This is a genomic window from Acinetobacter sp. BY419 (genome assembly GCF_019038395.1).
In the GTDB taxonomy this organism is placed as follows: domain Bacteria; phylum Pseudomonadota; class Gammaproteobacteria; order Pseudomonadales; family Moraxellaceae; genus Acinetobacter.
Window position 1 is genome coordinate 1 of record NZ_JAGFXZ010000005.1, and the last position, 57,671, is coordinate 57,671.

A 57,671-nucleotide genomic window follows, 5' to 3' on the forward strand; every position below is an offset into this window, starting at 1 on the left:
ACAGATGAATACATTTCAGAAATCACTGACCGTATAAATCATCGTCCAAGAAAAAGACTCGGCTTTAAAAGTCCGAGTCAGGTATTATGGCAACAACATGGTGTTGCACTTCAAATGCTAATCTAAGTTTTTATAAAAAATGAAAAGAAAAAACCCTAACATCCTGTTAGGGTTTTTTCTGGATTTACTTTTCAGATCTGACTTCTTGTCTGATCTGTCAACGTCCTGTTGCTCTGCGTTTTTTATTGTTGTGGTATCGCTGCAGACTTCTTGTCTGTCTATGATTGACTATAGTCTGGAAGAGCATTGGCGAATAGCCGATAAGTTCTGCGCTACCTGTAGGCTAAAACGTACAGGGCTGTGGTCCAATCATCAGACACTCACATATTGAATCAGTTTATCTACTACGGCTTTTAAATTTTTATTATCAAATTCATTTCCCTGGAATGAATAATCTTGGATGCGTGCAAAGATGTCTCGGATTTCGATGACGGCGTTGGTATCTACCAGTCCAAGTTGAGTACCCACTTGGCGAATCTGGTCAATTGAACGTGAGCCATTGGTCACACCATACCCAATATAAGCTGCCGGTTTAGCTTGCCATTCCTTACCGAGGTAATCCAGGGCATTTTTCAGCGCAGGACTATAGCCGTGGTTGTATTCGGGACTAATAAAAATAAAGGCATCGCCAAGTGCAATTTTGTCTGCCCAGTCTTGCTGTTTGGGCTGATCATAAATCCCGGTCAATGGCGGATGGGCACCAGAAAATAGCGGAAGATCCCATTCTTTCAGATCGACAATTTCAGGTGCCAGAGTGCTAAACCCATAGCCTTTAATCTCCTGCAGTACCCAGTGTGCCACTTTAATCGCGGTACGTCCCTCACGCACGCTGCCGACAACAATATAAATTTTCATGTCTTTCTCTTTATTCTATTTAGTCTTAAATTAATGAGATTGCCGAAAGGTGACTAGAGATGATTTGTATCCCGCTATAAAAAAAGCTCCCGAAGGAGCTTTTGAAATTATAAAATTAGTTGATGCTTTACATCAGCTTAACACCTTGCTGACCGGCAGGCGTCACTTTAAAGATTTCTACTTCAAAGGTGATGTTCTTGCCTGCCAAGGGATGATTAAAGTCTACTTCAGTGATGTCATCATTCACCGAGCTCACCACGCCATACAAGGTCGCTTTGGCTTTGTCTTCAAACTCGATCATGTGGCCTTCGATCGGACGTTCTCCGAATTTCACCGTATCAAATTTCTGGATATTTTCTGGATTCCAAGGACCAAATGCATCTTCTGGAGGCAGGCTCACGGTACGACGGTCACCGGCACGCAAGCCAAGCAGTGCTTTTTCAAACCCGGGTAATAAATTACCATCGCCAATGACCAGGCTGACCGGTTCTTCACGGCTACGGGTATTGTCGATTTCCACGCCATTTTCAATCGCGACAGAAAAGTGCAGCTCGACTTTAGAGCCGTCCGCAATCCGGGTTTCTTCATTAGGATGAATAAAATCAGTCATGTTGTGCTTGCGCCCGTTGAATTCGATGTTTTTCTAAGAAAAAGGTATCAATCAGCATCAGAATAGTGCCCACTGTAATGGCACTGTCTGCGATATTGAAAGCAGGGAAGTGACTGTTCTGGTAATACACATGAATAAAATCGACCACATAGCCGAGGCTGACCCGGTCGATTAAATTACCGATGGCACCGCCCAAAATCAGGGCAATCGCCAGCGGTAAGATTTTCATGTCTTTTGGCATACGCATCAGCCAAAAGACGAATATCACAGACACTAAACCTGCCAGTGAAGTAAAGAAATAGCGTTGCCAACCCCCAGCATCGGACAGAAAACTAAAAGCAGCGCCATAGTTATGTAGCAGTGTCCAATTTAAAAAGGGCAGCACAGGAACAGGATCTGCATAATTCAGATTTGTCACTGCAATCCATTTGCTCCATTGATCCAGAACGATCGCTACAATGGCCAGTCCGATCCACCATAAATTATGGGGATAAAACTGGAATAAGCCCTTTTTGCTGTGGGTATTAGGCATATTTTCTCTCTTCGCCTTGGCCTGTAGGAAGGTTAATGATACAACGGCCACATAGTCCCGGATGTGAGCTATGTGTATTCACATCCGGAAGGACATGCCAGCAGCGTACGCATTTTTCGCCATCAGCTGCAGAAACTTTCACGTTAAGGCCTTCAAGATCAGAAGCTTCACCTTGCGTAGCATCGAACTCGTTTACGATTACTTGTGAAGTGATCAGAACAAAACGTAATTCGTCATCAAGACGGTCAAGTACGGTTTTGAGTTCTGCAGTTGCCCACAGTTCAACTTTAGCTGACAGGTTTGAGCCTACAGTTTTGGCTGTACGTGCCATTTCAATAAACTTGTTCACGGCCGATTTCACTGAAATCAGGGTTTGCCATTCTGCTTCTGAAATCACGTTAGCAGTAGATGCAACTGGAATCTCATACCATTCTGTGGTGAACACATATTTCTCTGATTGCTCAGGAATCAGTGGCCACGCTTCTTGTGCAGTGAAACTCAGGATTGGCGCCATCCAGCGTACAAAAGCCTGTACCAGATGATACAAGGCAGTTTGTGCAGAACGACGTGCCTGCGAGTCTGCTTTGGTGGTGTACTGACGGTCTTTGATAATGTCGAGGTAGAAACCACCCAGGTCATTGATACAGAAGTTGGTCAAGGCGCTGGTGACGATATGGAAGTTCATATCTTCATAGGCTTGCTGAACGGTTTTTTGAACTTCTGCAGCACGTTGCAGGATGTATTGGTCCAATGCAATCAACTGATCGACTGGCAATGCATCGGTAGACGGTTTGAAGCCATTCAAGTTGGCAAGTAAGAAACGAAGCGTGTTACGGATACGACGGTAACCATCAGAGGCACGGCTAAAGATTTCCTTACCTGCGGTCATTTCGTAGCGGTAATCTGCAGAGGCGATCCAGAAACGCAAGCCATCTGCACCCATGTCTTTAATGATGTCTTGTGGTGTGATCACGTTACCGATCGACTTAGACATTTTGCGGCCTTTTTCATCGACCACGAAGCCGTGAGTCAACAAGCCTTTATATGGCGCACGTTCATTGATCGCGATTGAGGTCAATAACGAAGACTGGAACCAGCCACGATGCTGGTCTGAACCTTCCAGGTATAAATCAGCAGGATCAGTGAGTTCTTCACGTTCACGAAGAACCGCAAAGTGTGTTGTACCCGAGTCAAACCATACGTCTAGTGTATCGCGAACTGCATTGTATTGTTCAGCATCTGCACCGATAAACTCAGATGCATCACGGTTATACCAGCCGTCAATGCCTTCTTGCTCAATCAGTTTCGCCACTTCTTCGATCAGTTCAGGGGTACGGGGGTGCAATTCATTGGTGTCTTTGTGTACGAAGAACGGAATTGGCACACCCCAAGTACGTTGACGCGAGATACACCAGTCCGGACGACCTTCGATCATGGCCTGAATCCGGTTTTTACCCCACTCTGGCACAAAGCTAATTTCATTTTCAATTGCATTCAAAGCGCCCTGACGGAGGCCTTTGGCATCCATGCTGATGAACCACTGTGGGGTCGCACGGAAAATAATCGGGGTTTTATGACGCCAGCAATGTGGGTAACTATGTTTAATTACCACATGTGCCCAAAGTTTATTGCAATCAGTCAGTGTGGCAATAATTTTTGGATTGGCTTTATAAATGTGTTCGCCTGCAAAAATAGGAGAAGTCGGTAAATATACGCCATTTCCGCCAACAGGGTTTTCAACTTTGAGGTTATAAATCAAGCCAACTTTATAATCGTCTACACCATGGCCCGGTGCGGTATGCACGGCACCTGTACCACTGGTTGCAATCACGTGTTCGCCTAAAATAACGGGAACTTGACGATCGCCAATTAAAGGGTGTTGTAATTGTAGGTTTTCAAGTTTGCTACCGGTAAAGTCAGCAAGGACTTCAAAAGATTCGAAGCCATAGCGTTCTGTTGCTGACGCAACTAAATCTTTTGCAAGAATAAGGTTTTGTGCCACTTTATTTTCGCCAACGGCTTTCACCAGTTGGTATTCAATATCTGCATGTAATGCAACGGCCTGATTGGCAGGTAGCGTCCAAGGCGTCGTTGTCCAGATTACGATGTCTGTTGAATCGGTAACGCTTACACCCAAACGTGCAGATAAATCAGCTAAATCAACAACGGTAAAACCGACATCAATCGCATCTGATTTTTTATCTTCATATTCAACTTCAGCTTCAGCCAAAGACGAACCACAGTCCAGACACCAGTTCACCGGTTTCAGACCAGGTTCGATATGGCCTGCTTTGGCAATAGCACCAAGCGAACGTACGATGTCAGCTTCTTGCTTGAAGTTCATGGTTAAGTACGGATTATCCCAATCCCCGAACACGCCCATACGCACGAAGTCTTTTTTCTGTAATTCAACTTGTGTGTAGGCATATTCACGGCAGGCTTTACGGAAAGTTGAAGCATCAACTTTTACACCGACTTTACCGACTTTTTCTTCAACTTTAAGTTCAATTGGAAGACCGTGACAGTCCCAGCCCGGTACATAAGGCGCATCAAAACCATCCATCACACGACTTTTGATAATGATGTCTTTTAATACTTTATTGACCGCATGGCCCAAATGGATTTGACCATTGGCATAAGGAGGGCCGTCATGAAGAACGTATTTTTTCTTGCCAATACGCGATTCACGAATCTGCTGATAAATGTTGTCGGCATACCACTCTTCTAACCATTTCGCTTCACGTACTGCCAAATTTGCTTTCATTGCAAAGTCAGTACCTGGGAGGTTTAGCGTGGCTTTATAGTCCACTGCATTTTCAGGAGTTTGCTTATCGCTCATGCAAGTCGTCTTCCAATCTAATCAGTTATGTCACTGACACGTTTTACAATAAAAATATGGGATATTAAAAGGGAAATGTGGGGTGATTTCGACGAAACTCAAGCAGTTTCTCGACGTCATCATCAATTCCAGCTTTTAGCGCTTCAAGCGAAGGATAGTCCTTTTCGCCATGTAAATAGTTTAAGAACGTCACCCGCATCAACAGGCCATACAGATTAGCAGAAACATCTGGAAAATGTACTTCTAATCGCCACTCTGGATGCGCTTGTTTAATCGCTGGGCGTGTGCCGACATGACCCGCACCAAACAGGGAAGTCGGATCATAACCGGCAATACCTGTTTGCGCTGCAGAGTCAGCGATGACCTTGTCTTTTAAGGATTCGGTTTCGCATATCACGTCCACCCCATAAATTCCCTTTAGGCAGGGCTTATGACGGTTGAGGCGGATATTAATGGTGGGAAAATCAATGGTTCGACCAATCTGATCGCCATATTGCACCCGTCCGGTAATGCTATAGGGACGACCCAGTAGTTGTGCAGCCAGGGCCAGATCACCTGCCAGCAAAGTCTGGCGAATCCGGGTGGAACTGACCCGCTCACCATCCAAAGCAATGGTATTTAAATTGGTCACTTCAAAGCCGTAATTGTGCAGGAATTCGCTATTGCCCTGGCGGTTTTTACCAAAGTGAAAATCATCGCCCAAGACCAGATGCTGCGCATTCAGTTTTTCTTTTAAAATATCGGCAAAGGCTTCTGCAGTCAGGCTGCGAAAAGTATGATCGAATTTCGCTACCGCAATATAGTCCACACCCAGTTCGGTCAGGTATTCGACTTTTTCACGCAGTGATGAAATACGCGGTGGGGCATCATAACCTTTAAAATATTCAAGCGGTTGTGGCTCAAAGATCATTACCACCGATTTTAAATTCTGTTTTTCGGCAACGCTTTTAAGCTGCTTGATCATGGCTTGATGACCCAAATGTACACCATCAAAATTGCCAATGGTCACGGCAGTTTTTTCTGAGACAGAATGGGAGTTTAAAGCATTCAGGCGGAGCAGCTTCATGGGCGAATCAAGTGCTTGGAAATATCGAGAGGCTATATATTGCCATAATCTCAGCGTTTCGTCTTGTTGTTGTGTTTTTAGACAATAAAATTAATGCAATAATGAATTTAAAATCAATTAAATTGATAATTAAAATGAATATTAATCAGTTTAATTTATATGTGATTGTTCGTATGATGGTTCTAACATCATGTACGAGCGAAGCTGATGAAAAAGCCATTTGCCGATTTAAATCGAGTTTCTGACCTGATCCGTGAGTTCACACCGAACTGGTTCACAGTAACCATGGGTACAGGTGTTGTCGCTTTAATCATAGCAGAATCTCCGTTGGCGTCTGAGCTTTTCTGGCAAATAGGTGCCGGGCTTTGGCTTTTGAATATCATCTTATTTGTTGCTTTCCTGAGTCTTTATGCGCTGCGCTGGATCTACTACCCAGTTGAAGCCAGACAGATTTTTCAGCATCCGAATATGAGTTTATTTCTGGGTGCAATCCCGATGGGTCTTGCCACGATCATCAATGGCTTTCTTAAATTTGGTATCGTTCAAATGGGTGATATCGCCGTGCAGATTGCAGGGCTACTTTGGTATGTTGATGTAGCACTTGCCGTTGTGATTGCGTGGGTCGTGCCATTTTTTATGTATAGCCGACAGAAGCATGAGCTTAAAAGCATGACAGCGGTATGGTTGCTGCCCATCGTGGCATGTGAGGTTGCCGCAAGTAGTGGGGGACTGTTATTGGCCCATCTGGAGCCAACTCAACAGAGCGTCATGATTCTACTCGGCAGTTATATGCTGTGGGGAATTTCAGTTCTACCTGCATTTGGAATTCTGAGCGTTTTAATGTTGCGTCTGGCTTTACATCAGTTACCCGCAAAAGAAATGGCCATTAGCAGTTGGCTTGCCCTTGGGCCAATTGGTACAGGTGCATTGGCATTGTTATTACTGGGTCATCAGGCACCGCAAGTGTTGGCAGTCATAGATCAATACAGTTTGGGGCTGTTTTTCCAACAGGTGGGTATTATTGGTGCCTTGATCTTGCTTGGCTTTGGTGTGTGGTGGTTTGGTATTGCCTTATTAACCACCTTATATCACGCCAAAAAGCAGTTGCCTTTTAACTTGGGCTGGTGGGGACTCACCTTTCCAATCGGTGTATTTACTTTGGCGGTGTTTAATCTTGCTGTAGCACTAGAACTTCAATTTTTATATGCGGTTGCTTATGCATTGGGATGTGTATTAGTCATGTTATGGATACTGGTTGCAACTAAAACGGCAGCGGGGTTTTACCATGGAAATTTAATCTTTTCACCTTGCCTCAAACAGTATTTGCAAGAGCAGCAAATGGCGAAGGCCACAGAAAAATAAGACTTCAATTTTCGGTATGACTGGGCATCTAAAATGATGCAACTCAGGCTGCCTTGTCCTGCTGTTTTATGGTATATCACTGCCATACAGCGCAGGAGACGATTGTGAGTCAAGACATTGCATTAATCATGGCACTTCCGAATGAATCCAAAGGCTTGTTTGAAGCTGAAGGTATTCAGGTGCATTACAGCGGGATTGGCAAAGTCAATGCCGCCTTTAAAGCCTTTGAGGTGATTCAAAAAACCGGTTGCAGTACCTTGCTAAATTTGGGCACAGCAGGGAGTTCTCATTTTAATGCACATGAACTGATTGAAGTCACTCAGTTTGTACAGCGTGATATGGATGTTTCACCACTCGGTTTTGAGGTGGGTATGACCCCGATGGATCAGCATTTCCCGGGTACCATTGAGCTGGAGTCTTTCTTTGAACATTTGCCTAAAGGGATTTGTGGGACAGGCGACAGTTTTGAAACCGGCATTTCGAAAGTCGCATGTAATCTGGTAGATATGGAAGGTTATGCCTTGGCAAAAGTCTGTAAAAAGCTTGGTGTTCGCCTGATCTCGGTCAAATATATTAGCGATGGTGCCAATGAGACTGCATATCTGGATTGGGAAGAAAACCTGTTATTGAGTGCAAGAAAGTTATTAAATTTATATCGAATGGTAAAATAAAAGAGAAAGGTAAATTTGCTCGGCGACCATAGGAACTATGGTCGTATGCCAATCAGAAGCGCTTGCTTATTTATCCGTACGTGGAATCACGCCGTATAACATCATGTTTACCGTATGCTGGATAATGCGTTGCTGCATGCTGCGGTTACGCAAGGTTTTACCTGTGACCATTTCCATCTGAATTGAAAAGTCTGCATAGTTCTGGGTGATGGCCCAAATATTCAGAATCAGTAATTCAGGATCAATGTCTGCAGAGATTTTGCCTTGTTCCTGCCAGTTGGAAATCACTTTGGCTTTACGCTTCACCAGTTTTTTCAGCGGACCTTTTAAAATTTCCAGAATATGCGGTGCTCCTTGAATCACCTCTAAAGCAAATAAACGTGATGCTTTAGGCTGGGTACGCGACACTTCAATTTTTTGCATCAAATAATTGGTGATCGCTTCTTCAGGCTCAAGTTCAGCTTCAAGGGTTTGTAAAGGTGCCAGCCATTTTTGTAGAACGGTGGTCAGTACCTCGACATACAGGGCTTCTTTATTTTCATAATAATAGAAAATATTCGACTTATGCATTTCTGCAATCTGTGCGATTTCATCTAGACTTGCCCCACTAAAACCATATAAGGAAAATACATCTAGTGCAGCATTCAGCAGCTGGTTGCGTTTTTGAGTACTCTTTTTTTGTTCCATTAGCAAATATAAAAAACAATGAAAAAAGGAATCCTCAATTGTACGGCAAATCGTCAGATTTGTGCACACAGTCACTGGCTAATTTTTTGAATAATGATAATTTATTCTCTATATCAGCATTTAGAGCAGCTTAAATGCATCAAGGTAGATCAAAAATTTCAACCTTTTGAAAATACTTAAATTAGTAAAATTTTTTATCTTAAATCGGGTCAGAAAATTAACACTTTCATTGCTTGGCGAAGCATACAGTTTAAATCTCACTCAGGCTTTATTTCAGATGAAACCCAAAAAAATGTCATGCTCCGGGTTTCATCTGGTGCTTAGGTGGCTAGAACCGCTTGTAGAACCTGCTGTTCCAGTTCTACAAATTTGACACTTTTTTGCCGTGGACGTGGCAAGTCGACCCGAAACTCTTTGGCAATATGACCTTTATCCAGCAGGATAATCCGGTCTGCCAGTTGCACGGCTTCACTGACATCATGCGTGACCAGAATGGTGGTAAAGCCTTGCTCGGTCCATAAGCGTTCAATCAGGTTCTGCATCTCCAGACGGGTCAAGGCATCCAATGCACCGAGCGGTTCATCAAGGAGCAGAATACGGGGTTGATGCGACAGTGCCCGCGCCAAGGCTGTACGTTGCCGTTGTCCTCCGGAAAGCTGTGAGGGCCAGAGTCCGGCTTTTTCTTTCAGGCCGACCTTTTCCAGCATTTGCGAAGCTTTGGCATGCTGCTCTTTGTGGAGGCCCAATTGCACATTCTGTTCGATGCTGCGCCAAGGCAGCAGGCGAGGGTCCTGAAACATCACTCGGATATCATCTGCAGTAATGCCTTCACGGATATGCCGGGCAGATTTGAACTTGATTTCGCCGTAGCTCTGTTTTTCCAGATCGGCAATCAGGCGCAATAAGGTACTTTTACCACAGCCACTGCGACCGACAATTGCCAGAAAATCGCCCGGTTGAATATGCAGGTCCAGATCTTCCAGGACTTTGACTGAACCATAAAATTTGTGCAGTTGTTCGATAATGATTTCCGCACCGAGGGCTGCATTAGGATTGATATCTGCCGCAGGTTGCTCGGGGGGGGCAATCGGGTCATTGACATGACGCCCTAAACTGAGATCAGTCATCACATGCTCCTCATTTATTATTTATTTTTGATAGCCGGCATGCCAGCGCAGCAGGAATCGCTCTAACGCCACCGCCAGAACATCGGCCAGCTTGCCAAGCAGGGCATACAGTAAAATACCGACCAAGACCACATCGGTTTGCAAAAATTCACGTGCATTCATGGTCATATAGCCAATACCGGACTGGGCAGAAATGGTTTCGGCCACGATCAAAAGTACCCAGACCAGACCCAGAGAAAAACGCAGTCCGACCAGAATAGACGGCATTGCTCCCGGCAGAATAATTTCTTTATAGAGCTGCCAACGGCTCAAGCCGTAACTTTTACCCATTTCGATCAATTGTGGATCGACCGAGCGGATGCCATGATAGGTATTGATATAAATTGGGAAAAATACCCCAATCGCCACCAGAAACAATTTGGCAGATTCATCAATCCCGAACCATAAGATCACTAAAGGAATGAGGGCCAGTGCAGGAATATTGCGGATCATCTGCAAGGTGGTATCGAGCAGGGTAGAGGCTGTTTTGGATGAGCCATTTAACAGGCCCAGCAATAAGCCCAAACCACCGCCAACCAGTAAACCGCTGATAGCACGTCCTGTACTGACTTGCACATGTGTCCACAGTTCACCGCTGAGCAATAAATTCCAGAAGGCTAAAACGACCGCACTCGGTGCAGGCAGAATCCGGCTTTCCAGCAGGCCTGTGCTAGAGGCAATTTGCCAAATTGCAATCAAGAAAATTGGAACCAGCCAGGGCAGCAGATGCTGCCCCAGAATTGTTCCACGTGAAACCGGCTTTTGTACTAGGGTTTCAACGGAAACGACTTTTGACATTAAGCAGACTCCTAAATTTTCTCAGCCTGCTTGTTCTCGTCCGGTGTGTAGTTGTTCGCCACGATTTCACCAAATGGACCGGTCAAGTTTGGTTGAGTGAGTTTTTGCTGGGTTTCCAGTGGAAGTAAAGGAAACACCAGTTCAGCAAAACGAATCGATTCTTCCAGATGCGGATAGCCTGAGAAAATAAAGGTACTGATTCCCAGATCTGCATATTCCTGAATACGTGCAGCCACAGTTTCTGGATCACCGACCAGTGCCGTACCTGCACCGCCACGCACCAGACCTACACCGGCCCACAGGTTCGGAGAAACTTCGAGTTTGCTACGGTCGCCATTGTGCAGTTCCGCCATACGACGCTGACCGACTGAATCCATAGATTTGAACTTGGCTTGGGCCGCAGCGATGGTGGCATCATCCACATATTGAATCAGTTCTTCAGCAGCAGCCCAGGCCTGTTCATTGGTTTCACGTACAATCACGTGTAAACGGATCCCGTAATTCAGTTCACGGCCTTTGGCTTTGGCCTTGGCTTTCACTACGGCAATTTTTTCTTTTACTGCTGCCGGTGGTTCGCCCCAGGTCAGGTAAGTGTCCACCTGATCGGTGGCCAGTTCAATGGCATCGTCCGATGAACCGCCAAACCATAAAGGTGGATGCGGTTGCTGAACTGGTGGATAAAGCAGTTTTGCATCATCGACACTTAAGCGTTCGCCATGAAAGCTAAAACTTTCACCGGTATGGGAACGTTTTAAAATTTCACGCCAGATGGTGGTGTATTCGGTTGCCGTTTTATAACGGGTTTTGTGATCTTCATAGACGCCATCACCTTTTAGTTCCTGCTCGTCACCGCCAGTGACCAGATTTAGCAGTACCCGGCCATTGGATAAACGGTCAAAGGTCGCAGCCATGCGTGCAGCCAGTGCCGGGGTGGTCACGCCCGGACGCAGTGCCACCAGGAATTTTAATTTTTTGGTCGCGTCAATCAGGCTGGCTGCGGTTAACCAGGGATCTTCACAAGAACGGCCGGTCGGAATCAGAACACCTTCATAACCTAAGTTATCTACCGCAACGGCAATCTGCTTCATATAGGCATGATCTACAACACGTGCACCCTTGCTGGTGCCTAAGTAACGACTGTCGCCATGAGTGGGGATAAACCAGAAAATTTTCATGTGATATTCCTTAAATTAAATGATCTTGCTCGGTAATCAATGTGTTGTTGGTGACCAGATGTGTTGCTGGACGCTAATGGTGTTGGGGATCAGTTGAACCCGCTGGAAGAGATCGGCAATATTCTGTTGGGCTTTTACTACTTCCGCCGTTAGTGGCAGTACCGGTGAGGGTTTTAGACGACGTTCAAATGCAATCTTCGCCACTTCTGGTTTCAGACCGGTACTTTTCTGATAGACAGCTAAAGCTACGGACTGGTTTTTAAGAATCCATTGATCAGATGCATTTAAAGCCTGAATAAATTTTGCTGGGCTATCTGGATGCTTTTGAATGAATTCGGGATTACCGATATAAAAGGAGTAGGTTTGTGGGAAGTCACTGGATTCAATCAGCACCTTGACCTTGCTATCGAACTCGGCTGCACCCAGGAACGGATCCCAAATTGCCCAGGCATCAATGGCTTTTTTGTCAAAAGCGGCACGTGCATCCGCAGGCGGAAACCAAATTGCCTGAATCTCTGACCAGCTTAATCCGGCTTTTTCCAAGGTTTTGGCCAGAAGTTCATGTGCACTCGAACCTTTCTGAACTGCGATCCGCTTTCCTTTCAACTGTTGAATCGTCTGAATGTCGCTATCTTTCGGCACGACCACTGCTAAAGAATTACCGGCCACTTTTTCAAAGGCCACGTAGCTCAGGTCTTTGTCTGCTGCCTGTGCAAAAATGGGTGGGGTATTCCCCACATAACCATAGTCCACAGCACCGACTGCCAAGGCTTCCAGCATTTGTGGACCCGCCGGAAACTCTTTCCATTCAATTTTGGCATTGGGAAATTGCTGTTCTAAGAGCTTTTCATTGCGTGCTACCAGCAGATTCAAGGCTGATTTCTGAAAACCAATCGCAATACTTTGAACCTGTTGCGGTGCTGCGGTTTCTACAGCAGTGCTTTGCTGTGGCTCCTGTTTCTGGCAACCAGTCAGAGTAAAGCTCAATAACGCTAAACTGATATAGGAAACCGTTTTTAAATGACTCATTTTTATTCTCGAATTATTCTGCTGTTATTTAATAATCGCTGCATCAATATTCAGCTTTTTGGGAATCAGCTGCTGCGCATAAAATGCATCTGCCACTTGTTGCTGTTTTTGAATCACGTCGGTGGTTAAGGGCTGAACGCCAAAGCCCATGCGTGAAATAGAGGTTTTCAAGACATCAACGGCCAGACCGGTCGGTTTTTCTAGTAACTGCGCTGCTGCATCCTGATTTTTGGCCACCCAGTCTGTAGTCAGGTTCAATTCATTGACGACGGCCTGCATCACCTGAGGATGGCTTTCTGCGAACTTGCGATCTGCCAGATAGAACTGATGGTTGTTTACTACATTTTCACCACTGGCAATTACGCGCGCGCCAATCTGATGTTCAGCAGCTGCGAAGAACGGATCCCAGATGACCCAGGCATCGACCGCACCACGTTCAAATGCAGCTCGTGCATCAGAGGGTGGTAAATAGATCACTTCGATATCATCAAGGCTAAGCTGGTTGGCTTCCAGAACCTTTAACAGCATGTAGTGCACGTTTGAACCTTTGTTCAAGACTACCCGTTTGCCTTTCAGATCCTGAATCGACTGGATCGGTGAGTCTTTCGGTACAATTAAAGCTTCGGCTTTAGGCGCTTGCGGCTGATTGGCCACATACACCAGGTTTGAGTTGGCCGCCTGGGCAAAAATTGGCGGTGCTTCACCGGCTTCACCAAAAGACACACTGCCGACATTCAGGCCTTCAAGCAGTTGCGGACCGGCTGGAAATTCCACCCACTTCACATTGATCCCTTGCTGTTTCAGGGTGGTTTCCAGCGTGCCACGTTCTTTTAAAATCGGTAATACGCCGTATTTTTGGAAACCGATATTCAGGGTGAGGGTCTCTTCTTTTTTCGAGCAGCCTGAAAGCATCATGACACCAGCCATCGCAGTACCGAGTACCGCAGTTTTTACTATAAGCTGAACATTAGATTGGCGCATGAATCGAAACTCCCGAAAATGAAAAACTAGCGAATGAAAACTTAGACACACGCTAATCGTTTTTGTTTTTCTAAAAAAATAACTATTCAGGAATTTCTAATGAAGAAAAAAGATAAATAAAAAAATGCAAAACTTATGCGAAAAAGTGATTTATATAAAAATGAATATTCACCAAAATAATTAATCAAGATTATGAAATATATAGTTATTTTTCTAAGTCTAATCTGCTGGTATGTTTAGCTCAAAAGCAGCGATGGAATTTTAAAATTTAAACCCGGATTGCCTGATATCTTTATCTGAAATTAAGCTAAAGCGCTAAAAGAAAAAGTCACTTTAAAGTGACTTTTTGCAAACAATTGAATTACGTTGATAATTATAAAATGTCTGACGGGCATCCGGCAGGTCATCCACTGAAGCCGGTTCAAAGCCCTGTTCCAGAAACCAGTGCGCGGTGCGGGTAGTTAAAATAAACAGTTGCTGGATCTGCATGCTTTTGGCTTTTTCTTCAAGATAATGCAGGATCTGGCTGCCCCGATTAGACTGGCGATAACTTGGATGTACCGCAACACAGGCAATTTCTGCAGAACGCAATTCATCGCCTGTCGTCGGAATCGGGTAGAGAGCTGCACAGGCCAGAATCATGCCATCCCGTTCGATCACGGCAAACTGGTTGATTTCATTTTCCAGACGTTCACGGGAACGATAGACCAGAATGCCTTCTTCTTCTAAAGGACGTAGTAAACTGATCAGACCACCCACATCCTGAATGTCTGCCATCCGTACTTCTTCATAGTGTGCGTCAGTGACCAGGGTGCCGGAACCGTCACGGGTAAATAGTTCTTCTAGCAGGGCGCCATCATAGGCATAAGAAATCAGGTGCACCCGATGTACCCCATTCATTGATGCTTCCTGTGCTGCCTTTAGCTGTAGCCCTCTTTCAAGCCCATCTTGTTCTGCCGGAATAAAATCATCGAGCTGCTGCGGTGTCACTTCCCGTTTAAGCTGGCCGTTACTGTCCATTAAGCCATGCTGCTTGCCCAGAAAAATCAGTTTATCTGCTTTAAGGCGAATCGCAGTTTTGGTCGCGACCTCTTCAGCCAGCAGATTAAAGACTTCTCCGGTGGTGGAATAACCCGTCGGACCAAGCACCACAATATTATGATTGTCCAGATGGCGCTGAATCGCGTCGGTATCGATTGCACGGACTTCACCGGTAAGTTGAAAATCAATACCATCGCGAATGCCATAAGGCTTGGCAGTGACAAAATTCCCTGAAACGGTATCGATACGGGCGCCATACATGGGTGAATTGGCCAGTCCCATCGATAGAAGCGCTTCAATTTGTAGACGGATTGAACCGACGGCATTCATCACACAGCTTAAAGATTCACGTGTGGTCACCCGGCGCTGCTGGTAAAAAGGCGTCGTAATCTGGCTCTGTGCCAGATTCTGGTTAATTTGCGGACGGGCACCATGCACCAAAATCAGCCGGATCCCCAAAGAATGCAATAAGGCAATGTCGTGAATGATGTGCTGAAAGTTGTCATTTAAAACTGCTTCGCCATCAAACATGATCACAAAGGTTTTGTTGCGGTGCGCATTGATATAAGGCGCAGAATTGCGAAACCAGTGCACATATTGCAATGTCGTGCTTTGTGACGTTTCTGCTGAAGTCATGCCTGTGCCTATTTCAATGATTGAATATCCAGCTTTGATTCTAATGAAAAAACACCGAAGTGGAAGTATAGATATAAAAAAACACCTGAAGGGGACTTCAGGTGTCTGCAAGACGAGCAGAAAATGGAGACGGATTAATTGATAATACGAATAATTCGGTTGTTACGCTCATTGACCAGAACGTAGTCATTGTTGACTTTGTACCACTGCTGGAAACGGCCGGCATTCGGTAAACGACGTGCTTCGCGATCACTGACTTGAAAACGTTTGTTGTCATATTGACGTGGCAAAGCTTGTCCTACGCGCCAGTCACGGCTTGGATTCACTGCACGGTTGTTCTGATGGCGATCATCATTCCATTTCTTACTATCTTTGGCATTCCAGTGCGGTGCCGGTTTATGCGGATTATGGTCATAACGCGGGTCATGCTGTGGTGCTGCCATTGCAGAAGTCGCTAACAAAGCACTGAGAGATAACGCGATTGTAGTTAAAACTTTTTTCATGGCTCTCACCTAAGGATGTAAATCTAATTTCGATAAGACTAAATTAGCGAACAAGTACATAGAAAGCGTGAGGGCTATTTAGTTGAAATGTTAAATTCATGAAGAAATTTAGAAGATGATTGCTCAAGATAAGCACAGCACAGCCTAACTATTTCAAATTCAAAAAATTAGCTGCTGAAATAAAAAAGACCCAAACAGTGTTGGGTCTTGAGCATCAGAGAAAATTTAGTCACCGACAATACGGATAATATTGTTATTTTCAGAATCGACCAGAATATAGTCGTTGTTGACTTTGTACCACTGCTGCTTGCGGTCAGGTCGAGGCAGGCGATGATCTTTGTATTCGACTTTATAGCCATTGCCACGATAATGCTGCGGCATCACATAACCCGGCTGCCATCTGAGCTGTTGTAGACGTTTTACTCCGCGTTCTTCATGCATGCGGCGGTTATCATGCTGCTCTTGATGATCCCCCCGGGCTTTCTTCTTGTCAGAACCATGACGCGAATCCATACGGGATTCATCATTAAAATGAGGGGCAGCGATGACGACATTGCTCAGCATGAATGTACTGCAAGACATTGCCAGTGCCACCAAAACCTTTTTCATGTTGAACCCTCATTAAATTGTTCATCTTCTACAGTACCTAATGTACGGAAAAATTGCAGAGAAACTGTGAAGAACAGGCACAAGTTTTATAACAAATGCAGAGATATTATGATGATGTCATGCTTTTAGACCGCGGTATAGAATCCTATGAGCCGGCATACCGAGTCGTGTTCTTATCTCATCAAAGCGAGGGCAAACATGCAAGCTAAAATCGATGGTTGAGCTCAAAAAACAGCATTGTATCAGCAGTGAAAGAGTCAATGGTCGACTGAAGCAGCAGAAAATTTCGCCAGTTTATCTCGGGATTAATTCCATTGTTCTGCCAAACCTTGCAAGGACTGGATCGCTTCAGCTACTGATTCAGCCTGCATGGCATCATCAAGTGCCATAATCAAGGCCTCTGATAACTGTAATTGTTCAATTCTTTGAATCGTTTCAATTTTTCGTTTCTGGTCAGCCATGCGCTGTACTCCTGATCTGATCTATTTGTGGATCTAGAAAGCATAGTCCAAATAGATTTATTTGAAAAACCGTATAATTTTATAAAAAAGATACGAAAATCCGATCAATGAGTTGTTTTGAAAAAAAATCAGGTAAAAAAAGAGCACTTCTGAAGAAGTGCTCTATCAATATAAATTGCCGGACTGTTAATAAGCGTAGTTCAGATCAGTATAGTCAGTTAGTGATTTTTGCACATGCGCTAGGATGAAAGTACGTATATCTTCAGCAGTCATGGCTTTACCCTGATTGCTGATCACATGCTCGATTTCAGGCTGTCCTTCAATTTTAATGCGATAAACAAAATGCTTGGCCAAACGATAACTATCGTCTGATTTTTCAATTCCAGTCACATAATAATAGGCATGTTCAAAATTCAGGTCATGATGTGAAAAGACAAATTGCTCGAACAATTTGAGTTTCTGAGTATTTTCGAGTGCCTTGATGTCATCCACAATACTGGCTTCAAACTTGGTGCCATATTTTTCTGAAATGGGCTGCTGATCAATCAGCAGCGAAACCATGCCATCGTCTAAATTGATCACCGTAATATTGTTTAATTCAGTCATGATGCACTCGAGTGAAATATAGAGAGGCTTAGTATGCTGTCATTTCAGTGAAACTCAATGCGATCAGGCCGGAGTTAATCAAGATTTATATGCGGTATTACGGCTTCAATGCATAAAAAAGGGGAGGAATCGCTCCCTGAATGCAGCCAAATAGGCAGTTAATCCTGCGCATCAATACTCTGACCATTCATATGCAGGCTGTCATCGCCCATCAAATACAAATAGGCCGGCATGATTGAATCAGGGGTAGGCAGGGTTTTCGGATCTTCATTCGGATAAGCCTTGGCGCGCATGGCGGTACGCGTTGCCCCGGGATTGATGCAGTTATAACGGATATTCGGATGCACCTGCTCTTTGGCAAATAACTGGCTTACGGCTTCAATGGCAATTTTAGACACCGAATAAGCGCCCCAGCATTCGCGGGCTTCGCGGCCTACGCCGGAACTGGCAAACACGACTGAAGCATGCTCAGATTTTTCTAATAAGGGCAACAGGGCCTGGGTCATGACAAAAGGTGCACGCAGATTGACTGCCATGACATCATCCCAGACATTGACCGGATAATCCGCCAGCGGCACACGCTCACCTAAAATGCCGGCATTATGCAGAATTCCGTCCAGACGGCCAAACTGACGATCCAGGGTATCTAGCAGAAGTTCATAATCACGTTCCGAGGCACTAGAGAGCTGGAGTGGCAAGATGGCAGGTTGCGGCGCACCCAAACCTTCAATTTCATCATAGATGACTTCCAGTTTATTCAAGGTCCGTCCATGCAGCACCACCGTTGCACCATGCAAGGCATAACTGATTGCTGCTGCACGCCCAATGCCATCGCCCGCACCTGTGATCAGGATAATACGATCCTTGAGCAGATCGGGGCGAGGTTGATATTCTGAATATTTCATTATCTACCTCCTCATTTGTTATTGTTCGGTTTTTAAGCTGTCAAGATACCGCAGTCTGCTGTTTCGATACCAGTTTCTGGATCAGCTGCTGTAATTCTGCAACAGTATCCACTATATAGTCGGCTTGCCAGGCTGTTAAGTCATCTTTGTATTGCAGTGGTAAATAACCATAAGCTGCCAGAATGGTGGTCATCTTGGCATGCCGCCCTGCATCAATATCACGCGGGTGATCACCGACATAGATACAGTCTTCTGCAACAAGACCGAGCTGCTTGGCTGCCAGATACATCGGTTCAGGATCAGGCTTGGTGCGGGTGACATCTTCCGGACATACCAGTACTGCACAGCGTTCAGTTAAATTCAGTGCTTTCAGTAAAGCCTCACTGAGCCAGCGCGGTTTATTGGTCACAATGCCCCAGGGAATATCCTGTGCTTCCAGTTGTTCCAGCAGAGGATACATACCTTCAAACAGATCGGTATCTACCGCAATATCTGCGCCGTACATGTCCAGAAAGCGCTGACGATGGGCTAAAAATACCGGATCTTCCAGTTGCAGTTCCGGATAAACCAGTTTCACCATGGCGCGTGCGCCTTCGGAGACCTGGGTACGGATCAGCTCGGGTTCGACCAGCGCGCGGCCTTCTTCACGGCACATCTGCTGGATAATCCGGATAAAATCGGCAGCGGTATCAATCAGGGTTCCATCCAGGTCAAACAGAACGGCTTTCATGCGGTGGTCTCTGCTGCGCTATCTTTCACGGTATAGACCATATAGTTGACATCAACATTTGGTGCCAGCCAGTAACGCTTGGTGAGTGGATTATAATGCAGTCCGGTCATGTCTTTGAGCTTTAAACCGGCATTACGAATATCATGTGCCAGCTCGGATGGCTTGATAAATTTGCTGTAATCATGAGTGCCTTTTGCCAGCATCCGCAAGACATATTCTGCCCCGATAATGGCAAATAAATACGACTTCGGATTACGGTTAATGGTCGAGAAGAATACATGGCCGCCTGGTTTGACCAGTTGATGACAGGCCTGAATAATCGATGCCGGATCGGGCACATGTTCCAGCATTTCCATGCAGGTCACAATGTCGTATTGGCCAGCCTGTTCGTCTGCAAGCTGTTCGACCGGCACCTGACGGTATTCGATATTGCTGACGCCTTCCTGTTCGGCATGGATACGTGCCACATTCAGAGGTGCTGCACCCATATCAATCCCGAGTACATCAGCACCGCGACGCGCCATGCTTTCGGCCAGAATACCGCCGCCACAGCCGACATCCAGCACTTTTTTGCCGCTCAGGCCACCGGCATGTTCATCAATCCAGTTTAAACGTAGTGGATTAATCATGTGCAAAGGGCGGAACTCAGAATGCTGATCCCACCATATAGCTGCAAATGCTTCAAACTTGGCAATTTCTTGTGGATCAACATTCAATTGCGACATCGGTGTCACCTCAATCAGTCGTGATTAGCTAAAAATATATACTTGCCGGATGGCGATAGAAACTGATTTAAACCTTGAAAATCAGTCCGATGGTTTAGTGTAGCGATTCTGGCAGAAAAAGCGATAAAAGCAGCGAAAAAGTTCACAGAATGAAAACGAAACCGGCATAATTGATTTATAGTGAACACATAAACTAAGCATAATGATTTAGAGGACGATAATCCGAATGAAAAAATTCCTTTTAGGTACTGTTGCCGCATCTGTTTTGGCCTTTTCAGGCAATACTATGGCCAATTTTGTGGCAGGTCAGGACTATCAGGTGGTTGCAAAACCAGTCAAAGTTGAAAAACCGGGCAGGATTGAGGTACGTGAATTCTTCTGGTACGGCTGTGGACACTGTTTCGCGCTTGAACCACATATGCAAGGCTGGTTGAAAAAATTACCAAAAGACGTGCGTTTTGTACGGACGCCTGCTGCAATGAATCCACTCTGGGAACAGGCAGCACGGGCATATTATGTGTCTGAAGCATTGGGGGTGCGTCAAAAAGCACATTTACAATTATTCCATGATATTCATGACAAGCAACGTCCAATTTTAGAACAGGCGCAACTGGCCAAGTTCTATACCCGATATGGTATTCCTGAAGCGAAATTTAACAGCACCTATAAATCTTTCCCGATCAGCTCGAAAATTGCCCAGGCCAAAAATCTGGCCGCCCAGTACCAGCTCAGTGGTGTTCCGGCAGTCACCGTGAATGGTAAATATATTGTGCAGGGGAATGATGCCAAAGTCATTCAGGTAGTGAATTACCTGATCGAAAAAGAGCGTAAAGCTAAATAAGTCTGAAATAAATTCAGTAAAAAAAACCTGCATCAATCATGCAGGTTTTTTTTATTTAGGCGGGGGGAGTGGGCACTTCATTGAGCACAAGGCCTGCTATTTCGGCAGGTTGCCGGTACCAGTACAAAATGCCACGGAGCAAGAGCTGCATTTGCAGCACGCTTTGGGTTTTAAAGGCACTGGCTTGGGTTTGGCGCAGCTCTGGATCAGCCTGATGTTGCAGATTAATCCAGCCCATGGCCCAGTTCAGAGACAGCTCAATCAGCATCTGTGCCAAGGCCTGCAAGTCCTGCGGTGCCTGAATATGTCGGGTAGACTGCATCTTGGCCAGTTCATGCATGACATCTTCTGCCAGAAAATGAATTTCCCGTTCAATGCCGGCACGTAACACTTCCGAGCCGCCCCAGCGCTCTGCAACAAAAAAAATCCAGGGTTCAGGATGGTATTCGACTGCCTGAAAAAACAGTTCAAGTCCGGTCCGGGTTCGGGTATTCGGCTGATACAGATAGGCCTGGCCCAATTGGTTAAGTACCCCTTTGATGTGAACCGCAACCTGATCCAGCAACTCCAGACCGAGCTGGTCCATATCCTGAAAATGCCGGTAAAATGCTGTGGGTACCAGTCCGATGGCATGCGCGACTTCGCGTAGACTGATGGTGCTGAAAGCACGTCCCTGACTGCTCAATGACAGTGTTGCATCGAGTAGCGCCTGATGACTTTGCTGCTTGCGATCTTCACGTAAGGACATAAATGGGTTTCCTACTACCAGCTACCCTCAAGGGGACTTTTAGTCTAGCAAAAATTAAATCAAATCGTAGCGCCACAGATCGGCATAATTCCAACATTTAGCCGCGGCCTGATGCATTGATTTTGTAAATGAATGCCCGGGCCGCCTAATCTTGGCAAAGGCTTCTGCTATACTGAGCCGCAATTATTTTTAACCCATACAGGACTTATTATGCGTATCGACCAACGAACATTAGATCAATTACGTGAAGTGAAAATTACCCGTAACTATACACGTTATGCGGAAGGCTCTGTATTGGTTGAATTTGGTCATACCAAAGTACTCTGTACTGCCAGTGTAGACAGTTCTGTACCGCGTTTTCTGAAAGGTCAGGGCCAGGGCTGGGTCACAGCTGAATATGGCATGTTGCCACGTTCAACCCATACCCGTAGCGATCGTGAAGCGGCACGTGGTAAACAGAGTGGCCGTACTCAGGAAATTCAGCGTCTGATTGGTCGTAGCCTGCGCTCAATGGTCGATCTGAAAAAACTGGGTGAAAATACCATTACCATCGACTGTGATGTGATTCAGGCTGATGGTGGTACCCGTACTGCAGCGATTACCGGTGCTGCAGTGGCTTTGGTCGATGCCATGAACGTATTGCTGGAAAAAAAGAAAATCAAACATGATCCATTGAAAGGCTTGGTGGCTGCGGTTTCTGTGGGTATTTTCAAAGATGAGGTTTTACTGGATCTTTGCTATGAAGAAGATTCAAACTGTCAAACAGATTTGAACGTGGTGATGACGCAGGCAGGTGAGTTTATTGAAATTCAAGGCACTGCAGAAGACAAGCCATTTACCCGTGCCCAATCGAATGCCATGCTGGAAATGGCCGAGAAAGGTATTCAGGAACTGGTGAAAAAACAGCAAGAAGCTTTAGGCTGGTAATCCATCCCATGCTGAGAAACGCATCTCTAGATGCGTTTTTTTATGCCTCAACATTAGCTCACAAAAATTGAACAGGACCTGTCTACTGTATCGCTGTGTTTCAGGAGATGATTTTAAGTCTACTAAACCGTAGAGGATTAAGATATGAAAATATGGTTCATGGCACTGTCAGTGTGTACAGTTCTTGGTCTGGCTGCCTGTGATAATAATAAGTCCAAATCCCATGATGCAAATCAGGATGGTACTTCTACACCAGCCGGGCAAAATACCAATAAGTGATAGCAATCTAGCATTACCTCATTCACCTACAATATTTTTTGTACAAAATATGCGCAAAAAATTTTAAAAAATAAAAAAGGGTGCTTCGCACCCTTCTCTTATTACGTATCAAATTTAGTCTTCTGCATTAAAACGCATCGACAGATCAATAGCTTTAACATCTTTGGTCAGTACCCCCATGGAAATATAATTTACCCCAGTACTAGCAACTTCACGTAAATTATCGATGGTGATATTGCCTGAGGCTTCCAGTTTGCAGCGTCCGGCCACATGTTGTACTGCATCGATCATTTGCTGCTGACTGAAATTATCCAGCATCACGATATCTGCATTGGCTTCCAGTGCCTGATTCAGCTCATCCCAGGTTTCAACTTCGACTTCGACAGGCTTACCCGGCGCAATCTGATGTGCCTTGGCAATTGCCTGAGCAATACCCCCAGCCGCCATAATATGATTTTCTTTAATTAAAAAGGCATCGAACAGGCCCAGACGATGATTCTGGCCACCCCCAATGGCCACGGCATATTTTTGTGCAATGCGCAGGCCCGGAAGAGTCTTGCGGGTATCGAGCAGTTTGGTATTTAGGCCTTGCAGCTCTTTGACATACTGGGCTGTTTTGGTCGCAACCGCAGACAGCGTCTGGACAAAGTTGAGCGCAGGACGCTCCACAGTCAGTAAGCTACGCGCAGATCCCGCCAGTTTTAAAAAAGCTTGATTAGCTTGGACGTGATCGCCATCATTTTTCAGCCAGATCACTTCAACGCTTGGATCATAAGCCTGAATCAAGGCATTCACCCATGGCTGACCGGCCAAGACCATTTCTTCACGACTGATAATGGTAGCAGTGGCTTGTTCGTCTTCAGGAGTCAGCAGGGCAGTAATATCGCCTTCACCGATATCTTCTGAAAGTGCCTGTTGAATATTGATCTGAATGGACTGGTCTAACAGAGCTTGAGATATGCGCATGAGTATTTCCGTATCTTTTTTAAGCCGTGAAAATTGCGCCTTATATTAGCACCGTTACATAAAATATGAGCGATTTTTCATCCAGTTTGCCGGGATGAATTGAGATTTGTCCTTGAAAGTTTTAGCATGAAGCCGGCTGCAATCCTGATCTTGCAGATTTTATTTTCGAAGAGGATAGTTTTATGCAACAGGCAGCTGAATTTCAGGTCAAGGATGGGCAACTGATCGGTGCACGTCATATTCCTTCTCCCAATTTTAATCAGCGGCCAGAACAGACCGAGATTCAACTGCTGGTGATTCATAATATCAGCCTGCCCCCTTCACAGTTTGGCGGCGGTTATATTGAACAGTTTTTTCAGAATCAGCTGGACTGGTCTGTGCATCCCTATTTTCAAAGCATTGAAGGGATGCAGGTTTCAACTCATCTGTTGATTTTAAGAACTGGGGAAGTGCTGCAATTTGTCAATTTTAATGATCGCGCCTGGCATGCCGGACGTTCGACCTACTTGGGTAAAAAAGAATGTAATGATTATTCGATCGGGATTGAACTGGAAGGCAGCGACGACTTGCCTTTTGCACCAGCCCAGTATGCAGCCCTGGTCAAAGTGACTGCCTGTTTGCAAGATTATTATCCTAAAATCCAGCAGCATATTGCCGGACATTCAGATATTGCGCCGGGTCGTAAGACTGACCCAGGAGCATATTTTAACTGGGCTGATTTTCGTACACAGTTACAGCATTATAAAAACACCTCAATCTCGCTTGCGGGATGAAATTAAGCAATGAACTTCTGACAAAAGTTTCATTACAATAGCCACAAATTTATACATTAGGTGAATAGGATGGCGCTTTGGCGTTCGACCATCATTGTCAGTGCGATGACCATGTTGTCACGCGTACTGGGATTGGTTCGAGATATTGTTTTACTGAATGTCTTTGGTGCTGGTAAAGACTTCGATACCTTCGTGGTCGCATTTCGTATTCCAAACTTTTTCAGGCGTTTATTTGCCGAAGGCGCATTTTCACAAGCTTTTATTCCGGTACTGACCGAATATAAAACCAGTCGCACTCATCTCGAAGTCCAGATTCTGATCAGTCGGGTATTCGGCTGTCTGGCGACGGTGATGACAGCTCTGACCATGGTCGCGATTATTGCTGCGCCGTTGATCATGTATATCTATGCGCCGGGTTTCCATAGCGATCCTGAAAAATTTGCTCTGGCGACCAACATGTTCCGTCTGACCATTCCTTATTTGCTGTTCATGTCGCTGACTGCTTTTGCCAGCAGTATCCTGAACAGTTATGGCTCTTTTAGTACGCCCGCATTTGCACCGGTCTTGCTGAATGTCGCCATGATTGCCGGAGCGCTCTGGCTTACGCCTTATATGGTGGAGCCGATTATGGCACTGGGCTGGGCAGTTATCATTGCCGGTATTTTACAGCTGGCGATCCAGATTCCTGAATTGTGGCGTAAAAAACTGCTGATTCCACCCAGAATTGACTTCAAGCATGAAGGTGTTGATCGCATCATGAAGTTGATGCTGCCGGCACTATTTGGTGTATCCGTCACGCAAATTAACCTGCTGTTAAATACCATCTGGGCCTCATTCATGCAGGATGGTTCTGTGTCCTGGCTGTATAGTGCCGAGCGTATGACCGAATTGCCGCTTGGCCTGATTGGTGTTGCGATTGGTACCGTGATTTTGCCGTCGTTATCTGCGCGTCATACCGAGCAGAATCCGGAAAAATTCCGTGGCATGATGGACTGGGCTGCCAAAGTCATTGTGATGGCAGGCCTGCCCGCCAGTATCGCGCTGTTTATGCTGTCGACCCCGATCATTCAGGCCCTGTTTGAGCGTGGTCAGTTCACCTTTGAAGATACTCAGATGACGGCTTTGGCGCTGAAATGTATGAGTGGTGGCGTGATTGCCTTTATGTTGATTAAAGTTTTTGCACCCGGCTTTTATGCAAAGCAGGATACCAGAACCCCGGTGCGTGTCGGTCTGATAGCGGTGGCGGCCAATGCGATTCTGAACGTGATTTTTATCGGTTTCTTCAAGTTGATTCACTGGGAAGCCGAGCATATGGCCCTTGCGCTGGCATCAACGGGTTCAGCCATGGTCAATGCTGGCTTGCTCTATTATTATCTGCATAAAGATCATATTTTCCGCTTTGGGCCGCACTGGAAAAAAATCTTCCTGCAGTTTATGTTTGCCAATGTCGTAATGATTGCAGCTTTAGCCTATGGCTTGAGCTGGTATAACGCAGATGTGTCGCAATGGATGCGTGTTTTAGAAGTAATGATTTTATGTGTCGTCGGTGTGGTGGCTTATCTTGCAGCCTTGCTGATGGCAGGTTTTAGACCGCGTCATTTAAAGCCTTAAGTTTTTGTTTAAGATAAGTATTTTAATTTAAATGGACCATTAAAACAGCCATAAAAAAACAAGAGCCGAGAGGCTCTTGTTTTTTCGAAAGGTAACACTTGCTTCGAGCAAGTCTAGCGTAAATCTAGACCTTGCCGCGAGAAAGAAAACCAACGATCGCAAGAATCACCGCAATCACCAACAAGATAATTGCAAAATCCTTAGATAAGCCTGCAACACCACCAAAACCTAGTAGACTCGCAATTAGTGCAATAACAGCAAAAATAATAGCCCAACGAAACATATATATCTCCATGTGTTTTTTTTTTCAAATTTATTATAGAAATAAACGATTCTAGCGACTGTTAGTGTTTTGTTGATGAACTGTCTCTGATTTAACAATAGTTTACGTGATAGTAATAAGAATTTGAGCAGTAGGTCGGAAGGGTTCAGGCTGCTATAATAAGCCGATTTGTTAGTGTGCCGACCCGATCATGAGCGATACTTTACGTCCCGAATTCTGGAAAAACTATTCACTTGCTGAACTGACGAAAAGCGAGTGGGAAGCCTTGTGTGATGGTTGCGGGTTGTGTTGTCTGATCAAACTGGAAGATGAAGATACTCAGGAAGTCGCTTATACCAAAGTGGCCTGCAAACTGCTGGATTGCACGACTGCGCGTTGCTCAAATTATCCAGATCGCCTGCAATATGTGCCGGACTGTATTCAGCTGACGCCCGAGAAACTGGCAACGATTCCCTGGTTGCCTTCAAGTTGTGCCTATCGCCGGGTCGAGCAGGGCAAGAGCTTGCCATCTTGGCATTATCTGATCAGCGGTTCACGAGAAAGTGTGATTCAGGCACGCAAGTCGGCAGCAGGGCGCTGCCTGAGTGAAGCCGACATTCATGAAGAAGATATCGAAGATTATATCGTACGCTGGGTTCGCTAAACCTGTCTGGGTTATCGTTTATTGATCTACCTGATGGAGTAGGGCCTGAGCCGAAGCACCGGCCATAGGACGATAGAAATAAAATCCCTGTCCAATCTGACAGTCACAATGAATGAGCGTGTCCAGTTGTTCTGTATTTTCGATGCCTTCGACCAGAACATCCAAGGCAATACTGGAGCCTATCTGGGTAATGGCTTTGACAATGGCCAAGGCAGACGGGTCACTGTTCATGCGCTCTACAAAGTTGCGGTCAATCTTGATGCAGTCCACCGGATAGTCTTGTAACCGGGTCAGTGAAGAATGTCCGGTGCCGAAGTCATCCAGCGAGATCTGGATTCCGGCCTGTTTAAGCAGGTTCAGTGCACGGACCACATAGTTTACGCCATGCTCGGACAGGCTCTGTTCGGTGATTTCCAGTTCAACTTTATGGGCAGGAATATCAAAATTGGACAGGCGTGCCAACAGTTTTTCGGCATAATCGTCGCGCAGGAATTCAACCGGTGCAGCATTGATTGAAATCGGCAACAGATCCAGCCCTTGGGCCTGCCAGCGGCTCATGTCTGCAAAGACTTTCAGTTGCATGGTCTCACTGATGCGTGAGGCCAGTTCATAGTCCTGAAAGGCACCAAAAATTTCGGAAGGTAACTGAATGTTCTGGTCCTGATCTTGCCAGCGTAACAGCGCTTCAAAACCGATTACCGCGCCATCAGATAGACGTACTTTAGGCTGGTAATAGGGAATGATCTGATCGGCCAGAATAATCTTGCGTGCCAAAGTCAGCTGCTTGGTCATATTTTCCAGTGAACCACACATATCCTGATTAAACATGCGGATACCACCACGACCACTATTTTTCAGATCATTTAAGGCAATATCGGCACATTTCAACAGATTGGAGGTATTTAAGGCATCACGTGGATAGATGGCACAGCCAATACTCATGGCACTGCTGATGTTATTGCCGACATAATTTATGGGCTGATCCAGCTGGGCATAGGCCGTTTGCGCGGTGGCCAGCAGCTGTTCTTCATTTTCCAGATTTTTCACCAGCACGGCAAACTCATCGCCCCCTAAACGGGCAACGATGGTATTCGGACCGAAACAGGCCTGGAAACGCCCACCCAAGACATGTAACAGATGATCACCAGCAATATGGCCCAAGGTATCATTAATATGCCGGAAATAGTCCAGGTCAATGAGCAGTAAACCCGCTTTGGTCTGCTGTTGTTGAGCCTTCAAGAGTACTTGTTTAAAGGTTTTATAGAAGGTACTACGATTATACAGGCCAGTCAGTTCATCCCGTTTAATCACTTCTTTTAAACGGGTTTCTGCGATTTTTTGCTGGCTGATATTCCGTGATACACAGAGGATATTTTGAGTAATATTCTGCTGATCCAGAATCGGGGTCAGGAGATGATCCCAATACTGGATTGGCTGGTCTTTCATTTGGACTTTGCTGGAAAAACGGCTATTTAATCCTTGGGCAGCCTGTTTCAGTGCACGTTGCGCGGATTTTCGGGCTTCAGGTATTAAGCGATTGAACCAGGACAATGAACTGTCTGGATCTTGCCCTGCGGTTTCGCTTGTTCCTGCCAGATAGCCAGACTGGTTACTATGCCGAATCTCGCCTTCAGGACTAATAATATGGATGCAGTCTGCACTGGCATCCAGCATGTTTTCCTGGGTTGAAACAATTTTAGAAAGCTGTTGCTGGATTTCAAAATAGTTATGTACATCGGTCAGGGAAACGGCCCATTGCAGTAAATGGTCGGGTTGATGATGAAATTTTACCGCTAGGGTACACATGCGATAATTGCTATCGCTGCGTTTAATCCGGCACTGGGTTTCAAAGTTCTGATGTTGATCCAGCGCAGCATGCCACTGCGCTAAAAACAGCTGCAAGTCCTCTGCATGAATAAAACTCTGCCATTGCGGATGACCCTGTTCATTCAGGTTTACGCCAAGATAATCGGTCATGGCATCATTGAAATATTGCAGATGTTTTTTGTTGCTGACCCACAAAGGTTGCGGCAAGGCATTGATCAGATTTTTTAATAAAACCGTTTCAGACAAGTGAACGTGGGGCGCAATCAGTGATAATGATATCAGTCGCTCAGACTGGCTCACAGCTCCCTGTTCAAATTTATCATGCTTCATGCATTCACCAATACAGCCAAAAAAGTGCCCCCCGAGGGACTAGATAAGTTTCTTTTAATTAGAATAAACAATATGAAAATTACACTGTAATTAATTCACAATTAATCATGTTCAAATTATTTGCTTTTATAGAGATTAATTCATTCAGAATTAAAAAAATAGAGGATATCTACATAAATTAATTTTTTATGCTTTGTATTTGCATTCTTGGAATCAAAACTGCTGGTGTTAGAATGAGATCAGAATTTAGTTTGAGCTAATAATAACATGTCAGATAGTCATATTCCGCTTCCAGAACGCTTGCGGCCACGCGACCTTACACAGATTATCGGGCAGGACCATTTGCTGGGAGAACATGCGCCCTTACGTCAGATGATTGATCAGGGGCATCTGCCTTCGATTATTTTCTGGGGGCCACCCGGGGTCGGTAAAACCACCATTGCCTTACTGCTGGCTCAAGCAGTAGACCGGCCTTTTATCAGCCTGTCTGCCCTGAATACCGGGGTGAAAGAGCTGCGGGAAATCATTGCCGAAGGGGGCGATCTGCTGACGCCAGTGGTGTTTATTGATGAAATTCACCGTTTTAACAAATCCCAGCAGGACGCGCTGTTAAATGCAGTGGAGAAGGGGAAAATTACCTTAATTGGTGCCACTACCGAAAACCCGTCTTTTGAAGTCAATAGTGCCTTATTGTCGCGTTGTCAGGTATATAGCCTGAATGCCTTGAGTGCTGAATCGATTCAGACCTTGCTGACGCAAGCCCTGCAAGATGACCATTTTCTTCAGGAAAGACATATCCTGATTGAAGAATTTGATGCCCTGATCCAGTTTGCGGCAGGGGATGCCCGCAAAGCGCTGAATTTACTGGATCTGATTGCCAGTACCTTTGAACCGGATATGGAAAATATCATCACCAATGCGGTAGTGGTGAAAGTGGCACAGCAAAATATTGCCCGTTATGACAAGTCCGGTGAACAGCATTATGATCTGGTCTCGGCCTTTATCAAATCAATTCGCGGCAGTGACCCTGATGCAGCCCTGTACTGGATGGCACGCATGCTCAAAGGCGGCGAAGACCCGGTGTTTATTGCACGGCGCATGCTGATTGCTGCATCCGAAGATATCGGTAATTCCAATCCGAATGCCTTATTGCTGGCGGGTGAATGTTTCCGTTCGGTGCAGGCTGTAGGAATGCCGGAATGCCGGATTATTTTAGGACAATGTGCAGTTTATCTGGCCACCAGTGCCAAAAGTAACAGTACCTATCTGGCGATTAACAAGGCGATGGAACTCGCGGATAAAACCTCAAATCTGCCAGTGCCTTTGCATTTAAGAAATGCACCGACCAAGCTGATGAAAGAGCAGGGCTATGGCATGGATTATCTGTATCCGCATAACTATTCTGAGCATTTTGTACTGCAGGAATATCTGCCACCTGAACTAAAAGGCACAAAACTGTATGAATCAGCGCGGAATAAACGTGAAGTAGAGGCTGAGCGCTTGCAGCAACGTCGCTGGCAGCAACAACAGTAAATAAAAGCCCGGGATCGGGCTTTTATTTTAATTGCTATTAAATCATCTGAATCCTGTTTTAAAATGGTTAAATATTGACGCAGATAATTAGTTGAAATAACAGAAATAAATTATTCAATTATTTTAAAAATTGATTTAATATACTTATCTTCATCCGCTGAATAATATTTTTCTATCCCCTTGTTTAATCATCTAAAATTCAGGAATTAATAATAGTAATTTAAAACGAGAGCAGATTAATTTTTTAATATGAAAATAATGCCCCAAAGATGATTAAATCCCTGGAGCATCATTTGGAAATTTAAAGCTCGATGAGTTTTAGTCTTTCCCAGACAGATTATTGAATTGACTGCTTGGCAGCTTGTACTCTACCCAAATATTCAGGAGAGTATTTTAAAATATTCATGGCCATTGAAGCGATGCCTTTACTTGCTTCAGTATCACTTAACCAGTGTACCCGGCAGATTATACGACTCTTGGCATAATCAACTGCAGTGTTTTCAAACTCACTTCTTCTGCTATTGTCTACATCGGACAGGCTGTAGCCGACCAGATATCCTCTTAAGCTGTGGCCTGATGGATATGAGGTATTCGTCAACAGGAAGTCGCGGTCTTCAGGGGTACATATTTCACTGTTATAGTAGACAAATGGCCGTTCACGGTTATATTTCGCCTTAATTTCATTTGCGACTGGCTGTTCAAAATCAACCATATAATTGATCAGCGCGGTAACTTCAGTGGTATAGAACTTGTAATTGAAGCCGAGAAAACGTTTGGATAAATACGGTGTGGTGATATTGGCATCTTGTTGAGCCAGTGTCCATCTTGCCGCAGAAGGGTTGAGCAGTTCCTGATAGGTCTTTTTATCAAGCTCGAACGCTGCTGAGTTTTCCGCAGGTGGGTCTGGCGTTAACCATTCTGCGGTGATTTTAATTTTTTCAAGGTCGGACATATTATCAAATACAACCTGGTCATGTGCACTATAGTAAATACGTGATGGCTCATCTACCTTAAAGTCAATTGCCAGAATAGGAAGATATATCTGGGTATCCTCATAATAGGCTTTTTGCCAGGTTTGAGCCGCTTCGAAACCTGCTTGATTACCCAAATTATAATAAAAAGCTTCTATAGGTGCGGTGGTTGGTTTTGAGTCATCCCAGATAGTTGCCAGAATCTCATCATTCCACCAGTCTGGACGTAAATCGACTGGAAAACCTTTTCGGATAGCAGCAAACATACTAAAATAAGTCGCCCGAGTCGCAAATTTAGCCGGGTCAGATTTAGCCATGGTAAAAGTACAGGTTTGTCCCGGGAACTGATCTAGAGTGCCGTTCTGCTTGGTTGCCCGCGCGATTGGTATAAATATATCCAGCCATTTTTGTGGAGTATCAATGCCCCAGTCCTGACAGTCTTTTACCGTATAATCGGTAGAACCGTATTGGACCTCGTCTGACTTCAAACAGTTATTAAGTGAACCTACTCGGTCATCAGTATTCATGTCCGTAGGCGATGCACAGCGGGTCGGTGCTACATCTTCAAAATTCGGTCTGACAACCATACCTGCCTGATAGGTATCATCAGGTAACTTGAAATTCAGATCCTGGCGGATATAAGCCATAGATACAGTGCCTTTGTCGATGTCTTTTTGACGGTGGACCCAAGGCTTCGGCTGAGCTGCGATACGAATACCCCTGAATAACAGTCCGGAACACTGATATTGCGGCGCTGAGTCAGAACCACAGTTTTCGACCAGATTATTATATCTTTGCTCGTATTTTCCTGCGGCAATATAATTACTCATGTCATTCATGTCATAAGGTGGCGGTTCAACAGGATTAGGAATCGGGTTAGGAGCGGGTGTAAAATTGGAAGAGTTATTACTGCTGCCATCACAGGCACTTAATATGGCAGCCAGTAATAAAATGGTAAAACTAGGTGTTTTCATAAGAAAATCCTCGACTTATTTTAATTTTTTCTCGATCATTATTAATTGGGTGTAAAGTAAGTTTTGAGCAGGGAAAAATTTATACTTCCTTATCTTTAAGCAAGGATAAATTATAATTAACATGCTTTAACTAGCTAAAAAAATAATTATGTAATGAATTATTTTAAAATAAAGATTTGTTTTAAAATGTAGTTTTTTATGAATAAATAAAATAATTATTTTAAGCTTTTAATTGGTTGAATTTTATTTTAAATAAATAGAGTTTTGAATCTTATTTAATTTAAAAAATTTATTTTGATTATCAAAAACTAATGCGGGAAGAGTAAATAAATAAATGATTTGCATATAGCATTATTCTGGGTTTTTCTCTGTGAAAATTGCATTAAATAATTGGAAAAATAAAATATTGGATATTAAAAAACCGGATTTATAAATCCGGTTTTTTAATCAAGGAATAATTAGATATCGGAAAGATCAATACCTAGGCGGCCAGCGACTTCTTCATAGGCTTCAACCACACCACCCAGACCTTGACGGAAACGGTCTTTATCGAGTTTTTTCTTGGTGTCTTTGTCCCATAGACGGCAACCGTCTGGAGAGAATTCATCACCCAAAACGATACGGTCATGGAACACACCAAATTCAAGCTTGAAATCGACCAGAATCATGTTACCTGCATCAAACAGTGTTTTCAGTACGTCATTCACTTGATACGTGAGTTCTTTCATTTTCGCCAGTTGTTCAGCAGTCGCCCAGCCTAAAGCAATTGCTTGGGATTCATTGACCATTGGATCGCCAAGCGCATCATCTTTAAAGAACAATTCAAATGTTGGAGGAACCAAGGCCTTGCCTTCTTCAACACCTAAGCGGCGGCATAAAGAACCAGCTGCATAGTTACGGATGACACATTCAACTGGGATCATATCCAGTTTTTTTACCAGGACTTCATTTGGAGTCAATAGCTTTTCAAAGTGAGTTTCAATACCCGCTTCTGCCAGCTTTTCCATGATGAAGGCGTTAAAACGGTTGTTCACCTTGCCTTTACGATCTAGTTGCTCTATTTTTTCGCCATTGAATGCAGAAGCATCATCACGAAAGACTAAAATCAGATGGTCTGAACTGTCTGTAGTGTAGACAGATTTCGCTTTACCAGTATAGAGCAAGGTTTGTTTTAACATGAGGGAACCTTTTACAAAAAAAATGCCTAGAAATGTCTAGGCTGGCCAATTTTGGTAAATCTGGTTGAGCAGTTCTGTGGCTTTTTCACGGTCGGCAAAACTGTTATCGGTATTGAACACAGCGAGGTTATTACTTGAACCGACAGAAGATAATCTTAATACATAGGTCTGCTGGTCGACCTTAATCGTGACTTCGTAACGATTTTTGCTCTGGGCAACGACGCTATGATTCAGACTGCTGAGGGTGGCAAGAGTGTATTGCCAAATTGTAGCAGAATTTCCCTCAATTTTAAGCAGCGGATTAAGATTTCCGTCTGTGACCAACTGTGGTTTACCAATAGAATTGGTTTCAGTCAGATCCGCTGCACTTGAGTTTTCAGTCTGGGCTTGCGGGCGTGGCAAGGCAAAACGGTTGCCACGCTGGTTTTCAAGCTTCGGTGCATTTTCAATTGCCAGCGGATCAACTGTTGGAGCGGGGTACAATGGCGTTGCAGGACGGACCATGGCGCCTTCAGGGTATTGTAAAGCTTCTAGGGTAGTAGTCTCTTTATAGTCTAAAGTGCCATTATTAAAGGCCATTGAACTACAACCTGCCAAACTGAATACTGAAAGTGTAAGGCTAAGTCCTAAACGTAACTGCATAATCTTCTGCTCTTTTATTTAATAACGCCCGCTTCGACCAGTGCTTCATGAAGCGGAGCGCGATATTGTTCTGCAAGTGGTGTTAATGGAAGGCGAATACCTGTACCAATTAAGCCCATGTCATGGAGTGCCCATTTCACAGGAATTGGGTTCGATTCGCAAAATAAAATATTGTGTAAATTTGCAACCTGAGCATTTAACTGTTCAGCAGTGGCTGCATCACCGGCAATGGCAGCGGCACAAACTTCACTCATGGCTTTCGGAGCCACGTTCGCTGTGACCGAGATATTGCCTTTGGCACCATGACTCATCAGCTGATATGCCGTCGCATCATCACCTGAATACACCGTCATATTTTTACCAACCAGGCCTTGCAGCAGTTCAGCACCGCGCGGCACATCGCCAGTCGCATCTTTAATACCCACAATTTGGGGAATATCTGCCAGACGAATCACGGTTTCATTGGCCATGTCGACCCCGGTACGCCCAGGGACATTATAGAGAATCTGTGGCAGGTCAACTGCTTCAGCAATGGCTTTATAATGCTGGTATAAGCCTTCCTGGGTCGGTTTGTTATAATACGGTGTCACCAGTAAGGCGGCATCAGCCCCCAGCTCTTTGGCTTCGCAGGTCAGTTCGATCGCTTCGCGGGTCGAGTTTGCGCCTGTACCGGCAATAATAGGAATACGTTTGTTGGCCACACGAATGATTTCTTTGATCACCTGGGTGTGTTCACTCATGCTAAGGGTCGAAGCTTCGCCTGTCGTTCCAACTGCGACGATACTGTTGGTACCCTCTGCAATATGCCATTCAACCAGCTTCTCGAGACCCTTCCAATCTACGCTGCCATCTTCAAACATAGGGGTGACGATTGCGACTATGGAACCTTGAATGGTCTGTGCTTGCTGAGTCATTTTAAAAAACTATCCTATTTGTCCATCCGAAAGGAATGAGAAAACATAAATTGGGATGGATTTGTATTTTGATTTATAGCAAATTCAATAGACTTGCGCTGAATTGAAGATTGCTTACGCAAATTATGACTGATCAAACGCATAAGAACAATATGCTTTAGTCAAAGCCACTGAATTCTTTATACAAAGCCTTCTGAAAACAATCAAGTAATAAATAAGATGATTTATAAAGAAAAATGCAGCAGCCCAACCCATCTCTCCAGTGCAGGCAAGGACTGATATTTCCAACATTGAACATAATAATGATAACCCTTGTGCAAAAAAGATCCGCCAAAACTGCCATTTTTTTGTCTTTTGATTTTAGATTAATAGTTATATTGAATAAAACCATATCTTCTACATCTTGAAGGTATTGTCATAAGGAAACAAATAAAGCCGAAAACTGACAGGACTAATCTCTTTAAAATATCAATGCATTGGATGTTTTTTTCTTATTGGCTGATTTTTTAACTTGATGTATAAGCCTTAAAGTACAGATTTTACATTTTATGAGATTTTGATTAAGTGCTTTTGCGACTTTGTCTGGCAGTGACTCAGATTCATCTGCTTCAGTCCCTTTTGGAAGATCCAAGCAAAACGTTCAACTTATTGATAGTTATATTCTGCAGTTCGGCTCATAGATGATGGCTGTCTTTTGTAACGCTGATTGAACAAGGATAATCCAATGGAAAAATCAGACAATAAGCATGCTATCGTCACGGTCGCGATCTGTTTTCTGATTGCGGTGATTGAAGGCTTAGATATTCAGGCAGCCGGGATTGCTGCTGCAGGGATTCGTGAGCATTTTGGTCTCGATAGTTCCCAGTTGGGTGTGTTTTTTAGTGCAGGGATTCTGGGTTTATTGCCGGGTGCACTGGTTGGTGGTCGATTTGCGGACCGTATTGGCCGTAAGAAAGTCTTGATCTGGTCGACAGCAATATTTGCTGTATTTACCTTATGTACAGTCTGGGTCAACAGCTTTAACAGTCTGCTATTAGTCCGTTTTCTGGCTGGAGCAGGTCTGGGCGGCGCGATGCCGATTCTGATCACACTGGCTTCTGAAGCTGTATCTCCACAAAACCGTGGTCGTGCAGTTGGCTTGATGTACTGCGGTATGCCAGTGGGTGCAGCGCTTTTGTCTTTAATTGCTGCGACTGAATTTGGTGCCAACTGGAAGAATGTTTTCTATCTGGGTGGCCTGTTACCGATTTTTGCAATTCCATTGATGATGCGGTTTTTGCCTGAATCGAAGGAATATCTGAAAGCCAAGAACAAAACTGCAGCAGAACTTGCAGTTGCACCACAAGGCTCATTTAAGGATCTGTTTAACTCGGATAACCTGTTACGCACCATGTGTATCTGGATCAGCTACTTCTTTACCTTGATGGTGGTTTACATCATGTTGAGCTGGTTGCCATCATTGTTTATGGAACTTGGCTTTACCCGCAAGGATGGTTCAACCGCACAGTTCTACTTTATGGTCACGGCGACGATTGGTACGATTATTCTGGGTCTGCTGACTGACCGCTGGAAGAAAGCGTGTGTCATCCTGTTGATGTACGGCGGTATTCTGGCAGGTCTACTGGCGCTCAATGGTGCGAGTTCGCTGAACCAGATGTATATGGCAGCCGCATTGGCCGGTGCCTTCGTGATTGGCTGTCAGGGTGTATTGTATGCCTTTGGTAGTATCGTTTACCCGACAGAAGTACGTGGTACCGGTGTTGGTGTTGCTTCTGCAGTCGGCCGGATTGGTGCCATGCTAGGTCCAGTCATCGCGGGTCAGCTACTGGTTGCAGGCTTTGGTGCCGCAGGTGTGATTACAGCTGCAATTCCATGTATCCTTATCTCTGCGCTGTGTATGCTGTTCCTGGTAAATCGCACTAAAGTGTAATACTCAAAGATTTTAAAAAGCCTGCACTTGCAGGCTTTTTTGTTTTTGGAATTGAGGCATCAAATACACGACTCTATTCGCTATTAGCAGAAACACGCATGGCCTTATCTGCAAGGGTATCTTAGAACTTATTTTTTGCAGAGATCTAGTCAGGTATAAACATCGAACTCATCGTATATTTTCAAAAAACCATGAATCTCTCGATCTGCTTGTATGAGAATGCAGAGTCATGTCATTTTTAGGCCTAGGGCTAAAAATTATGGGGCATTTTGCGCTATGCTTGGGCATAAATCGAGATTTCAATGGATGAAAAACAGATGCAGAATAATATCGCTTTACTGGTTGTGGATGTACAAAGAGGATTTACCCCAGGTGGCAATCTGGCTGTAGCCAATGCTGACCAGATTATCCCCAATATCAATTTATTGGGGCAGCATTTTAATCATATTATCCTGACTCAGGACTGGCATCCTGACAATCATATTTCTTTTGCCGACAATCATCCCGGTAAAGCAGCCTATGACAGTGTTCAGCTGGATTATGGCACTCAGGTCTTATGGCCAAAGCACTGTGTGCAGGGGACAGTAGATGCCGAGTTGCATCCGGATTTAAATTTACCGCAAGCACAACTGGTTATCCGCAAGGGTTTTCATTCCCAGATCGACAGTTATTCTGCCTTTATGGAAGCTGACCAGAAAACCAATACCGGTCTTGCCGGTTATTTGCGTGAGCGCGGAATTGATAGCGTATTTGTGGTCGGGATTGCCACAGACTTTTGTGTGGCCTGGACCGTAATCGATGCCTGCAAACTGGGCTTTAAGACCTTTGTGATTGCAGATGCCACCAAAGGCATTGATCTGAATGGTTCCTTACAACATGCGTGGCAAGATATGCTGGCGCATGGGGTAAAACGTATCTATGTAAAAGATATTGTTCAGACCGCTTAAATCAGTGAAGGGATAGAAATTGAATATCCCTTTGATCTTTTTTGTATTTATATCTGCCACGCCAGATAGCGACAGATACCTGTTTTATTTCACTTTCTCTCCCTTGATGTCACCTGGATGAAACTCATGTCAGCCTTGCTCCAGTTTAGCCAATTTGTCCAAAAAACCTTTGCTTTATGGGTCGTACTTTTTTCCGGCATTGCCTTGATGATCCCCGAAGCTTTTGTTTGGTTACGGGCTTATATTCCGTGGATGCTGGGCATTATTATGTTTGGTATGGGCATGACCATGACCGTGGGCGATTTTAAAAGTGTCCTGCAAAGTCCGAAGGCGGTAGCAATTGGCGTGGTGGCCCAGTTTATGGTGATGCCGGGTTTGGCCTTTATGCTGTGCAAGCTGTTTCAGTTGCCACCGGAGATTGCGATCGGGGTGATATTGGTCGGTTGCTGTCCGGGTGGAACCGCGTCCAACGTGATTACCTATATGGCCAAGGGTAATACGGCCTTGTCTGTCGCCTGTACCTCGGTCTCCACCTTGCTGGCCCCCATTTTAACTCCGGCAATTTTCTATCTGCTGGCCAGTCAGTGGATTGAGATCAATGCCTTATCCATGCTAGTGTCGATCCTACAAGTAGTGCTGTTTCCCATTATTCTGGGTTTAGTCGTTCGGGCGCTACTCAAGCAAAAAGTCACGGGCTATATTCAGGTGATGCCGCTGATTTCTGTGATTGCGATTGTTGCAATTGTCGCAGCGATTATTGCTGGCAGCAAAGCCCAGATTCTGCAATCGGGGCTGATGATTCTAGGAATTGTGGCCTTACACAATGGCTTGGGCTATCTGCTGGGTTATTGGGCCAGTCGCATGTTCAAGCTGGCAGAAATAGACTGTCGTGCGGTATCGATTGAAGTCGGGATGCAGAATTCTGGTCTGGGGGTGGCCTTGGCTGCAACCCATTTTGCCGCATCACCACTTACAGCTTTGCCAAGCGCGATTTTCAGTCTTTGGCATAATATTTCTGGGCCGGCACTGGCCACCTACTGGGCTGCCAAAAGCAAAAACAGTGCCTCAGCTTCACAACAAAAACTGGATACAGAGAGCTAGAATTTTAAAATGAGTATTAATCTAAATAATTGTTTTTTTAGATTTCAGTTATAAAAATCCCGACTGAATGTCGGGATTTTTACTTTAGAAAATTTATGAAGCTTTGGACTGTTTAGATTTTAAAATCTCGGTTCTAAATGTTTGTGCCAGCTCTGCAGTTTCTGCATCCATTCCATTCACTACAAAGGCATGACGGGTCAGGACATTGGTTGGATTTGGCATACTGACCAGCTGAAAGTGATCGCTCACATCTTTCAGCAAGCTATTCGGTACATGTAAGGCACTTTCTTTTGCGACTAGGTGTTGGCTAAGACGCTCAGAGGCTTGTACCGAACTAAGCTGCATCTCCTCGACTTTAGAGGCAATTGCGCTACGGGTTTGCAGCACAAAACGTTTTTCTTCACGGTAGCGTTTATACAGAACTTCCGAAAGCAGCTGGAACACGGCACTGATCATGGTCAGACAGGCCAAGGCATTTGGTTTGTCTAGTGCAATACTGATCGTGGCACCTTTTTCATTAAATTTATGTACGGTACAAATATCAGAACTATTCAATTTATAGCGTTGCACACACAGTTCAGTGGCTTTATTCAGAAAAATCTGACAGAGATTGAAATAAGGCACCGACACGGTTTTATTCACGCTATCGAGTAACTGTTTTGGATCGTAGAACTGGATATTTAAACTCAGGCTGTCGCTTTCCAGTACAGCTGGTTTATGTTCTTTTTCTTTGGCTTTGTTTTTCACTGTCTGTTGGGCCTGGGCAATCGCCAGTGCCGCATTATGTTTTTCCTGTTCCAGGGCTTGTGTCAGCGACTGGATTTCAAATTTCAGTCGTGATTCATTATTGATGCGCGCCAGATATTCGGTACGGCTTGGACGGGCTACTGCACGATAGGCGACCCAAAGCAAAGCGTGAATGATGAAAGAGAGCAGAATCGCCAGCCATTGGGTCCGCAGAATTTCACCAATACTTGGTTCAATCAGCGTGATTTCAATCAGACCAACTTTTTTCTCATTTTGTAGCGCGTCACGCACAAAAACTTCGCCATCCCGGGTCTTGGTTAGTCCGCCTGTAGCTAAAACCTGACCTTTCGCATCCAGAATTCGGATTGAAGCCACACTAGGGTTAGTGGCATAACGATTTGCCAGCAACGCCAGAGAAACCCGGTTGGGCGGTTCCAGCTCAGACAGGCTGTCTGTCACCAGTTGACTGGTGATCAGCTGTCCCTGACTGGCACGGTTTTCATTTAGCTGGTGAGTGGTTGCCAATACCAGTAAAAAGGTATGCAGAGCAAAACTTACAATCAATAGGCTAGCAAATAGCCCTTGTCTAGGCGCATTCAACGTAAACTTCCAAGGCAATTCTGTTCAATTTCGATTATGATTCTAACAATAGTTGTAGCTCAGACCCGAGTCAATTCATGCGAGAAATCATTCTTATATCATTCTTAGGACCTGACCAGCCTAATCAATTTACACGATTAATGCAGGTTTTGTCCGCCCATTCCCTACAGATTTTAGATGTAGGGCAAGCGGTAATTCATAATCAGTTAACCTTAGGTATTGTCGTAGCGTCTGAAGACCAGACAGCGACTGCATTAGCCATGAAGGAGATCCTGATTCTAGCACATGATATCGGGTTAACTGTGCGCTTTAAACCGATCTCTGCGACTGAATACGAGCAGTGGGTCAAAGAAGGTGGACGCACACGTTATATCGTAACGGCATTGGCTCCTGAATTAAATGCCTCTCATCTGCAAGCTGTAACCCAGATTGTTTCGGCTCAGGGTTTTAATATTGAAACCGTGACCCGTCTGTCTGGCCGTCCGGCCCTAGATGGTCACAGCAGCGGTCCGAAACGCGCCTGTGTGGAGTTCGGTTTAAAAGGACAGATGCTCGATGCAGCCGCAATGCGCGCTGCCTGTTTGCGTTTATCCACTGAACTTAATGTCGATGTCGCGGTGCAGGAAGACAATGCCTATCGCCGTAACCGCCGTCTGGTCTGCTTCGATATGGACTCCACCCTGATCGAGCAGGAAGTCATTGACGAGCTGGCGATTGAAGCGGGTGTAGGGAAACAGGTCGCAGAAATCACCGAACGTGCCATGCAGGGTGAGCTGGACTTCCAGCAAAGTTTCCGTGCTCGTGTGGCCTTGCTCAAAGGTATGGATGCATCGGTACTCCCAAAAATTGCCGAGCGCCTTACCATTACCGAGGGTGCTGAACGTCTAATTTCAACTTTAAAAGCATTGGGTTACCGTACCGCAATTCTTTCTGGCGGTTTTCAGTACTTTGCCGAATATTTGCAAAGTAAACTAGATATCGATGAAGTGCATGCCAATGCGCTTGATGTTCAGGATGGTGTGGTGACGGGTGAAGTCAAAGGTCATATTGTCGATGGTGCGCGTAAAGCCTTCTTGCTTGGTGAAATTGCCCAGGAGATGGGAATTTCGCTGGAACAGACCATTGCAGTCGGTGATGGCGCCAATGATTTGCCAATGCTGTCCATTGCAGGACTCGGTGTGGCTTTCCGTGCCAAGCCTCTGGTTCGTCAAAATGCCAATCAGGCGATTTCCAGTGTCGGTCTGGACGGCGTGCTGTATCTGCTCGGCGTACATGATAAAGACCTAAACCGTGCATAAGTACAGGCTTTGATTGATTTTAAACGTGACCTCAGGGTCGCGTTTTTTTATTGTTTATGGCATGGATTAGAAAAGAGGCAGCCACGATCTGACTACAAAAACATCGATCATCTTAAACGGAAAAATAATTTTTTAACTCAAAAAAAGCACTGATAATTTTGTAATGACACGCCAACATTGACGCAGTCATTGATCCACAAAAATGTGAAAAGCAAAAAATGTAATGACAATATAATATCGCGACAAAGTATGTCGTTAGGCTGAATGACAGGACTTTTTTTATGCAAAAAACTCAGCATAATGCAGGCATAGAGATACAAATCAACAGATTCCATTTTATTGATTTAGCGAAATTCAATAGGTAGAAACCTTGCAGGATCAAGCGGGAAGCTATCTATCTTGGATGGAGGGGTTTATATGGTAACAGCGAATTTAGCAACGATCGTGGGTTTCAGTTTAGTCGCTGCAGCTGTCATTGCTGTGTTCTTCTCGCCTTATCGTCGCTGGTTGAGCTTTATGGCGGCCGGGATGCTGGTATGGGGCCTGATCGAGGTGATTCGTGTAGGAACTCAAGCCTGGTTTGAGCTTCCAATGACATATAGTTACCTGAGCGCGCTAACGGCAGTCATGATAGTTGTGACTTTCCTGTTATTGCGTGAAGATCGTCGTGCTGAGCGTGCTCTGGCAAAACGCCGTTGCATCGAACATACGCCAGTCTATGAAGACGACCAGCAGCAGCTTTCAAGCCGTTAAGTTTACAAGTTTTAATCAAAAAAATGCACCTAAGGGTGCATTTTTCAGTTTGGAAATATGATACAAACTGCTTAATCCACCTAGCCCAGAACTATGCTAGGATATTTGTCAATTTTCGTACAATTAGAATAGGCATCCTCCATGAAACTGTCATCCATTCCCGTGTTAAAACTTCCTCTTATTGATATGAGTACCGATCCGCTGGACTTACTGGTTGCAGGTTTAGCTTTACGTATGAAGCAGTTGGCACGTACCAGCCCGAAATTCATTGAACTGGTACATGGGCGTCAGTTCCGTATCCAGATTGGTACAGATGAAGGTATGGCCCGTCAGATTATTGTAGATAATGGTCATATTGATACGGTTTCGGGTGATGCTGAAAAAGCCGATTTTGTTTTGCAGTTTGCTGACAGTGAGCAGGGTGTGAAGACCTTGATTAAAGGTGACCCGACGGCATTTATGACCGGTATGCAAAGTGGCACCATCAAAATGGAAGGTGATTTTGGTCTGCTGGTCTGGTTTAACCAGGTGGCGAAGATGATTCCACCAAAACTGCCAAAACCAGTCAAAGAAAAAATTAAAATGGCCCGTCAGTTTATTAAAGAAAAGACGGGTAAATAAAATCTGATTGCTTTCTTCTCCTCCTTGAAAAAAGAGGAGTCAGGAAAGGATTAAAAAAAGCCCTCATTGGAGGGCTTTTTTGATGGAGCGAATAACCTTGTTATTCAACTTCTAAATTAAACGTCACCGGGCCGTCATTAACCAGATGGACTTTCATGTCGGCTGCAAAAATACCGGTTTGCACATGTTCAAACTGGCTCTGGGCATATTCTACCAGCTGCTCATATAGGACTTTGGCCTCGGCAGGCGGCATGGCCGGACCGAAGTCGGGACGTAAGCCTTTTTGGGTTTGTGCCATCAGGGTAAACTGCGAAACCAGCAGTAAACCGCCTCCGGCCTGACTGACATTCCAGCCCATCTTGCCCTGTTCGTCGTCAAAGAAGCGGTATTTCAATATCTTATCAATCAGCTTTTTGCCTTTTTCCAGATTGTCGTCCTTGCCCAGACCCAGAAAAACCAGAATTCCTTTACCAATTTCTCCAGTGGTTTCACCGTCGACTACGACTTTAGCTTCTAAGACTCTTTGTAATAAGGCACGCATTTTACATATTGACTGATAACGATAGATGGACGTGATTGTAGCAAGAATAAAATTTTAAGCAGGAAGGGTTGCAGGTTTTATAAGCTTTAAATATTTAAAAATCAATTGATCAATTTTTGTAAATTCATTAAAACGATTGAATTAATGAAAATAATCTGTTTTATCTATTTATTCTGTTGGCGTATCTTAGCTCGTGCAGGAAAGGTAATAAATTGAGAGATTTAGAAATGTTTAAGCGTTCATTACTGGTTGCAATGCTTGCAACTGTCACAGCCGCACAAGCTGCTCCTCTAACCAAAGATAATGGCGCGCCAGTCGGTGATAACCAGAACTCAATCACTGCGGGTCCAAATGGTTCGGTATTGCTTCAGGACGTTCAGCTGGTTCAAAAATTACAACGTTTTGGTCGTGAGCGCATTCCTGAGCGTGTGGTCCATGCGCGTGGTACAGGAGCATATGGTGAATTCGTAGCAACCAAGGATCTGTCGGATCTTACCCTTGCTTCATTGTTCAAAGCGGGTACTAAAACTCCAGTTTTCCTGCGTTTCTCTACCGTGATTCATGGTAAAGGTTCACCGGAAACGCTACGTGACCCGCACGGTTTTGCGTTGAAGTTCTATACCCAAGAAGGGAACTGGGACCTGGTCGGTAACCAGACACCGGTATTCTTCATCCGTGATGCGATCAAATTCCCCGACTTTATTCATGCAATGAAGCCAAGCCCGGTGACCAACGTGCAAGATGCCAACCGTGTGTTTGACTTCCTGTCGAGCCAGCCATGGGCAACCAACATGCTGACTTATGTATACGGCAAACAAGGTGTGCCAACCAGCTATCGTGAACAGGACGGTTTCGGTGTACATGCTTACAAGCTGTATAACGACAAAGGCGAATACAAGTATGTGAAATTCAACTTCCGCTCATTACAGGGCGTGAAAGGCTTGAACGTGAAACAGGCGGCTGAGCAGCAGGCTAAAGATTTCAATCACCTGACCAATGATCTTTATAACAACATCTATGCAGGCAACTTCCCGAAATGGGATCTTTATATTCAGGTGCTTGATCCTAAAGACCTAGGCAAGTTTGATTTCGATCCGCTAGATCCAACCAAAATCTGGCCAACGGATCTGATGCCAGAAACCAAAGTCGGTACCTTGACCCTGAACCGTATGCCGAAGAACTTCTTCAATGAGACTGAACAGGCGGCGTTTGCACCAGGTAATCTGGTTCCGGGCATCGAGCCATCAGAAGACCGTCTATTACAAGGGCGTATCTTCTCTTACTCAGATACGCAAATGTACCGTCTGGGTGCCAATCACCAGCAAATTCCGGTAAACCGTCCAGTGGTTGCGGTAAATAACAACAACCAGGAAGGTTATATGAACGTGTCTGAGCGTGACTCGGATGTGAACTATGAGCCAAGCCGCAAGGAGCCAAAAGCTGCAACTGAAAAAGCGCGTGCAGTACAAACACCATTATCTGGTCATGTACAGCAAATTGGTGTGAAAGAGCAGAACTTTAAGCAGGCAGGTGAGCTATACCGTTCATACACAGCCAAAGAAAAAGATGACCTGATCATGAACCTGGCTGCCGACTTAGGTGCAGTAAAAGATTCAGAAACCAAGCACATCATGTTGTCTTATTTCTACAAGGCAGATGCTGACTACGGTACACGCATGACCAAAGCCGTGAATGGCAACATCGCGACGGTCAAAGCCAAAGCAGCACAGTTAACAGACTGATTTCGGTTGGTCAATCAGGATTGGTGACTAGGGTTTAAGAATTCACCTCCGCAAAGTCCTGTAGAATTCCAAACCTTTCCTGCACCCTAGGGGGAGTTCTACAGGCAACTTGTTTCTTTCAATTCAAAATACATTTCAAGATTCAACCTTATTGAAATGACTTCGATTTCTACTGGAGTTCATCATGAAAGTTATGTCATCTATCTGTTTAGCCAGTATTCTCGCGATAGGTTCCGTATTTGCAAACGTGACTGCCGCGAAGGAGATCTCCCCCGCTAAAACTGTGGACAATGTTCAGATGAACTCACAGCAGGAATTGATTGCGCTGTTCTTTGCAGCAGCGAAGACGGGCAATGAAGAGGTCATTAATGAATTCTTAAAGCATGGTTTTCCGGCCGATGTACGAAATAGCGACGGTTATACCCCTTTAATGATGGCAACGTATTATGGTCATCAAGCGATTGTCACCAGTTTGCTTAAACATGGTGCAGACCGCTGCGCACGAGATCACCGCGGCAATACTGCCTTGATGGGTGCCTTGTTTAAAATGGAATTTGCGATTGCCAAGCAGTTGCGTCAGGTGGACTGTGATGCCCAGGCCCAAAAAACCGGGCAAAAGACCACAGCCGAATTTGCCAAGGTGATTGGCCAGGAAAAACAGCTGCAGAAACTGATTCAGGAGCAGGAAAAAGCTCGGGTCAAAACCCAGAAATAAACCGGATTATACTCCTGATACTTTTGTCGCAATCCAGCCGGCTGTACGTAAATCCTGCAATATTACATGACTTTTTATGCTTTAATGCAAAGATAAGCACAGCGATATTCCCTTAGTTATGGCCCCAATTATCCATTCTCTGTTAGATACTGACTTGTACAAATTCACCATGTTACAAGTGGTCTTACACCAGTTTCCGCAAACGCATAGTGTCTACCATTTCCGGTGTCGTAATCTGGAAGATACAGTCTATCCACTGACGGATATTCTGGATGATCTCAATCATCAACTGGACCTGCTGTGTCAGCTCAAGTTCAAAGAAGATGAACTGCAATATTTAAGAAGTTTACGTTTTATCAAAAGTGATTTTGTGGATTATCTGGAACTGTTCCAGCTTAAACGCCGCTTTATCAAAGCCGGAATTGACAGTCAAGGCCGTCTGGATATTGTGGTGGAAGGCCCGATGGTACAGGCCATGATGTTTGAAATTTTTGTTCTGTCGATCGTGAATGAACTGTATTTTAGTCGCATCCGCACCCTTGAAGTGCTGGCAGAAGGCGAGCGCCGTTTAAAAGCCAAAATCGAGCTGCTAAAACAGTATGATGCAGCCCAGAATCCAAATGATCCACCATTTTTAGTGTCGGATTTTGGTACGCGTCGCCGTTATAGTTTTGAATGGCAAAAGCATGTCGTTGAAGAATTTCACAAAGCCGCACCGCATGTATTCCGTGGCACCAGCAATGTACTGCTAGCCAAAGAGTTAGGGCTGACCCCGATTGGCACCATGGCACATGAATTCCTGCAAGCCTTTCAGGCGCTGGATGTGCGCTTGCGTAATTTCCAGAAATACGCCCTGGAAACCTGGGTACAGGAATACCGGGGTGACCTGGGTATTGCCCTGACCGATGTGGTCGGTATGGATGCTTTCCTGCGCGACTTTGACCTGTACTTTGCCAAACTGTTTGATGGCTTGCGTCATGACAGTGGCGATCCCTATGCATGGGGTGACAAAGCCTATGCACATTATAAAAAGCTGAAAATCGACAGCAAAACCAAGATGCTGACCTTCAGTGATGGGCTGGATCTGGAAAAAGCCTGGAAACTGCATCAATACTTTAAAGACCGCTTTCAGGTCAGTTTCGGGATTGGCACCAACCTGACCAATGATATGGGGCAAACCCCATTAAATATTGTGTTGAAACTGGTAGAGTGTAACCGGCAGTCGGTAGCAAAAATCTCGGATAGTCCCGGCAAAACCATGACCGATAACGATACTTTCCTTGCCTATCTGCGTCAGGTCTTTGAAATCCCTGAACCGGCCTAAGCCAATTTTAAAAAACCGTCATTTTTAAGAACCGTTTCTATGCAGAGGCGGTTTTTTATGTAAGACGCTTTTAGACCAGGGTTTAGCTCAAATCCTGCTAATCATCTGCAAAGAAAGCGCATAAGTGTAAAAACGAGCTGTGCTAAGATCAACAGGATTTATCCAATAATAGCCATGATAACGATGACCGCTGCAGCTTTTAATTTTGGCCTGCTGATTGAGGCAGAAGATTTAGTTCCCTATTTGGGCCATGAAAAACTTCGTATTGTCGATCTGAGTCGTGCCTCTGTGTATGAGCAGTTGCATATTCCACATGCCTTGCATCTGCGGCCTAAACTGCTGGTACGCCAGGATGAATACAGAATGGGATTATTGCCTGACGCAGAAGGTTTGCAGGCCCTCATTGATTATCTGAATATTTCGCCTGGGCATCATGTGGTGGCCTACGATGATGAAGGCGGCGCATGGGCAGGGCGTTTGCTCTGGAATCTGCATTGTCTGGGTTTTGAAAATACCAGTTTACTCAATGGCGGCATTCACGCCTGGCTGGGTGCCGGTTTGCCCACCTCTTCCGATCAGGAAATATTTAGCCCGGTGAGTCATTTAGTTCCTGTAAATCTCGAGCAAAAAGCAGAGTCTCAGATTGAATATGATGAATTACGCCAGCTCATTGAAAATGAAGAAGTTCAACTGTGGGATTGCCGCACTGAAGATGAATATACCGGACTTCGTCTGGCAGCGCGCCGCGGCGGTCATATTCCGGGAGCACGTCATTTTGAATGGAGTACTGCCCTTAATCGCGAAAATCATTTAAAATTACAGCCTTTACCACGTACTCAGCAGCGTCTGGAACAACTGGGCTTTGATTTGAATCAACCCGTTGTGGTGTACTGCCAGTCCCATCACCGCTCAGGTTTGGCCTATATTCTAGGTCGTTTACTGGGCTGGAAAATTCGAGCCTATGATGGTGCGTGGAGTGAATGGGGCAACCGCCTCGATAGTCCAATCGCTACAGGGGAGCTGCCATCTTGAGCATCACGTCACGTTTAAAACAACAGTTTTTTATTAAAGCTCAACGATTAGTACCGCAACATCGCTTGTCTCGTGTGGTGGGGAAAATTGCCGCCAGCGAAAACCCAATTATCAAAACGGCTGTGATTACTGCCTTTAAGGCCCAGTACGGCATTGATATGTCGATTGCTGAACAGGCTAATGCCCTGAAATTCAAATCGTTTAATGAATTTTTTACCCGTGCCCTGAAAGAAGGGATTCGTGCGGTTGATCCAGATGCCAGCAGCATTGTTTCTCCTGCAGACGGCGCGATTTCCCAGCTGGGTAAAATTGAAAATGGTGATGTGTTTCAGGCCAAAGGCCAGAAATTTACCGTTGAAGCCCTGATTGCCGATCCGCAGTTAGCCGAGCCATTCAAAAATGGTGAATTCGCTACCGTATATTTATCGCCGCGGGATTACCACCGGGTACATATGCCATTTGCCGGCACCCTGACTGAAACGCTGTATGTTCCGGGTGAGCTGTTCTCGGTTAATCAGGTCACTGCAGAAAACATTCCGGGCCTGTTTGCCCGTAATGAACGTATGGTCTGCCTGTTTGATACTGAAATCGGCCGTATGGCAGTCGTATTGGTCGGTGCAATGATTGTGGCCGGTATTGAAACCGTAGCCACCGGCAAAGTGAAACCTTCAGGCCGGATCGAGTTAAACCAGCATGATCTGTTCCTGGAAAAAGGGGCTGAACTGGGTCGTTTCTACCTCGGTTCAACTGCAGTGATTTTATTTGAAGAAAACAAAATGCAGTGGGATGCCGCATTCAAGGCTAATTCTTTAGTGAATATGGGGGAAGCATTAGGACATACGTTGTAATGCCATTCTTCCTCCCTTTGGGAGGAGTCTAGGTGGAGGGGCTTTTAAAATAACCTCTTCCTCACCCTCTCCTAAAAGGAGAGGGAGCTTCTCCTTTTCCAAAATGGATTTAATTTTAGCTAATCCCTCCTAACTCCCTTTTAAAAAGGAAGGAGTTAAAGGTATAAAAAAAGCGCCATCAGGCGCTTTTTTTTTGTTTCTACAATTTATCGTTTTACGACGATTGAATCGATCCCGCTATTTTGCAAGGTTTGCTGCGCCATAATCGCGGCTTCTGCAGAATCGTAAGGGCCTGAAACCACGCGATACCAGACTTTACCATTTTCTACACTGCGGACCACATCGGCAGATAAGCCATTTAGAATAATTTCGGCACGGCGGGCATCGGCCTGATCCGGATCATCAAAACTGCGGACTTGCAGAATATAGCTGGCCGGAGCGGCAACAGGAGCTTCGCTGGCTTCTAAACCAGGCTCAGCAGATACTGCAGGTTCAGTCACTTCAGGTCGAGGCGCTTCTACAATCACTACCGTATCCTGAGTTTTATTTTCAGGTACGGCCTGTTCAGGAATAGGCGTTACCTGTTGCTGCGGCAACAGATCATAAAAACGGTAATCTTTATTACTATCTTCTTCCTGGACAGATTCAGCACTCGTTTGAGATTTTGGTTTAACCGGTTCCCATGGCTTCCAGAGCATCAGCGCCATCAAAAAACTTAACACGATTAAAATGATCACGAGTGTGCCGAGCCAGGTTGGAATAAGTGGCTTTTTAGGCTTATTCGGTCTTTCAGATACACCGCGCTGCGTTTTTCCAAACACTTGGGATTTTCCTCTTATTGATCGGGGACATATAGAAAAGGCGTAACAGCAGTTATGCCTCTACTATCATTTCATCCTATGTGATCAGGATATAAAAGTCATCCTCTAGATCACAAATCACACAGAATTTTAATTTATCTTCATCTTCAAATACATAGACCAAATGGAAAGATTTTTGCTTACATGCCCACTTCGAGCAGAGCTCTCGCCTTGCGAGCATGCAAAACAATCTATACATGCTTACTCAAGCACAGCTCCGTCTTGCGTCAATGTAAAAGCAGTGCTTTACATGGACTCAGGTGCTGATACGCCAAGCAGTTCCAGACCGTTGCGCAGAACTTGGCGAACATTCACAGATAACAGTAAACGTGCCTGAGTCAATTCAGCATCATCACCCAGAACTTTATTGTCGTTGTACCAGCCGTGGAACAATGCTGCCAGCTCTTTCAGGTAGTTACCGATTTGATGCGGTTCATAGCTGTTTGCTGCACGAACCAGAATCTCTGGATAGGCAGCCAGCTTGGCCAGAATTTCAGTTTCAGCATCAAGCTCCAGCTTGGCAGCCAAATTACGTGCCGCTGTAGCATCAAAGTTCACGCCTGTAGAGGCTGCTTTTTCTAACATACGGCAGATACGTGCATGTGCATACTGGATGTAATACACCGCATTGTCCTTGCTTTGTGACACAGCAAGGTCCAGGTCAAAGTCAATGTGCTGTTCAGACTTACGCATCACATAGTAGAAACGTGCAGCATCGTTCCCCACTTCTTTACGCAAATCACGCAGTGTCACAAACTGGCCTGAACGGGATGACATTTGTACCATCTCACCGCCACGCCATAAGCTCACGAACTGAACCAGAAGAACAGTCAATTTTTTCGAGTCATAGCCCAGTGCATCAATCGCTGCTTTTACACGTGCGATATAACCATGGTGATCTGAACCCCAGATATCAATGATATCGGTATAGCCACGTTGTAGCTTGTTCAGGTGGTAAGCGATATCTGATGCGAAGTACGTGGTCTGGCCATTACGGCGTTTCACTACACGGTCTTTTTCATCACCAAATTCAGTCGACTTGAACCAGATGTTGCCATCCAGTTCATACAGGAAACCACGCTGATCCAGAGTCTGTAAGGCTTCTTCAATTTTGTCTGTCAATGATTCTTCGCTGAACCATTGATTGAAAGTTACACCAAATTCACCCAGGTCATCTTTAATATCATCCAGAATTGCTTTAAGCGCTGCCTGCAAGAAGACACGGTAGCCTGTACCGATGAGCTTTTGTGAATTAAAGATCAAACCATCAATATGTTTTTCTTTGTCGCCAGACAGCACTACTTTGTTGCCGTCTGCATCCAGTTCAGCTGCAAACTGCACATCTTCAGGCACGTCTTTATAGACCTCAGCCACAGGACGCACATAGGCATCGCCATCCTGATCAATAATGCTTTGCGCGATTTCTTTTACGTAGTCACCTTGGTAAGCATTTTTCGGGAATACCAGTTCCTGACCAGTTAACTCTAAATAACGCAGGTAGGTTGAAGTTGCCAGAATATCCATTTGACGGCCGGCATCGTTGACATAGTATTCGCGATCTACTTTGGCACCCGTTGCTTCAAGCAAGTTTGCAACGGTCATGCCATATGCGGCACCGCGACCATGACCCACGTGCAGGCTAGAGGTCGGATTGGCAGATACGAATTCCACCTGAATGCGTTTTCCCGCATTGACTTGCGTACGACCATAAGCATCTTTTTGTGCCTGGATTTGATCGAGTACAGTAAAGCGCTGGTCTGCATTTAAAAAGAAGTTAATAAAACCAGGACCGGCAATTTCTGCCTTGCTGATATCCGCCACTTCAGGAAGAGCAGCAAGAATTTTTTCTGCTAAATCACGTGGCTTCATACCCGCAGCTTTCGACGCGATCATGGCAATATTCGACGCAAAGTCACCATGGCTTCGGTCTTTGGTACGCGTCAAACTACTTGTGTTGTTCCAGTCAGATGGGAGTACGTTTTGTGCCTGTAAAGTTTGCACTGCATGATCGAGAGCTGCTTGTATTGCCGTATTCATAATCAGTCGAAAATAGATATCGCAGAAAAACAGCAAATATAGCAAATTTCATGCTCTTTAGGTAAAAGCATTTCTAGAGAATAAAAACTGTACGATCAACAGTCGGGAGTTTTTTATTAAATAAATATAAAATAACAGGATAAATCTCATGAAAATGAAATCAGTTTCAGACAGAACAATACGAATGAAAAAATCAGTCATTCAAACCGGAAGATTTGGCTTATATTAGTTGTCTGAAGAACAATCAAAAAGAGTCCGTATGGCTTCACCACAACGTCCCACTATTATCGGCACTATTCCTAAACTTCCTGCAAAATGGGCATTGATTATTGTGCCTTTTATCCTGTCTTGCCTGATGAGTGGCATTATTTCCATGATCAATATGCTGCGTACTCTCGGCTGGATTGATGGATTTATCGCACTCTGGTTTCATAACTGGATGATTTCCTGGGCGATTGCCTTTCCGATTGTGGTGACCTTATTGCCTTTTGTACGCAGATTTACCGGGCTACTGGTCGATATGTCCGGACCTCAGCCACCGAAGTAAATCACGTTGGGCAATAGCCTGATCCAGGTTCAATGGCCTTGCCCTAGTGATCTAGATGATGGCCCGGGTCAGATTTTTACTGTCTAAATCAGATGCTCCACCGCCGCCCGGATAACCCCCAGAACCAGACCGATACAGGCACCGACCACAACACCATTGACCCGGATCATATGCAGGTCGCCACCGACTTCGTTTTCAATCTTGTTGATCATCTCGGTTGAGTCCCATTCGTGAATCCGCTCGCTGATAAAACGGATTACTTTTTCACTGTACTGGTCACTCAGATCGACTGCGATACCGCTAAGACGGTTATTCAATAGCTCACGTACCGAGGCATTCGAGATGATATTTTCCCCGACCTGCTGAATGGCAATTCTGAGATTTTCCGCAATGCCAGAATCAGGTTTTTGCAAGTCAGCCTTGATCGCATCACATAAGATCACCACGGCACCACTGATAAAATTCAGCACTTGTGGACTATCCAGTAAGGCATCTTTGGTTTCATTGAGACGCTGGCTGGCTTCACTATCGTTATCTGCCAGTTGTAACATCCAGTCATGCCCGATTGCCTCAATTTTAAGACGCCACGGATGATCCGGATCGGCCAGCATGGCTTCAACCCGTTGAATGACAGAATCAATACTGCGTTGCTGAACATTAATCCCGATCCAGCTGGCACCTTTGGCCAGTTTCCAGACGCCCATTTCCTTAAACAGGGTCCGGGTCAGCTCCCGGGTTTCTTCGGGGTGTGAAGTCATCCATGCATGGGCGACATCCAGCCCACGTTGCAGTACATCTTGATGGAAATCATTGTCCAGTACCGCACGTAGCATTTCACTGGCCAGGGTATTGATCTGGGTGTTCTTGACCCATTGCACACTGTTATTCTGAATAAATCCGGCAATCTGTTCCTGTCCGACAAATTCAAAGATTTTAGGAACTGTCTGCTGAATGACCTGAGTCACCTGAACATTATTTTGCGGATTGGCCAGCCAGCGTCCTGCGGCCAGACTCAGGTCGGTACTGTCCAGACTGCGTTGCACAATTTGCGGAGAAAGAAAGTTTTCCTGCACAAAACGGCCCATTGACTCTGCAATGCGGGCCTTGTTACGTGGAATAATTTCGGTGTGGTCACGTAAAAATTTGGGAATTGGCAGTCTGCCAAAAGGGTTACGAAACAGTACTGTAATCGCATACCAGTCTGCCAGACCGCCGACCACACCCGCTTCTGCCGAGAGCATCAGGATCTGAAGCAGCCAGACATATTCAGGCAGCAGTTTGGCTGCAGCCATCAGGACTAACCAGGTCAGTACCGCGGCCACCAGGGCGATGGTCGCGAAACGTTTACTGCGCTGTAGGCTCGGGGAGATACTCTCTGTCTGCATGGATCATCCTGTCAAGAGGGATTGGCTGGTTGCGGTTGCAGTACCGCGCCCGATGGACTCAAACCATATTTAGCCCCAAGTGACTGTAAAATCAAGCGTGCATCAAAGGCCTCTTGAGGTGCCTGATTGGCTTTGAAGCATTCAATAGTATAGGCCACCTGGGCAGGATCGAGGGTAACGGTATAAGGACGATCATAGAAGGGATCAGGCCAGAATCCCGGATAACCGCGGTAATAGCCAAACGGATAGTAGCTCGGTGCCGGGTAGACAATGGCCTGACGCGGCGGTTGCAGAGTCCGGTTACTTGGATCATTCAGCACCTTGAAGAACTGAAAGCCGTTTTGTACGGTAGTCTGTGCAGCTTTGACCAGGGTAATTTCTTCAGCTGTGCCAAAGCTCATGTTGGGACGGGCCTGAAAGCTGATACGGAAGGTGTTGCTGTTGAGGGGAGTGGTAGTGTATTGACCTAACTGGTCAAATGTTAAAGGCTTGGACGGTGTTGTTGCACAGCCGGTCAGGCTGATGGCAGCAATAACACTCAATCCCAGTAGTATAGTTTTCATGTTCGATCTCCTGATGCAATGATCCGGTCCAGACAGCCTGTTAAAAAATCTTAAAAACGGCTATCGGGCTGGGTCAGGAAAGTAAGTTCTTCATTGGTCGATTCACGACCCAAGATTTGATTCCGGTGTGGGTAGCGTCCAAAGCGGTCAATAATGACCTTGTGCTTTTTCTCGAATTCAAGATTGGTCGGATTACCCAGACGCTGGAACAGTTTTAAGGCGAATTCATGAATCAGTTTGGATTCGCTGTGCATAAATGGCATATAGAGAAAGGTACGCTGTTCCGGACTAAGCTGTTGATCCAGGTTCAGGCTGATGGCTTCCTGAGCCAGGGCCAGTGCCAGACTGTCTTGGGCAAAAGCCTGAGGAGAATCACGGAATAGATTTCGTGAAAATTGATCCAGAACAATAATTTCAGCCAGACGGCCTTCTGCGGTTTTACGCCAGGCCCAGAGTTCAGCTTGGGTTGCCTGCTGATGAATGCTCATGAACTGCTGTGCAATACTTTGGTCGAATTCATGACTCTGGCTAAACCATAAGGGTTGGCTGTCCGCATGAAACCAGAAGTCTAAAATATCTTGATAATTCATAATATTTACAATTCATTAGCATCTATTTGTTAATAAAATCACAAATTATCCATGTCTTATAGAGGAAGTTTGTGTTAAATATTTGCCAAATTAAAAATCAAAGGTTTGCCTGAAAACTAGGCAGCCTGTCATGTGCCGGCATGAAATCACGTTATACTGATTAAACTGATGATTTTAATTTATTTAATAGTTTAGCCCCCTTAAGCGAGATTGTAATGAGTCAACCTGAATCGACTTCCCCAAATGTGTTACTGACCTGGGTCGAGTCGTCACTCATCAAAGGCATGCTGCGTGGTATCGAGCGTGAAAGTTTACGCATGCAAAGTGATGGATTCCTGTCGCAGGCAGCGCATCCTCGTGCCTTGGGTTCAGCCTTGACTCATCCACATATCACGACGGACTATTCTGAAGCGTTGATGGAGTTCATTACTCCACCGCAGGATACGATCAAAAAAGCGCTGGACTATCTCGGTGATATTCATGCGATTGTGCACCGTCATCTGGAAAATGATGAAAAGCTCTGGCCCTTGTCGATGCCGTGTATGCTGGACAGCCGTGATGACAGCATTCCGCTGGCACAATATGGCAGCTCGAATATCGGTTTATTTAAGACCTTATACCGTCGTGGTTTAGGGGTGCGTTATGGTCGCCGCATGCAGACGATTTCAGGCGTGCATTATAATTTGTCTTTTCCGGATCACCTGTTCGAGGCATTACAACAGCAGGAACAGGATGACGCGCTCAAAGCATTAAGCTTGCAGGATTACCGCAGCCATCGCTATATGGGACTGATCCGTAACTTTATTCGTCTCACCCCGCTGGTCATGTTCCTGATCGGGGCCAGTCCGGCGGTCTGCCAGTGCTTTATGACTGGCCGTGATCATTTCTTGCTGCCATTGGTCAAAGGCACGCTGTATTCCCCATATGCGACTGCGCTGCGTATGGGACGTTTTGGTTATCAGAACTCGGCGCAGAAACAGCTCGGTATTCACTACAATAATTTGCAGGACTATCTGGCCGGACTGCAAAAAGCCGTCAAAACACCATATGAACCGTTTAGCCGTCTGGGACTAGACGATGCAAATGGCCAGCCGATCCAGATCAATGATCATGTGCTGCAACTCGAGAATGAATATTATAGTCTGGTACGTCCGAAACAGGTACCGCAAGCGGGCGAAACACCGTCCCAAGCACTGGAAAATCGTGGGATTGCCTATATCGAGTTGCGTGCAGTCGATGTTAATCCTTATAGCCCGATTGGCATTAATGAAGATACCGCCGGCTTCCTTGAAGTTCTAGCTCTGTACTGTTTATTGCAAGACAGTCCGGCACTACTCAGTGATGAACAGGATATCATTGAGCAGAATCAGACCGAGGTTGTGAATCGTGGCCGTGCACCGAATGCGGCAATCATGGAAAATGGTCAGTCTTTTCCGATTGAAGACTGGTGTGCCATGCATGTGCAGCGCATGCATCCCTTGGCCCAGCTGTTAGATTCAGCCTATGACACTACCCTGTATACCGATGCTTTAAAAACCATGATGATCCGGGTCGATGAAGTCGATACCACCTTGTCTGCCTTGATGGTCGGGGATACGCGTGAACAGGGTGGTATGTGGCATTTTGGCCAACATCTGGCGCAGCAGCACAGCAGTGTCTATGAAGAGCATCAGCTCAGTCCCGAAACACTGGCTTATTTTGAAGAAATGTCACAAAAGTCATTGCAGCAGCAACAGCAACTCGAGCAAGATAGCAGCGTCAGTTTTGCTGATTATTTAGCCCAATATCGATAAAAAAATAAGAGGATTCACCATGCAATGGGGTTATCGCTTCGTGAGTGGGGTGCTGTTTTTGGCTGCTGTCATCGGCATGGCATTTGCCTTATATCTTGAGCATGTACAAGGTCTGGCACCTTGTCCGCTCTGTGTGTTTCAACGTGTCGGATTAATCGGACTGGGAATTATCTCCCTGATTGCATGCTTACATAATCCTGCATCCAATTT

Annotated in this window: 57 protein-coding genes (1 of these 57 running past the window's edge); 23 read left to right on the top strand and 34 right to left on the bottom strand. The window is 45.2% G+C overall.

Annotated elements, in window-relative coordinates:
* Window positions 1-372 precede the first annotated feature (372 nt).
* The 5 genes from KUG37_RS02970 to ribF form a co-directional block, all read right to left on the bottom strand.
* Window positions 373-915, bottom strand: a complete 543-nt coding sequence (locus tag KUG37_RS02970) for an NADPH-dependent FMN reductase (RefSeq protein WP_216936666.1) — start codon at window positions 913-915, stop codon at window positions 373-375.
* Window positions 916-1,042: 127 nt separating this feature from the next.
* Complete coding sequence (locus KUG37_RS02975) at window positions 1,043-1,525, bottom strand: peptidylprolyl isomerase (protein ID WP_216936665.1); 483 nt, start codon at window positions 1,523-1,525, stop codon at window positions 1,043-1,045.
* Window positions 1,518-2,057 (bottom strand): signal peptidase II, encoded by a 540-nt coding sequence (gene lspA / locus KUG37_RS02980; RefSeq protein WP_216936664.1) that lies wholly within the window; start codon window positions 2,055-2,057, stop codon window positions 1,518-1,520. Before lspA ends, KUG37_RS02975 begins: the two co-directional genes overlap by 8 nt.
* Window positions 2,050-4,896 carry an isoleucine--tRNA ligase gene (gene ileS, locus KUG37_RS02985; protein WP_216936663.1) on the bottom strand — a complete coding sequence of 949 codons (2,847 nt, stop codon included), beginning with the start codon at window positions 4,894-4,896 and terminating at the stop codon, window positions 2,050-2,052. The genes lspA and ileS overlap by 8 nt, the downstream gene beginning before the upstream one ends.
* A 64-nt stretch (window positions 4,897-4,960) precedes the next feature.
* Window positions 4,961-5,962, bottom strand: a complete 1,002-nt coding sequence (gene ribF / locus KUG37_RS02990) for a bifunctional riboflavin kinase/FAD synthetase (RefSeq protein ID WP_216936662.1) — start codon at window positions 5,960-5,962, stop codon at window positions 4,961-4,963.
* Window positions 5,963-6,169: 207 nt separating this feature from the next.
* Between ribF and KUG37_RS02995 the strand changes: the two genes are divergently transcribed.
* Window positions 6,170-7,324 (top strand): TDT family transporter, encoded by a 1,155-nt coding sequence (locus KUG37_RS02995; protein ID WP_216940139.1) that lies wholly within the window; start codon window positions 6,170-6,172, stop codon window positions 7,322-7,324.
* Between the two features lie 104 nt (window positions 7,325-7,428).
* Entirely contained in the window at window positions 7,429-7,995 is a 567-nt protein-coding gene (locus KUG37_RS03000; RefSeq protein ID WP_216936660.1) for a 5'-nucleosidase, read from the top strand.
* A gap of 66 nt (window positions 7,996-8,061) precedes the next feature.
* Here the strand turns inward: KUG37_RS03000 and KUG37_RS03005 are convergent, their stop codons facing one another.
* The 14 genes from KUG37_RS03005 to ubiG all read right to left on the bottom strand — a co-directional run bounded on the left by KUG37_RS03005 (window position 8,062) and on the right by ubiG (window position 20,047).
* Window positions 8,062-8,682, bottom strand: coding sequence for a TetR/AcrR family transcriptional regulator (locus KUG37_RS03005; protein WP_216936659.1), 621 nt, complete (start codon window positions 8,680-8,682; stop codon window positions 8,062-8,064).
* 320 nt (window positions 8,683-9,002) lie between these two features.
* Window positions 9,003-9,809 (bottom strand): ABC transporter ATP-binding protein, encoded by an 807-nt coding sequence (locus KUG37_RS03010; RefSeq protein ID WP_216936658.1) that lies wholly within the window; start codon window positions 9,807-9,809, stop codon window positions 9,003-9,005.
* 21 nt (window positions 9,810-9,830) lie between these two features.
* Entirely contained in the window at window positions 9,831-10,646 is an 816-nt protein-coding gene (gene ssuC / locus KUG37_RS03015; RefSeq protein WP_216940141.1) for an aliphatic sulfonate ABC transporter permease SsuC, read from the bottom strand.
* An 11-nt stretch (window positions 10,647-10,657) separates the two neighbouring features.
* Window positions 10,658-11,821, bottom strand: a complete 1,164-nt coding sequence (ssuD, locus tag KUG37_RS03020; protein WP_216940143.1) for an FMNH2-dependent alkanesulfonate monooxygenase — start codon at window positions 11,819-11,821, stop codon at window positions 10,658-10,660.
* Between the two features lie 36 nt (window positions 11,822-11,857).
* A complete protein-coding gene (locus tag KUG37_RS03025; protein ID WP_216940146.1) occupies window positions 11,858-12,850 on the bottom strand; it encodes an aliphatic sulfonate ABC transporter substrate-binding protein in 993 nt (330 codons plus the stop codon).
* A gap of 24 nt (window positions 12,851-12,874) precedes the next feature.
* Window positions 12,875-13,831: a sulfonate ABC transporter substrate-binding protein gene (locus tag KUG37_RS03030; RefSeq protein ID WP_216936654.1), complete on the bottom strand. Its 957-nt coding sequence runs from the start codon at window positions 13,829-13,831 to the stop codon at window positions 12,875-12,877.
* Between the two features lie 333 nt (window positions 13,832-14,164).
* Window positions 14,165-15,508, bottom strand: coding sequence for an amino-acid N-acetyltransferase (gene argA / locus KUG37_RS03035; RefSeq protein WP_216936653.1), 1,344 nt, complete (start codon window positions 15,506-15,508; stop codon window positions 14,165-14,167).
* A 134-nt stretch (window positions 15,509-15,642) separates the two neighbouring features.
* Window positions 15,643-16,011 carry an RcnB family protein gene (locus KUG37_RS03040; protein WP_216936652.1) on the bottom strand — a complete coding sequence of 123 codons (369 nt, stop codon included), beginning with the start codon at window positions 16,009-16,011 and terminating at the stop codon, window positions 15,643-15,645.
* A 225-nt stretch (window positions 16,012-16,236) separates the two neighbouring features.
* On the bottom strand, window positions 16,237-16,620 hold the full coding sequence (locus tag KUG37_RS03045) for an RcnB family protein (RefSeq protein ID WP_216936651.1): 384 nt from the start codon (window positions 16,618-16,620) through the stop codon (window positions 16,237-16,239).
* A 305-nt stretch (window positions 16,621-16,925) separates the two neighbouring features.
* Window positions 16,926-17,081 (bottom strand): hypothetical protein, encoded by a 156-nt coding sequence (locus tag KUG37_RS03050; protein WP_216936650.1) that lies wholly within the window; start codon window positions 17,079-17,081, stop codon window positions 16,926-16,928.
* Window positions 17,082-17,267: 186 nt separating this feature from the next.
* Entirely contained in the window at window positions 17,268-17,687 is a 420-nt protein-coding gene (locus KUG37_RS03055) for a hypothetical protein (protein WP_216936649.1), read from the bottom strand.
* 158 nt (window positions 17,688-17,845) lie between these two features.
* The gene (locus KUG37_RS03060) at window positions 17,846-18,592 is read right to left on the bottom strand and encodes a YciK family oxidoreductase (RefSeq protein WP_216936648.1); all 747 of its coding nucleotides are present in this window, start codon (window positions 18,590-18,592) and stop codon (window positions 17,846-17,848) included.
* A 40-nt stretch (window positions 18,593-18,632) separates the two neighbouring features.
* Window positions 18,633-19,322, bottom strand: coding sequence for an HAD family hydrolase (locus KUG37_RS03065; protein WP_216936647.1), 690 nt, complete (start codon window positions 19,320-19,322; stop codon window positions 18,633-18,635).
* Window positions 19,319-20,047: a bifunctional 2-polyprenyl-6-hydroxyphenol methylase/3-demethylubiquinol 3-O-methyltransferase UbiG gene (gene ubiG, locus KUG37_RS03070; protein ID WP_216936646.1), complete on the bottom strand. Its 729-nt coding sequence runs from the start codon at window positions 20,045-20,047 to the stop codon at window positions 19,319-19,321. The genes KUG37_RS03065 and ubiG overlap by 4 nt, the downstream gene beginning before the upstream one ends.
* Before the next feature lie 226 nt (window positions 20,048-20,273).
* On the opposite strand from ubiG, the gene KUG37_RS03075 reads away from it, so the two are divergent.
* A complete protein-coding gene (locus KUG37_RS03075) occupies window positions 20,274-20,888 on the top strand; it encodes a thiol:disulfide interchange protein DsbA/DsbL (protein WP_216936645.1) in 615 nt (204 codons plus the stop codon).
* 55 nt (window positions 20,889-20,943) lie between these two features.
* On the opposite strand, the gene KUG37_RS03080 is transcribed toward KUG37_RS03075, so the two are convergent.
* A complete protein-coding gene (locus KUG37_RS03080; protein WP_216936644.1) occupies window positions 20,944-21,636 on the bottom strand; it encodes a TetR family transcriptional regulator in 693 nt (230 codons plus the stop codon).
* Window positions 21,637-21,846: 210 nt separating this feature from the next.
* Here KUG37_RS03080 and rph point away from each other — a divergent pair, with 210 nt between their 5' ends.
* Entirely contained in the window at window positions 21,847-22,563 is a 717-nt protein-coding gene (gene rph, locus KUG37_RS03085) for a ribonuclease PH (RefSeq protein WP_216940149.1), read from the top strand.
* A 144-nt stretch (window positions 22,564-22,707) separates the two neighbouring features.
* On the top strand, window positions 22,708-22,842 hold the full coding sequence (locus KUG37_RS14810) for a hypothetical protein (RefSeq protein WP_302052327.1): 135 nt from the start codon (window positions 22,708-22,710) through the stop codon (window positions 22,840-22,842).
* A 114-nt stretch (window positions 22,843-22,956) separates the two neighbouring features.
* On the opposite strand, the gene nadC is transcribed toward KUG37_RS14810, so the two are convergent.
* Window positions 22,957-23,808 carry a carboxylating nicotinate-nucleotide diphosphorylase gene (nadC, locus tag KUG37_RS03090; protein WP_216936642.1) on the bottom strand — a complete coding sequence of 284 codons (852 nt, stop codon included), beginning with the start codon at window positions 23,806-23,808 and terminating at the stop codon, window positions 22,957-22,959.
* Between the two features lie 182 nt (window positions 23,809-23,990).
* Here nadC and ampD point away from each other — a divergent pair, with 182 nt between their 5' ends.
* Window positions 23,991-24,581 (top strand): 1,6-anhydro-N-acetylmuramyl-L-alanine amidase AmpD, encoded by a 591-nt coding sequence (ampD, locus tag KUG37_RS03095; RefSeq protein WP_216936641.1) that lies wholly within the window; start codon window positions 23,991-23,993, stop codon window positions 24,579-24,581.
* Window positions 24,582-24,641: 60 nt separating this feature from the next.
* On the top strand, window positions 24,642-26,192 hold the full coding sequence (gene murJ / locus KUG37_RS03100; RefSeq protein WP_216936640.1) for a murein biosynthesis integral membrane protein MurJ: 1,551 nt from the start codon (window positions 24,642-24,644) through the stop codon (window positions 26,190-26,192).
* A 124-nt stretch (window positions 26,193-26,316) separates the two neighbouring features.
* Here murJ and KUG37_RS03105 read toward each other — a convergent pair whose 3' ends face one another.
* Window positions 26,317-26,475, bottom strand: coding sequence for a DUF1328 domain-containing protein (locus tag KUG37_RS03105; protein ID WP_004647174.1), 159 nt, complete (start codon window positions 26,473-26,475; stop codon window positions 26,317-26,319).
* Window positions 26,476-26,665: 190 nt separating this feature from the next.
* On the opposite strand from KUG37_RS03105, the gene KUG37_RS03110 reads away from it, so the two are divergent.
* Window positions 26,666-27,118 carry a YcgN family cysteine cluster protein gene (locus KUG37_RS03110; RefSeq protein WP_216936639.1) on the top strand — a complete coding sequence of 151 codons (453 nt, stop codon included), beginning with the start codon at window positions 26,666-26,668 and terminating at the stop codon, window positions 27,116-27,118.
* A gap of 18 nt (window positions 27,119-27,136) precedes the next feature.
* On the opposite strand, the gene KUG37_RS03115 is transcribed toward KUG37_RS03110, so the two are convergent.
* A complete protein-coding gene (locus KUG37_RS03115) occupies window positions 27,137-29,275 on the bottom strand; it encodes an EAL domain-containing protein (RefSeq protein ID WP_216936638.1) in 2,139 nt (712 codons plus the stop codon).
* A gap of 267 nt (window positions 29,276-29,542) precedes the next feature.
* Between KUG37_RS03115 and KUG37_RS03120 the strand changes: the two genes are divergently transcribed.
* Window positions 29,543-30,808: a replication-associated recombination protein A gene (locus tag KUG37_RS03120; RefSeq protein ID WP_216936637.1), complete on the top strand. Its 1,266-nt coding sequence runs from the start codon at window positions 29,543-29,545 to the stop codon at window positions 30,806-30,808.
* Window positions 30,809-31,145: 337 nt separating this feature from the next.
* On the opposite strand, the gene KUG37_RS03125 is transcribed toward KUG37_RS03120, so the two are convergent.
* The 4 genes from KUG37_RS03125 to dapA form a co-directional block, all read right to left on the bottom strand.
* On the bottom strand, window positions 31,146-32,753 hold the full coding sequence (locus KUG37_RS03125) for a phosphatase PAP2 family protein (protein WP_216936636.1): 1,608 nt from the start codon (window positions 32,751-32,753) through the stop codon (window positions 31,146-31,148).
* A 458-nt stretch (window positions 32,754-33,211) separates the two neighbouring features.
* Entirely contained in the window at window positions 33,212-33,931 is a 720-nt protein-coding gene (purC, locus tag KUG37_RS03130) for a phosphoribosylaminoimidazolesuccinocarboxamide synthase (protein ID WP_064095129.1), read from the bottom strand.
* Between the two features lie 36 nt (window positions 33,932-33,967).
* Entirely contained in the window at window positions 33,968-34,573 is a 606-nt protein-coding gene (locus tag KUG37_RS03135) for a lipoprotein-34 precursor (NlpB) (protein WP_216936635.1), read from the bottom strand.
* Between the two features lie 14 nt (window positions 34,574-34,587).
* Window positions 34,588-35,487: a 4-hydroxy-tetrahydrodipicolinate synthase gene (gene dapA / locus KUG37_RS03140; RefSeq protein WP_216936634.1), complete on the bottom strand. Its 900-nt coding sequence runs from the start codon at window positions 35,485-35,487 to the stop codon at window positions 34,588-34,590.
* Between the two features lie 724 nt (window positions 35,488-36,211).
* On the opposite strand from dapA, the gene mhpT reads away from it, so the two are divergent.
* From mhpT to KUG37_RS03155, 3 genes are all read left to right on the top strand, one after another.
* On the top strand, window positions 36,212-37,417 hold the full coding sequence (mhpT, locus tag KUG37_RS03145; RefSeq protein WP_216937606.1) for a 3-(3-hydroxy-phenyl)propionate transporter MhpT: 1,206 nt from the start codon (window positions 36,212-36,214) through the stop codon (window positions 37,415-37,417).
* A gap of 317 nt (window positions 37,418-37,734) precedes the next feature.
* Window positions 37,735-38,364, top strand: a complete 630-nt coding sequence (gene pncA / locus KUG37_RS03150; RefSeq protein ID WP_216940182.1) for a bifunctional nicotinamidase/pyrazinamidase — start codon at window positions 37,735-37,737, stop codon at window positions 38,362-38,364.
* 126 nt (window positions 38,365-38,490) lie between these two features.
* Complete coding sequence (locus KUG37_RS03155; RefSeq protein WP_216937608.1) at window positions 38,491-39,465, top strand: bile acid:sodium symporter family protein; 975 nt, start codon at window positions 38,491-38,493, stop codon at window positions 39,463-39,465.
* 93 nt (window positions 39,466-39,558) lie between these two features.
* On the opposite strand, the gene KUG37_RS03160 is transcribed toward KUG37_RS03155, so the two are convergent.
* Window positions 39,559-40,812: a hypothetical protein gene (locus KUG37_RS03160; RefSeq protein ID WP_216937612.1), complete on the bottom strand. Its 1,254-nt coding sequence runs from the start codon at window positions 40,810-40,812 to the stop codon at window positions 39,559-39,561.
* 77 nt (window positions 40,813-40,889) lie between these two features.
* On the opposite strand from KUG37_RS03160, the gene serB reads away from it, so the two are divergent.
* The 3 genes from serB (at window position 40,890) to KUG37_RS03175 (ending at window position 43,484) form a co-directional block, all read left to right on the top strand.
* Window positions 40,890-42,110, top strand: coding sequence for a phosphoserine phosphatase SerB (gene serB, locus KUG37_RS03165; RefSeq protein WP_216937614.1), 1,221 nt, complete (start codon window positions 40,890-40,892; stop codon window positions 42,108-42,110).
* Window positions 42,111-42,527: 417 nt separating this feature from the next.
* The gene (aciT, locus tag KUG37_RS03170; protein ID WP_216937616.1) at window positions 42,528-42,863 is read left to right on the top strand and encodes a ciprofloxacin tolerance protein AciT; all 336 of its coding nucleotides are present in this window, start codon (window positions 42,528-42,530) and stop codon (window positions 42,861-42,863) included.
* A 141-nt stretch (window positions 42,864-43,004) separates the two neighbouring features.
* Window positions 43,005-43,484 (top strand): SCP2 sterol-binding domain-containing protein, encoded by a 480-nt coding sequence (locus KUG37_RS03175; protein ID WP_216937627.1) that lies wholly within the window; start codon window positions 43,005-43,007, stop codon window positions 43,482-43,484.
* Between the two features lie 100 nt (window positions 43,485-43,584).
* Here KUG37_RS03175 and dtd read toward each other — a convergent pair whose 3' ends face one another.
* On the bottom strand, window positions 43,585-44,025 hold the full coding sequence (gene dtd / locus KUG37_RS03180) for a D-aminoacyl-tRNA deacylase (protein ID WP_216937639.1): 441 nt from the start codon (window positions 44,023-44,025) through the stop codon (window positions 43,585-43,587).
* A 227-nt stretch (window positions 44,026-44,252) separates the two neighbouring features.
* Between dtd and KUG37_RS03185 the strand changes: the two genes are divergently transcribed.
* The 5 genes from KUG37_RS03185 to asd all read left to right on the top strand — a co-directional run bounded on the left by KUG37_RS03185 (window position 44,253) and on the right by asd (window position 49,686).
* Window positions 44,253-45,767 (top strand): catalase, encoded by a 1,515-nt coding sequence (locus KUG37_RS03185; RefSeq protein ID WP_216937642.1) that lies wholly within the window; start codon window positions 44,253-44,255, stop codon window positions 45,765-45,767.
* Between the two features lie 184 nt (window positions 45,768-45,951).
* Complete coding sequence (locus tag KUG37_RS03190; RefSeq protein ID WP_216937645.1) at window positions 45,952-46,482, top strand: ankyrin repeat domain-containing protein; 531 nt, start codon at window positions 45,952-45,954, stop codon at window positions 46,480-46,482.
* 118 nt (window positions 46,483-46,600) lie between these two features.
* A complete protein-coding gene (pncB, locus tag KUG37_RS03195; protein WP_216940151.1) occupies window positions 46,601-47,806 on the top strand; it encodes a nicotinate phosphoribosyltransferase in 1,206 nt (401 codons plus the stop codon).
* A 183-nt stretch (window positions 47,807-47,989) separates the two neighbouring features.
* Window positions 47,990-48,838 carry a sulfurtransferase gene (locus KUG37_RS03200; protein ID WP_216940153.1) on the top strand — a complete coding sequence of 283 codons (849 nt, stop codon included), beginning with the start codon at window positions 47,990-47,992 and terminating at the stop codon, window positions 48,836-48,838.
* Window positions 48,835-49,686: an archaetidylserine decarboxylase gene (asd, locus tag KUG37_RS03205; RefSeq protein ID WP_216937661.1), complete on the top strand. Its 852-nt coding sequence runs from the start codon at window positions 48,835-48,837 to the stop codon at window positions 49,684-49,686. Before KUG37_RS03200 ends, asd begins: the two co-directional genes overlap by 4 nt.
* Window positions 49,687-49,892: 206 nt before the next feature.
* Here asd and KUG37_RS03210 read toward each other — a convergent pair whose 3' ends face one another.
* Window positions 49,893-50,507, bottom strand: coding sequence for an SPOR domain-containing protein (locus KUG37_RS03210; protein ID WP_216937663.1), 615 nt, complete (start codon window positions 50,505-50,507; stop codon window positions 49,893-49,895).
* A 285-nt stretch (window positions 50,508-50,792) separates the two neighbouring features.
* A complete protein-coding gene (gene argS, locus KUG37_RS03215; RefSeq protein WP_216937665.1) occupies window positions 50,793-52,583 on the bottom strand; it encodes an arginine--tRNA ligase in 1,791 nt (596 codons plus the stop codon).
* A gap of 259 nt (window positions 52,584-52,842) precedes the next feature.
* Here argS and KUG37_RS03220 point away from each other — a divergent pair, with 259 nt between their 5' ends.
* Window positions 52,843-53,130: a DUF2798 domain-containing protein gene (locus KUG37_RS03220; protein WP_216940155.1), complete on the top strand. Its 288-nt coding sequence runs from the start codon at window positions 52,843-52,845 to the stop codon at window positions 53,128-53,130.
* 83 nt (window positions 53,131-53,213) lie between these two features.
* Here the strand turns inward: KUG37_RS03220 and KUG37_RS03225 are convergent, their stop codons facing one another.
* From KUG37_RS03225 to KUG37_RS03235, 3 genes are read right to left on the bottom strand one after another with little or no spacing between them, the layout of a single operon-like run.
* Window positions 53,214-54,515: a DUF445 domain-containing protein gene (locus tag KUG37_RS03225; protein ID WP_216940157.1), complete on the bottom strand. Its 1,302-nt coding sequence runs from the start codon at window positions 54,513-54,515 to the stop codon at window positions 53,214-53,216.
* An 11-nt stretch (window positions 54,516-54,526) separates the two neighbouring features.
* Window positions 54,527-55,078: a hypothetical protein gene (locus tag KUG37_RS03230; protein ID WP_216937946.1), complete on the bottom strand. Its 552-nt coding sequence runs from the start codon at window positions 55,076-55,078 to the stop codon at window positions 54,527-54,529.
* Between the two features lie 50 nt (window positions 55,079-55,128).
* Window positions 55,129-55,668, bottom strand: a complete 540-nt coding sequence (locus KUG37_RS03235; protein ID WP_216937948.1) for a DUF924 family protein — start codon at window positions 55,666-55,668, stop codon at window positions 55,129-55,131.
* A gap of 215 nt (window positions 55,669-55,883) precedes the next feature.
* On the opposite strand from KUG37_RS03235, the gene gshA reads away from it, so the two are divergent.
* The gene (gene gshA, locus KUG37_RS03240; RefSeq protein ID WP_216937949.1) at window positions 55,884-57,461 is read left to right on the top strand and encodes a glutamate--cysteine ligase; all 1,578 of its coding nucleotides are present in this window, start codon (window positions 55,884-55,886) and stop codon (window positions 57,459-57,461) included.
* Between the two features lie 19 nt (window positions 57,462-57,480).
* A protein-coding gene (locus tag KUG37_RS03245; RefSeq protein ID WP_216937950.1) for a disulfide bond formation protein B crosses the window boundary here: on the top strand, window positions 57,481-57,671 show its start. It continues 337 nt past the right edge of the window; only the first 191 of its 528 coding nucleotides appear in the window; it begins with the start codon at window positions 57,481-57,483; the stop codon falls past the right edge of the window.

Coding starts and splice junctions, on each gene's coding strand:
- KUG37_RS03125 (WP_216936636.1), bottom strand. CDS start 32,753: ATGAAAACACCTAGTTTTACCATTTTATTACTGGCTGCCATATTAAGT.
- KUG37_RS03115 (WP_216936638.1), bottom strand. CDS start 29,275: ATGAAGCATGATAAATTTGAACAGGGAGCTGTGAGCCAGTCTGAGCGA.
- KUG37_RS02995 (WP_216940139.1), top strand. CDS start 6,170: ATGAAAAAGCCATTTGCCGATTTAAATCGAGTTTCTGACCTGATCCGT.
- aciT (WP_216937616.1), top strand. CDS start 42,528: ATGGTAACAGCGAATTTAGCAACGATCGTGGGTTTCAGTTTAGTCGCT.
- KUG37_RS02975 (WP_216936665.1), bottom strand. CDS start 1,525: ATGACTGATTTTATTCATCCTAATGAAGAAACCCGGATTGCGGACGGC.
- KUG37_RS03075 (WP_216936645.1), top strand. CDS start 20,274: ATGAAAAAATTCCTTTTAGGTACTGTTGCCGCATCTGTTTTGGCCTTT.
- KUG37_RS03120 (WP_216936637.1), top strand. CDS start 29,543: ATGTCAGATAGTCATATTCCGCTTCCAGAACGCTTGCGGCCACGCGAC.
- dtd (WP_216937639.1), bottom strand. CDS start 44,025: ATGCGTGCCTTATTACAAAGAGTCTTAGAAGCTAAAGTCGTAGTCGAC.
- dapA (WP_216936634.1), bottom strand. CDS start 35,487: ATGACTCAGCAAGCACAGACCATTCAAGGTTCCATAGTCGCAATCGTC.
- KUG37_RS03040 (WP_216936652.1), bottom strand. CDS start 16,011: ATGAAAAAAGTTTTAACTACAATCGCGTTATCTCTCAGTGCTTTGTTA.
- argS (WP_216937665.1), bottom strand. CDS start 52,583: ATGAATACGGCAATACAAGCAGCTCTCGATCATGCAGTGCAAACTTTA.
- KUG37_RS03190 (WP_216937645.1), top strand. CDS start 45,952: ATGAAAGTTATGTCATCTATCTGTTTAGCCAGTATTCTCGCGATAGGT.
- KUG37_RS14810 (WP_302052327.1), top strand. CDS start 22,708: ATGAAAATATGGTTCATGGCACTGTCAGTGTGTACAGTTCTTGGTCTG.
- ampD (WP_216936641.1), top strand. CDS start 23,991: ATGCAACAGGCAGCTGAATTTCAGGTCAAGGATGGGCAACTGATCGGT.
- KUG37_RS03225 (WP_216940157.1), bottom strand. CDS start 54,515: ATGCAGACAGAGAGTATCTCCCCGAGCCTACAGCGCAGTAAACGTTTC.
- rph (WP_216940149.1), top strand. CDS start 21,847: ATGCGTATCGACCAACGAACATTAGATCAATTACGTGAAGTGAAAATT.
- KUG37_RS03220 (WP_216940155.1), top strand. CDS start 52,843: ATGGCTTCACCACAACGTCCCACTATTATCGGCACTATTCCTAAACTT.
- KUG37_RS03060 (WP_216936648.1), bottom strand. CDS start 18,592: ATGAAATATTCAGAATATCAACCTCGCCCCGATCTGCTCAAGGATCGT.
- KUG37_RS03200 (WP_216940153.1), top strand. CDS start 47,990: ATGACCGCTGCAGCTTTTAATTTTGGCCTGCTGATTGAGGCAGAAGAT.
- lspA (WP_216936664.1), bottom strand. CDS start 2,057: ATGCCTAATACCCACAGCAAAAAGGGCTTATTCCAGTTTTATCCCCAT.
- KUG37_RS03135 (WP_216936635.1), bottom strand. CDS start 34,573: ATGCAGTTACGTTTAGGACTTAGCCTTACACTTTCAGTATTCAGTTTG.
- KUG37_RS03185 (WP_216937642.1), top strand. CDS start 44,253: ATGTTTAAGCGTTCATTACTGGTTGCAATGCTTGCAACTGTCACAGCC.
- ssuC (WP_216940141.1), bottom strand. CDS start 10,646: ATGTCAAAAGTCGTTTCCGTTGAAACCCTAGTACAAAAGCCGGTTTCA.
- KUG37_RS03105 (WP_004647174.1), bottom strand. CDS start 26,475: ATGTTTCGTTGGGCTATTATTTTTGCTGTTATTGCACTAATTGCGAGT.
- KUG37_RS03005 (WP_216936659.1), bottom strand. CDS start 8,682: ATGGAACAAAAAAAGAGTACTCAAAAACGCAACCAGCTGCTGAATGCT.
- KUG37_RS03055 (WP_216936649.1), bottom strand. CDS start 17,687: ATGACTGAATTAAACAATATTACGGTGATCAATTTAGACGATGGCATG.
- pncB (WP_216940151.1), top strand. CDS start 46,601: ATGGCCCCAATTATCCATTCTCTGTTAGATACTGACTTGTACAAATTC.
- KUG37_RS03235 (WP_216937948.1), bottom strand. CDS start 55,668: ATGAATTATCAAGATATTTTAGACTTCTGGTTTCATGCGGACAGCCAA.
- ubiG (WP_216936646.1), bottom strand. CDS start 20,047: ATGTCGCAATTGAATGTTGATCCACAAGAAATTGCCAAGTTTGAAGCA.
- KUG37_RS03110 (WP_216936639.1), top strand. CDS start 26,666: ATGAGCGATACTTTACGTCCCGAATTCTGGAAAAACTATTCACTTGCT.
- ileS (WP_216936663.1), bottom strand. CDS start 4,896: ATGAGCGATAAGCAAACTCCTGAAAATGCAGTGGACTATAAAGCCACG.
- KUG37_RS03010 (WP_216936658.1), bottom strand. CDS start 9,809: ATGACTGATCTCAGTTTAGGGCGTCATGTCAATGACCCGATTGCCCCC.
- ribF (WP_216936662.1), bottom strand. CDS start 5,962: ATGAAGCTGCTCCGCCTGAATGCTTTAAACTCCCATTCTGTCTCAGAA.
- mhpT (WP_216937606.1), top strand. CDS start 36,212: ATGGAAAAATCAGACAATAAGCATGCTATCGTCACGGTCGCGATCTGT.
- pncA (WP_216940182.1), top strand. CDS start 37,735: ATGCAGAATAATATCGCTTTACTGGTTGTGGATGTACAAAGAGGATTT.
- argA (WP_216936653.1), bottom strand. CDS start 15,508: ATGACTTCAGCAGAAACGTCACAAAGCACGACATTGCAATATGTGCAC.
- KUG37_RS03155 (WP_216937608.1), top strand. CDS start 38,491: ATGTCAGCCTTGCTCCAGTTTAGCCAATTTGTCCAAAAAACCTTTGCT.
- KUG37_RS03065 (WP_216936647.1), bottom strand. CDS start 19,322: ATGAAAGCCGTTCTGTTTGACCTGGATGGAACCCTGATTGATACCGCT.
- serB (WP_216937614.1), top strand. CDS start 40,890: ATGCGAGAAATCATTCTTATATCATTCTTAGGACCTGACCAGCCTAAT.
- nadC (WP_216936642.1), bottom strand. CDS start 23,808: ATGCGCATATCTCAAGCTCTGTTAGACCAGTCCATTCAGATCAATATT.
- KUG37_RS03045 (WP_216936651.1), bottom strand. CDS start 16,620: ATGAAAAAGGTTTTGGTGGCACTGGCAATGTCTTGCAGTACATTCATG.
- gshA (WP_216937949.1), top strand. CDS start 55,884: ATGAGTCAACCTGAATCGACTTCCCCAAATGTGTTACTGACCTGGGTC.
- KUG37_RS03175 (WP_216937627.1), top strand. CDS start 43,005: ATGAAACTGTCATCCATTCCCGTGTTAAAACTTCCTCTTATTGATATG.
- KUG37_RS03030 (WP_216936654.1), bottom strand. CDS start 13,831: ATGCGCCAATCTAATGTTCAGCTTATAGTAAAAACTGCGGTACTCGGT.
- purC (WP_064095129.1), bottom strand. CDS start 33,931: ATGTTAAAACAAACCTTGCTCTATACTGGTAAAGCGAAATCTGTCTAC.
- KUG37_RS02970 (WP_216936666.1), bottom strand. CDS start 915: ATGAAAATTTATATTGTTGTCGGCAGCGTGCGTGAGGGACGTACCGCG.
- KUG37_RS03080 (WP_216936644.1), bottom strand. CDS start 21,636: ATGTCCTTACGTGAAGATCGCAAGCAGCAAAGTCATCAGGCGCTACTC.
- ssuD (WP_216940143.1), bottom strand. CDS start 11,821: ATGAAAATTTTCTGGTTTATCCCCACTCATGGCGACAGTCGTTACTTA.
- KUG37_RS03230 (WP_216937946.1), bottom strand. CDS start 55,078: ATGAAAACTATACTACTGGGATTGAGTGTTATTGCTGCCATCAGCCTG.
- KUG37_RS03050 (WP_216936650.1), bottom strand. CDS start 17,081: ATGGCTGACCAGAAACGAAAAATTGAAACGATTCAAAGAATTGAACAA.
- KUG37_RS03025 (WP_216940146.1), bottom strand. CDS start 12,850: ATGAGTCATTTAAAAACGGTTTCCTATATCAGTTTAGCGTTATTGAGC.